Raw genomic sequence first — 45,756 nt, 5'->3', positions numbered from 1 at the left:
GGTAAGGGCCCCACACCCCACCCCTCAGTGAGCGTGCCCAGCCGAAGCCGACGCGGCGTTCTTCACGGTAAGCGGCAGCAGCTTCTTACCCGTGGGCCCGATCTGGATGGAAGTGTCCATCTGAGGGCATAAGCCAACAGGGCTACATCACTTCCCTCACTGTCCCCGCCTCGTCACAGTCATGACCTTCCAGCCTGTCGCCCTCTGATCCACTGAGTGATACGCGGCCAACGGCCAGTAGAAGCTGGCTGCCCCGGGGAAGCCTCAAGGGCTCCACGCCGAGGGCGGGTTGCAACCTCCATATATAAGGGGGTCGCCACGATCAGCCTGTGTTGCCACACTCCGGGGTCGAAGTTGCACAACACTCGGGCGTGACCATGAAGGTAGGCAGGTCCTTCAAAGTCCGACACAAGCATGTCGTAGGCAGAACGGGCCGCGAACTCCTTGTCGCGTCGACTGGTGGAGAACAAGTCGTCCGGCAAAGACGTGTCCCCTTGCGCCTCCCTGTCGACCAAGGTCGCCGCGAGATCATGCAACCAGTCGGACCCAGAGCCCATGCGCGTTGGTGGAGCTTCGTACTCCGTCAGCATGTGCTGACGCGAGCCACACAGGATGATCTGGATGCCTGAGCACTTGTCATCACCATCCCTCAACTGGCACGAGGAGTCCTCGATAGACATGAAGGTGTAGACGCCCTGATCGATGAGCCCCCAGTCGCGCACCCGGGGACCGTGCTTGAAGAATCCGTTGAACTCCATCCACTCACGGGGCATTAGCGACTCGCACGTACTGGGGACGTTTGTGAGCGCGTTGCAGTTCATTCGGACGTGAGCAAGCACTTGCTCTAATCGCTCACCAAGCCCGGCTTCGCCGCCTGGCACCTCGCCCGCAGCCAGACGCACAGCGGCTCCAACCGCCGACACCTCGGCTTCCAGCGCTCTGTCTAGGAAACTCTGTTTCCCCTCTAGAAGGAACTCGTCGAGTTTGGCTGTGGACAGGTAGAGCAGCTCACGCATCCTGACTCCCAGAAGTAGTCCCCGAGCCCGCCTGGCGCAGATGGGCCTTGCGAGCATTCCCGGAGGCGCATTGCTCAACCTCCCAGCCTGCTCACCTGGATGTGTGTATCTATGGGCCTACTCACACCAACAGCCGAATTACCGCGCTACCGTCGTCGGCATGAGGAAACGAACGAGGACGCAGACGTCAAGTGAGCGTGGCGCGTACGACGTTGAGGCGGAGTGGAGCGCGGCTGACTTAGCGCTCTTAGACAATCTGAAGAGAGCAGAGACCCTCTTACCCGACGACGCGCCACGCGCCCTGTTGTCCGTACGGCTCTCTGTCTTGACCGACGACACCACGTCGCCGGTCCGCCAAGAACTCGATCTACGCGTACTCGCCAGGGAGCGCGGCTACCGAGTGGTGGGTGTTGCCAGCGACCTCAACGTCTCGGCTACGAAGGTCCCGCCGTGGAAGCGCAAGGAGCTTGGGGACTGGCTCAACAACCGGGCACCGGAGTTCGACGTACTGCTCTTCTGGAAGCTCGACCGCTTCGTGCGACGACTCACAGACCTCAGCACCATGATCGATTGGTGTCTGAAGTACGGCAAGAACCTGGTCTCCAAGAACGACTCGATCGATCTGACCACTACCGCCGGGAAGATCATGGTCACGATCGTCGGCGGCATTGCCGAGATCGAGGCCGCCAACACGAGCACGCGCGTCGCAAGCCTCTGGGACTACACCAAGACGCAGAGCGCCTGGCTCGTGGGCAAGCCGGCGTACGGCTATGAGACAGCGGAAAACGAGGACGGCAGGGTCGTCCTGGTCATCAACAAAGACGCGTACAGGGCGCTGCACTGGTGTCGCAACGCCGCGATGCGACCGAAGCAGCCTTCCGCCCGCCGCATGGCCAAGGTTCTCGTCCGTGCCGGACTCTGTGGACCTGGTCTGACAACAGCGACCCAGCTCCGTCGACTCCGGAACCCCGCGCTCATGGGTTACCGCGTAGAAGAGGACAAGAACGGAGGTGTGCGCCGCTCGAAGATCGTGCTCGGCAGCGACGCCAAACCCATCCGCGTAGCCGACCCGATCTTCACCGAGGAAGAGTTCGAGAGTCTTCAGGTCGCCTTGGACCGGAGAGCGAAAAACCAGCCCACCCGTGCTCCGGGCGGAGCTACGCAGTTCCTCGGTGTCCTGGTCTGCGCCGACTGCGGCACGAACATGACCGTGCAGAGGAACCGCGTCAAGGATCGTTCCTACATGTACCTGCGGTGCGGCAAGTGCAAGGCCGGAGGCCACGGCACGCCGAACCCTTACGAGATCTACAGCCAGCTCGTTCAGGACGTGCTGAGGGTGCTTGGGGACGAGCCCGTCATGACACGCGAGTACCGCCAGGGCGCCGAGGCACGGAAGGAACAGCAGCGCCTCGAACAGTCCGTCAGCTACTACATGACAGGGCTTGAGCCCGGAGGCCGCTTCACGAAGACGCGATTCACCAAGGAGCAGGCAGAGAAGACCCTCGACGACCTCATCAAGCAGTTGGAGGCCGTCGACCCCGAGTCGACGAAGGACCGTTGGGTGGCCGTGCACAACGGCAAGACGTTCCGGTCTCAGTGGGAGGAGGGTGGCATGGAGGCCATGGCCGCGGACCTGATCCGGGTCGGCGTGAAGTGCACGATCAAGCGGACCAAGGTCGAGGGAGTGCGCGCACCGCACATCCACATGAAGCTCATGATCCCGAAGGACGTGCGGGACCGACTGATACTCAAGGAAGACGACTTCGCCCAAGCCTTCTGACACCACCGGGCATCGGCGTAGGAACGCCGCTGCCTCCGTCAGTAGCAGGAGGCAGCTTCCTAGCTCACTCGAACCACGCCATGGGGTCGAATGGCTCCTCCGTGCCGTCGTCGTCAACCATCACGATCTCGCTTTCGATCAAGCTCAGGGACTTGTCGTCGTCGGCCCGATCCACTGACGAGCGCAGCGGTTGCCGAGGTTCGCGTTCGGGGAGCGCAGCTATCCGCACCACTCCCCCTCGTGCCTCGCTTGCAGGCCGAGCCGCCGCGACTCTGCAAGGTCATCGGCGATTCCGGCTGCGATGAGAGCAGCGCCCGGCGTGTGTCCGGAACCGACGTACCGCCAGTGCCTTTCGGCGATGGCATCGGCCACATCCGCATGGCTCATGTGGTCAGCGCGTTCAGCGCGAAGCACTGCGTACGTGGTCGAGTAGGCGCGGGATTTGGTGAGGACGTGGCCGCGGTAGCCGAGGGTGTGTGCCCACTCCCGGAGGCGCAGGGCGGCGTACTCAGGGAGTCCGCCCAGGCGCCAGCAGGTCCGCATGAGGGTGCGGACGTGTTCACTCACGGGCGCGAATTCGATATCGGTCCAGTTCGAGAGCCTATGGTCGACGCCGGCGCCTGTCTCGCTCGCTCCCTTGGTGACGTACTTGGCCACGTAGGCGGCGACCGCGTCATCGTCGGGTCCGTCGCCATCGGCACACAGCGGCCGAACGTCAACTTGCACACCCCAACACAAGGCCAGCTCCCCCACGGCAGGGCTATAAGGAGCGACGACCAGGACCCGCCCGGCGGAGGCTCGCACCGCGTCGGCGAGCAGTTGCGCTGTGCCCCAAGGCGGAGGTTCGTCGTCGGGTCCGGCCGGGCCGTCGAGGCGGACGACGGCGTGCACGTGGACGGCCGCCCGCTGCTGATACTCGGCAACGCGGGCGAAGGACAGCCGGGCGTGCCGGGCGAAGTGCGACTGCACGAGGCCGACGGAGGAGGCGAGGCGCCGCCGTACGTCGATGACGAACCGGTCCCACAGCTTGGAAGCGTGCCCGTGCCATAGGACGTGGGCGGTGTAGTCGTAGCAGTCGGGGCAGAGCGGTTGGCCTACGAGTGAGGCGTTCGGTGCGTGGACGGCACCGCAGCCAATGGGACGGCCGTGTTCACAGGCGCCGCCCGCCCGGCGGGGGCGACATGCCTCCCCCGCGCGGTGAACGGCTCCGAAGGACGGCGCGGTCAGGGTGATGAAGAGCCGGGGTCTGCGCCGGACCGCCGGGGGGACGTTCTTGCCGCCGAGGAGGCCCGCGCGGACGAGGTGGAAGGTGTCTCCGGCGTGGAGGCGGGAGCAGGCCGGGCAGACGGTTGCGCGTCGGTTGCGGCAGCGGACGAGAAGGCGTTCGCTGGGTTCGTTGCGGGTGTCGTAGTGGTGGAGGATCTCGCCGGTTGTGCCGTCCAGGGTGGTGGTGGAGCCGGAGAGGTGGACCGGGTGGGAGCAGCCGCCGGTTGCGGTGATCTGCTCCAGCAGGCGGGGGAACTTGGGTTCTTGGGCGATGCGGATGGCGTCGCGGTCTGCTTCGGGTAGCTGGCGCAGGCGCTCCGCGCGGTCGAGGACGGCGCGCCTGTCAGCCGGGGTGAACTCCGGGGTGATGGTGGTGACCTTCCGGGGTGAGCCGCCGAAGCGGCACAGGTGATGGTGGGTGGTTCGCCGTTGGCCATGGGGATCGCTCCCTTTCGTGTGCGGTGGTGGGGTGGGGCGTGGGTTCAGCGGATGGTTCCGGTGCCCCGGCAGACGCGGCAGCGCCGCAGTCGTCCGGTCCAGGTCTTGCGGGCCCCGTCGCCCTTGCAGTAGGTGCACCTCACGCGATGCATGGGCATGTGTGTGCGTCCTTCCTGGTTTTGGTCAGAAGTGGGCGAAGCCGCTGAACACCCAGGTCATGAAGCCGTTGATCGTGAGGCTGACCGGGGTCTGGCCGAGGTACATCCCGAAGAGGGCGATGCAGATTGCCTCCCAGGCCCGCACGTCGCGGGAACGGACGAGGAGGAAGGTGATGATCCCGAAGACCACGACGAGCGAGACGGCGGTACCTGCGCTGATCACTTGTCGTCTCCTTCCAGCGCCACGAGCGCGCGACCGACGAGGGGCAGTTCCGGGGTCATGGCGGAGTGCTTCCGGGCCGTCGATACGGCTTCTTCGGTGGGTGTGAGGTGGGAGCGTGCGCGGCTCCAGCCGCCGTCCGGGCCGGTGCAGACGGCGACGCCGCGTTCCTCCGCAGTGATCGACTGGGCCACGGCCACGGCGTCCTTGTTGAGGTCACCCAAGGCCATCTCGGCCGTGCCGGGGTCGTTGACGCGGTGGCAGATCCGTCCGCTGAGTTGGGCGCGCAGGGCAGTGACGCCGGGTCCGAGGTCGGAGCCGACGCGTTGTCCGGCGACGACCAGGTGCAGACCGAGCGCGGCACCGAGCTGTGCGAGCCGCAACAGGAGCGTGGAGCACTGCTCCGCTTCTGCCTTGCTCTCGCGGGTACCGTCCGACAGGTACAGTTCCGCGATCTCGTCGACGAGCACGACGACCGGCACCGGCCGCAGCTTGTCGGGCAGCTCCCAGATCGAGCGGACGCCGGCGGACCGGCACGCGCTCATTCGGTCCTGCATGTCGACGACGAGCGCGGAGAGTACGGCGACTGCCTCTCTGCGGCAGGTGGCCAGTGCGCTCAGTCGCCCGGCGAACAGGCCCAGTTCCATCCCGCCCTTGCAGTCGATGCCCACCAGGGCGACAGGCTGTTGGGCGAGTTGGGTGATCAGCCGTGCCAGCAGGGTCGACTTGCCCGAACGCGTGGCTCCGACGATCAGCCAGTGCGGCACGAGCCGCAGATTCATGACCCAGGCGCCGCCGCTTTCCAGGACGCCGATCAGCGCTGCGAGGAGTTCGGCCGGAGCCGTGGCTAAGCCGGGTCGCTCCAGCGGATCGGTGGCCGTCGCGGTCAGCAGCACGAGCCCGCGTTCCGGGGAGGTGACACGGACGGCGTGGACCTTCCACGCGTGCACCAGCGCGTCAGCCGCCTTCATGTACGTCGCCGGAGTCTGCCCCGCGTGCAGCCGCACCAGCACGGTAAGCCCGAGGCAGGTAGCGCGAGGGAACGAGATCCGCGGAGCCACCGGCCGCAGCGGATCACCCTTGACGACCAGGTCCCCGAGCAGCCCGCGCGGCGGACGATGGGACACCACCAGGTCGTTGAGCATGGCGACCCGCCGCCAGGTGAACATCACCCGGCAAGCGGTGACCGGGTAGCCGACGAGGTACCAGTGCCAGGCCGGACGATGACGGCGCAGCAGGTCGCCGGCGACGAGCACCCAGGCCAATGCGGCAAGCGCGAGCGCGAGCAGGATCGCTCCCATCACGCCTCACCGCCCTTGGCGTGCGCCGGGCCGCCATGCACCGGGGTGATTGCGTCGGCCCGGAAGCTGATTCCGTGCCGGTCGCCCATCGACCAGGCGAACGCGGTCAGCCCGGTGACCTTGACGATCTGCCCTTCTTCGATGCCCTTCGGGGCACCGCTGACGGCGATCTCGATGACGGAGATCCTCCGCCCGTCCTGCCGCACGGTGACGGCGACGGTGTAGACCGGGTTGCCTTCCCGGTCCCTCTTCACCTCCTGTGTCTCGGAGTTGGTGATCTTGGCTTCGGGCGCGATGGCGCATCGCAGTACGCCGAGCCGCGTCGCGTCCACGGGAATGGACTGCATTGCTGTTGGCCTCCTTGGCCGATCGGAGCGTCAGCAGGTGCTGACGTCACTTGTCCTTACGAGTTATGACTATGGAGTCCTGTACGGCGCCCGTGCAACTACTTATGCTGACGAGTGATGTCGCGCGTGCGACGTGCCTACGACCTCAACCCGGAGATGCCGAGATGTCAGAGATCCAGCGCCCCGGAGCCCTCTACCAACAGGTCGCCGCAGCGATCCGAGAAGCGATCCTGTCCGGCGAGTACGAGCCCGGCGCCCCGCTCCCCTCGGAAGCGCAGCTCATGGCCCGCTACCAGGTCTCGCGCCCGACCGTCCGCAACGCCGTCGCCGCCCTGCGCGCCGAAGGGCTCATCGACGTCCGCCACGGCAAGGGCAGCTTCGTGCGCTCCGACAGCGGACCTGTCGCCGGGATCTCCCGCTACGTGGGCAAGACGCCGGCCGGGCACTTCGTGCTGTACGGCGTAGCCGCCTGGCAGCAGACCGAGGAGCCGAGCACCTACCGCACCCACGCCACCGAAGCCACGGCCCACGAGCTGGAGCTCAAGGTGGAAGATCCACTGTTCGGCTGTGACCGGCTGCTCGTCGACCCGGCCACCGGAGCGCGCGCGATGCACCGCACGCTGATCCCCTTCGCCACGGCCGAAGCCGTACCCGGTCTCGCCGAAGCACCGGACGCCGAACCGGCGACGGTGTACGCGATGCTGACGAAGGCCGGGCACACGCTGTGGTGGTCCGAGGCGGTACAGGCCCGCATGCCGCTGCCCGACGAGCGCACTGCCCTGCGCCTGCCCGACGCGACCCCGGTCCTGCACGTCTCCCGCGTCACCTGCGGCACCGACGACGATGCCCTGATCCTCGAAGAACTCCGCATCGGAGCAGGCCGCGCCGAACTCACCTACCGGATCACCGCCGACAAGGAACCCAGCCGACGCCGTACGGCATGATCGCAGGCGGCAATCGGTCGAAACAGCCTTCACTTCCTCAAGGGCGCGCCTGCGGCGCGCCGGGTCGCCCGGCCGCCCCGGCCGGGCGTGCGGCGTAGACGCCGGTCCCGTCCGGACGCCCGACGCCCCCGCCCGCAGCACGACCAGGAAGTCGAGGCGCCGACCAGCCGTCGCAGGCAGGGGCCCACGGGGCTGGGGGGCGACGGCCTCCGAGACTTTAGGCAGCCGCCATGGGGCGAGCCTCGAAGAACAGGGGGCCGATCGGGCTCTTGCGGGCAGCTCCAAGGACTGCCCGATCCGCTGGCGAGCGTAAGGCCCCCTGTTCACTCGCCCCATGGCAGCTCCCGCCCAAAGTCTCTGCGGCCGGCGACGTGCCCACGCGCACCGCTCACCAGCAGAAAAACCCCTCACGCTGAACCACCGCCGCGCTCAGCGGAGGTCTCTAGGAGCGCGGCGAGCCGATGCACCGCACCGACCCAGCCCGCCAGCCGAACGACCCCGCGCCCGTCCTCCCGGGTCGAGGCAACGGCCCGTACGTCGGACAGCTCGAAGCCCGCGCCCAACAGCGCCCGGTTGAGCCGGTCGGCCGTCTCGCGCGCCTCACGCCACCCGGCGATGTAGTCGACACCGGAAACCCACAGCCCGGTGTCCGATCCCGCGACATCGAGATCGTCATTCAGCCAGTCCTCACCGGAGCCAGTCACCTTGCCCACCTCTGCCCTGATCTAGGTAACGGATCGTCAACTCTCTTTGGACCAAGGCCAGAACGCAGCGCGACGGCCCCGGTACCATCAGGCACCGGGAACCGCCGCGTTCCCAGCCGGGCCACCCTTCGCTTTCCAGGGCTGATGGGGTGGCCCGGTCTCGGTATTGGGTTGTGAGGCGTGGCCCCTCGAACAAGGGACCAAGATCCCCCGGGGAGCGGAGGAGCCACGCCTCTGGCCGGAGAGGTCAGCCTCCGACCATGACCGAGCCGCTGTTCGCGCGTACACCCAGGGATCGCGAACAACGACCCGGCGTCTTTCAGGCCGAGTACTCAGCCCACAGCCGGTCGAGATCCAGACGGCACCACACCGTCTTGCCGCCGTTGGTCCCCGGCGACCACCACACCGCATCGGCCAGCCGCTGAATGATCAACAGCCCGCGCCCCCGGTCCGGCAAAAGCGCCTCGGAGAAGTCGCCCGCAAGCTCAGGCGAGACGAACTCCCCCGGCGCAAGCTCAGGAGGAGTCGAGTCCTCATCCGACACCCCGATGACGAGCACCTCGGGCCAGGTCATCAAAGCCACGTCGATGCGCCGTCCGGCACCGGGGCGCGCAAGGCAGTCGTCCGGCACCGCGTGATGCACGACGTTGCCGATCAGCTCCGACACGACGAGCTGCGCGGCATCGCCAGCGTGCCCCAGCTCCCAGGTGCGGAGGTACGAGCCGACCATGTCCCGAGCAGCCTTGGCACAGTCCGGCGATTCAGCGAAGAGCGTCAGCGCCCGGAAGTGTCCATTGGCCGGGTCATGCACCGAACGGTGCGGAGCGCCCGTCGCCGAGACGTTCGCCGTGTGTTTGCTGTACTGCACTTCCACCGCGTTCCCTCCCGCGCGCTGTAGGGCTCTGTGTAGCCCGTCGACCTGTGCGGACCAGTGAACGGCGCGAGGGGTTCAGCCGGGAGTGTTCACCGGTGGGTTCACGTGAACACCGGCAAAGGCGAAGGGGGTTCACCAATGAACCCCCTTGGGCGAAACTGCTGTGACAGGATGAACACTCGCCGTCATTCTCGGGTTGGCAGGGGAGCATGAGCCGAGAGCCGAACGCGCAGTTAGCCGCCGTCATGGACGAGGCGCAGGTCTCCAACAAGGGCCTCGCGAAACGGATGAAAGACACCGCCGCCCAGCGCGGCGTGAACCTCGGAACCACTCACGTATCCGTTCAGCGATGGCGAGACGGCGCAGGCATCCAGCCCCAGACAGCGGCAATCATGGCGGACGCCCTGAGCGCCAAACTGGGCCGTCGAATCACACCCGGCGATCTCGGCTTCTTCGACCACACACACCAGACGGCATCCCAACCCGTCGGCTACCCAGGCACTGTCCCCGACGTCCTGTCCATGCTGGAGAGCCTTGCCGACCAGAGCGCCGACGCACCAGCGCCCGACCGCTTGGCCATCGCAGATGGCGATCTCAGCGCCGCAGTGCTGTCATGGATGATCGCGCGCCCTGACGGCATCCAGGCTGACAGACCCAGCAATCAACGCGTAGGCATGCGCGACGTCCGTGCGATCAAGGACGCCGCCGGGATGTTCATGCAACTCGACTTCAAGTACGGCGGAGGCCACGGCCACAAGGCACTGCGCCACTACTTCCGCCACGAAGTCCTGCCACTGCTGGACGCGAGCTACAGCGAGAAGGTGGGCACAGCGCTATTCGGCGCCGCCGCCGAGGTCTCCCAGTTGCTCGCATGGACGGCGTACGACACCGGCAACCACCAGCTAGCCCACCGCTACCTGACATCCACGCTGCGCCTGTCGCAGGTTGTCGACGACCGCATGTTCGGCGCCCGCATCCTCGGCAACCTCAGCCACCAGGCCAACTACCTCGGCAACCACGCCCAGGCCATCCAGCTCGCCCGCGCCGCCGTCGAGGGCGCCAAGGGCCGCGCCACACCGCGCGCCATGGCGCTCAACTCGGCAATGGAAGCCCGCGCCCTGGCCAACGCCGGCGACCGCATCGCCGCAGGCCGCGCCATGAACGAGGCAGAACGCCACTTCCAGCACGCCGACACGGCCGAAGACCCCGCATGGCTCGCCTACTTCGACCCCGCCGAGCTCATGGGCGAGTTCTGCCACTGCTTCCGCGACCTCAGGATGCGCCGCGAAGCTGTCGAGCAGGCCCAACGCGCCGTGGACACCACCGACCCGAAGTACGCCCGCACCCTGGGCTTTTGCCGCATGGTGCTCGCCCAAAGCCAGCTTCTCAACGGCGAGTTGGAAGCCGCCGTCACAACAGCCAGCCTGGCCGTGGACGGCGGCGACACACTCCAGTCGACACGCTTCCAGCGCTACGTGACCGACTTCCAGGCCGAGGTCAGCATCCACGCGACGAACCCGACCGTGGCAGCCTTCAACGACCAGGTACGCGATGCCCTCGCCCGCCTGGACGACGACGAGTAGCAGCTACCAGGGCCGCCAGTCCCGAGGCGCATGATCGTTACGTAGACCAGCGATGCGCCGGCGGTACTCCGCCGCAGTCTCCGTATCCTCCTGCACGTTCTGCATGAGCCACGTCGTCATACCGAACTCCTGGATACCCCGCAGCGTCTCGTACCCAGGCCAGTCATACAGGTCACGCCCGTACGCGGCCACGAAATCGGCGTACTGCTCGGTGGTCTGCCACCCAAGACTGTGATGCTCCACAGCCGTGACCATCAGGTCCCACTCAGGGTGGTCGTAGCAGAAGGCCTCAAAGTCGATCAGGATCACTTGCCCGCGATCGTCAACCATGAGGTTCTGCACGTGGGCATCCCCATGCACGGGCCCCTTCGGCGTCTCGAACCGCAGCTCCGCGTACTTGTCTTGCAGCTCCCGCCACCGCTTCCGCAGGAAGACCTTGTCATCCTGCGGGATCACGGCCCGCTCCATACGCAGTTCCTGCTTGTCGAAGGGCTCGAACGACGGCAGTTCGAGCCCCTCCGGCAGTGTCAGGGAGTGCAGATCCCGCAGGACACCACCCAACTCCCCATAGGTGGCCTTGCGGTCGCCCTCAACGATCAGATGCCAGAACGTCACTGGGTGCCCATCGACCAAGAGCGGCTGCTCAAGATCCTCAACGATCCGAGCTGCGGGAAACCCTTCCTCCGCCAGCCATCGCGAAACGTCGACCTCCGTACGCGCCTTCGGCAGCCACTCTTCCCCGCGGGCCACGCGCACGATCACCGGCGCCGAGGCCAGCCGGAACAACGCGTTCTCCCCGAGCCGGATCAACTCCGCGCCTCTGTCATCAAGCCCAGCAGTCCGACACGCGGAGCGCATCACCCGCGCAGCCCCCACCGACGTGAACCCCTCTTCCGATCGAGCAGCGTCAACCGCCATGCCCGTACCAGCTCCCCTAGTCGCGCGCGATCAACCAGCGCACGCTCGCAGGTGACCAACCCGACGTGCACCGGACACGACCATGACCGTACCCAGCAACAGGCAATCAAGGCGAGGGGCGGCTTCAAGGGCGCAGTACTCGCCTTCAGCCGCGCACCGCCTCTTCACTCGCCCCAATCAGTTGAGGCAAGCCAGACACTCTCCTGCCTCGGCAGCGGCAGTCCTGGTGCGGTTGTGGTGCGGCCCGCGCCACCGGACCCAGTCTCGGTAGCCTTATTTCTTCCCTGATGTGTGATCTCGCGCACTCCCACTGCCCTCATCGGGATTCGATATGGTGTCACTGCGAGTTTGGGGGCGTAATGCTGCAGCACGCACGTAATGCATGGAACGAAACACCTCAGTTGACCAAGACTCTCTGTGAGATCATGCCCGCAGTCGGGTGTTGTCTTGTTGCCTTAGGTGTAACTGGTGACCAGCGTGAATGGTGGGATGGACGAGCCTTCCTAACCAATCTGTTGACAAGCTTTACTGGCCTCATGTTTGCAGTCCCCTTCGCCCTCTTAGTGCTGAGCAGACTAGGAGAGGCACACTCAGAGCTTGCCGATCAACGCGCGGCCCGACGGATAGCTCGGGATGCGATAAGTCGTCTAACGCTCGCAATCGATCGCACCCAGATTCTACGCGAAGAGCTTGACGAATTTATTGGACGATTCCCTCATTCTTCGCGCGACGAAGATTCATTCCCTCGCCTGAGGGATATGGCCGTCAGGCATAAACAAGAAATTGATGACCTCTACGAAAAGTGGATTGTGGTGCGGGATGTCGCTGCCCTTCGTCTCATTGAGAGCGGCTTGTCGCTTCAAGGTACTGTATCGATAGGTGATTTCGGTAAGCGTATTTCAGATGCACAATCAGCGAGTGATGCGCTCGCACTCGATGCGCGACGGCTAATTCCAGATTCTTACGGGATCGACCCTAGCGTAAACCTGGATCGTGAAAATTTTGCGAGAAGATGGCAGGCGGATCTAAAGTATCTAGCCTTCCATAGTCAGTTCTCTTACTGACAGGAAAATAAAGCTACTGATCCCGTGTTCATAGTGTTAGATCCTGTCATTTAGCAGCTGGACGGATACTGGCGTACGAGAGCGGTCGAGGGCCCAATGAGCTTTAGCCACCTCCACCATGGTTCCCCGCTGTTGCTTCGTGCGCACCGAGTGGATCGCTGACTGAGGCATTAGAGGTAGCAACGGGTGGCGCGGTGCGTGCGCACTCAAAGAATCTTTTGCGCGTGCTCGGCGATCGGAGTAGCCGAGGTAGCACCCGGCAGGGCACCACGACGTTCGATCGCGTTTCGAGTAAACCAACCAAAGTCCTCACTATTTGAAGCGAAGGTATTTCTCAGAGCTTGCTCTTGCTCAATATTCGGAAGTAGCTCATAAACGTCCGCTATCAGGACTTCGAGTGAATCCGCGCGAGAGCTGTATCGGATCTTATCTACGATCCTGCCCTGGTAGTCATGGAAAATGTAAGGGAACGTTTCCCTCGGAAGAACGGACGTCACTACAAGTTCCTCGTAAAACTCGCGCCATGGCGAGTCTTCTCGTCCACGTCGGTCATCGAACCAAGAGTAGAACTTTGACAGGTGACTACCAAGCAATCTGATACGCAGGTCGGCCTTACTCTTCTCATCGATAGCGACTAGGTCATCGTCCAGTGCACCGATCGACGCAAGAAAGCCCTGCCCTTGGGCAGAGAACTTGAATACACCTCCGACTGGTTGATAGTGAGGGAACCGCGAGCCTCGAACAAGAAGATATTTACCGTCTACCTTGATGCGGAAAAGATAGGCCGCAGAAATTCGGACGGTGCGCCTACCGTATCGCAGCGAATACCAGTAGAGCCGCATGTGTACTCGGCTTGCGTGAATAGCTAGTCCCGTTGGCACAGTCAACGCCAAAAAGGCGCCGATCGACAAGTCTCCCAAAGTCGTATTCTGAGACGTGAAACCCAGAGCCAGAAGAGCTATCGAGATGGAAATATAAAGCACGGCCCGCAACACAGCGACTCCACTATTCTTATACGGGTAGGGGTATGTCAGACACGTTAAGCAGATATCGGGCAGTCCAGCTCAACTCTGAATCCGACGTTTTTTCGAGACCCCGAAGAAGAGATTCTGAAATATATCCGCATTCATGCATGGCAATCAGAAGGGCCCGCTTGATCGCCTCGCTATGTTCGGACTCGTACTGCATTTTGAGTAGTGGACCATCAGCTACGTCCGAGTTTCTCCCTATGTAGCGTGCGGCAAATTCTCGGGGATAGTTGGAACGATTCCTGTCTCGAAGGACTTTCCATGCATTGTCCTTGAGGACCCTAGAACGCACATCTTTCCTCAAAGCGCAATGCAGAATATTACGCTCCAGGAAAGGGTAATGAAGTAGGGAGTAGTCTCGTACTACAGCTTCCAGCGTGCTGACTAGTTCTGTTCGATGGCCCGGAAGAGCCTCGACATAGCGGAGTATCTGATCGGAAATATGGTGCAGCTCTTTCAGATTAGCCAGAGCCCAAGAGACCGCAGTTGCATCCTGATTCTGCCTAAATCGCGTTAGAGAAAATTTCACATCTCTCTCGTACGGAGGTGTACTGGCAGTGGCGTCGCGGAAAAGCCTACTCAATAGCTCTTTTGCCTGCGGCTTGCCTAGCGAGTAAAAATACGCAATCAGGTTGCGATTATGGTCATCTAAATATTTGATTGACTTGTCACGGTTGAGGATTTCGGTCTTGTTTGCAGAGGGAGTTAGACGCCGAGCGCGCAAGGCCTGGTTTGCACCTGCCAGCGATGACCTCAGGCTTTCCCAGTCGCTACCAAATAGATAGGTATCGTCAGAGTAGCGGACATGCTTTATGCCTGATTGCCGAACATACTCATCGAAGGGCAGGAGGTAGATATTGGCCAAAACTCCAGAGGCGCTTGATCCTTGCGGTAGCCCCCAAGCCTCCGACTGATGTTGAAACCCCTCCAGAAAAGATTGAATCTGCCCAACAAGAGGAATTTCGATCCCGGCTTGAATGAGGTCCAAATTCAGGATGCTTATATCTATGTTCTCATAGAAAGCGGAAATGTCTGTTCTGGCCATCATGAGGGTTGGGTCAGACATGAGCAACTTTCGAGCTCGCCTCCTCATCGCTAGCCAGTCATTCACTGAATGGATCTGGCTTCTTTTGAGTCGGTAGCTGAATACATTAGAAGGAATCAGCCGATCGACCTCATGGGACGCCTCAAGTGCCAACGTTTCATAGGTCAAGCGATCCTTGATATCGAAGCGAGCCAATGGGCGTACCGATATAGGATTCTTGGGGTGCTCTACAATCTCAACCCTGGCAGGCGCAACGTGCGGATTCGATATGTGCTTAATCATTCGATCCCGGTAAAGATCCCACTGCTCTCTTACGTCTCTGAAGTTTATAATATCGGGAAGTTCTCGACGCACTTCAACGAAGAATAGACGACGGGCCGCGCTTTCTAGATACTCTTCTTTTGCCACTGGCCCCCGCCGCTCAGTAAGTGGGAATAACTGAGCGTAGTTTACCGGCGGGGTGAGCCGGAGCTCCAGCAGTTCTGCGAGGTCGGCGGAAGGTCGGCCGAGGGCCTCCTCGATCTGACGTCGAGCACCACCAGGGGCCCGCTGGTTGGCAACTCAGGCAACACCGGCGGGTCACTCGTGTACGATACGGGCCCGTTCAAGAGCTCGATTCACTGCTGCCCTACCTGCTCAGTAGCTAGCAGTGCGATTGAAGCTGGTGATGTTGAGCTTGATGCCCTTCACGCTCTTGAGCGTTGTGGGGTACTCGCCCTTGGCAGTCTGGCCGGTTTGCACATCGGTCTCCAGTTGCGAGCCGTTCGCCACACGAGTGCCGCTGGCGTCGACCGCCTCCCACTCCCACGAGTAGTCGGACTTCTCGCTACTGCTGTTCTTGATCGTCCAAACGAGCCAGATGTTGGTGATACCGGCTTGCGAGCGGTCGTCGAGCTGGAAGCTGATGAGGTCGGCCCGCTCCCCCGCGGGTTCCGAGGTCTGCTCCTGCTGCGTCGCCGGGGTTGTGGACGCCCTGGGCGCAGGCGTAGTGCTCTCATCGCTGTCCACCGACGCGATCACCAGTACAACAATGACGATGACGACCACCGCGGCCAGGGCGCCGGCGCACCCCCAGAGACAGCCACGGCCGCGTTGCTTCTTCTGCGGCGGGCCAGGGGGCGATGTCCACTGCCCCGAAAGCGGCGGGGCCTGGCTCGAACTTCCCCACCGCGGATGCCCCCCAGGCGGCTCACTCGCTGACATGTCGCCTCCTGCGTAGCGGATATCGCCACGCTAGGAAGCCACGAGGCACCTCGCGAACCAAGAGCAGCCACTCAGGCGACAGTCACCGAGCACGGCACGCTCCGGGGCTCTCACCCCTCAGACCCACTCCACCTCGGAATGGACAACCGACGAGCCTCCAGAGGGCGGCAGAGGCGTTCTCGGCATCTCCCGCGCCGTCGCCCGCCGCCCACTCTCCGCGCCGAGCACCCTCAGGACGGCAGCGATCTCATCCTCGCTGCCGTCCTCCAGAGCATCCACCACGCGCCGCAACGCCTCACTCACGTCAGTGCGAGTGACCGCTCGAAGCCGGCGTCGGACCCGCGTTCTTGACCGTAAGAGGCAACAGCTTCTTCCCGGTCGGTCCGATTTGTATAGCCGTGTCCATCTGAGGACACACCCCACAGTCGAAGCACGGCGTCCACCGGCAGTCCTCGACCTCCGTCTCGTCGAGCGCGTCCTGCCAGTCCTCCCAGAGCCAGTCCTTGTCGAGGCCGGAGTCCAGGTGGTCCCAGGGCAGGACCTCCTCGTAGGAGCGCTCGCGCGTCGTGTACCAGTCGACGTCGACGCCGAAGGAGGGGAGCGCCTTGTCGGCGCACCGCATCCAGCGGTCGTACGAGAAGTGCTCGCGCCAGCCGTCGAAGCGGCCGCCGTCCTCGTAGACCGCGCGGATGACCGCGCCGATACGGCGGTCGCCGCGGGAGAGGAGGCCCTCCACGATGCCGGGCTTGCCGTCGTGGTAGCGGAAGCCGATGGAGCGGCCGTACTTCTTGTCGCCGCGGATCTTGTCGCGGAGCTTCTCCAGGCGGGCGTCGGTGTCCTCGGCGGAGAGCTGGGGCGCCCACTGGAACGGCGTGTGGGGCTTGGGGACGAAGCCGCCGATGGACACCGTGCAGCGGATGTCGTTGGCGCCGGAGACCTCGCGGCCCTTCTGGATGACGTTCATCGCCATGTCGGCGATCTGCATGACGTCGTCGTCGGTCTCCGTCGGCAGACCGCACATGAAGTACAGCTTCACCTGGCGCCAGCCGTTGCCGTACGCCGTGGCCACCGTCCGGATGAGGTCCTCTTCGGAGACCATCTTGTTGATGACCTTGCGCATGCGTTCGGAGCCGCCCTCGGGGGCGAAGGTCAGACCCGAGCGGCGGCCGTTGCGGGTCAGCTCGTTCGCCAGGTCGACGTTGAACGCGTCGACGCGGGTGGAGGGGAGGGACAGACCGATCTTGTCCTCCTCGTACCGGTCCGCCAGGCCCTTCGCGATGTCGCCGATCTCCGTGTGGTCCGCCGAGGACAGGGAGAGCAGGCCGACCTCCTCGAAGCCCGTCGCCTTGAGGCCCTTCTCGACCATCTCGCCGATGCCCGTGATCGAGCGCTCCCGCACCGGGCGGGTGATCATGCCCGCCTGGCAGAAGCGGCAGCCGCGGGTGCAGCCGCGGAAGATCTCGACGGACATGCGCTCGTGGACGGTCTCGGCAAGCGGGACCAGCGGCTGCTTGGGGTAGGGCCACTCGTCGAGGTCCATGACCGTGTGCTTGGACACCCGCCACGGGACACCGGACTTGTTCGGTACGACACGGCCGATCCGGCCGTCCGGGAGGTACTCCACGTCGTAGAACGCCGGGATGTACACCGAGCCCGTCTTCGCGAGACGGAAGAGGACCTCCTCGCGGCCGCCCGGCCGGCCCTCCGCCTTCCAGTCGCGGATGATCCGCGTCATGTCGAGCACGGCCTGCTCGCCGTCGCCGATGATCGCCGCGTCGATGAAGTCCGCGATCGGCTCGGGGTTGAAGGCCGCGTGCCCGCCCGCCAGCACGATGGGGTCGTCCAGGCCGCGGTCGCGCGACTCCAGCGGGATGCCCGCCAGGTCGAGGGCCGTCAGCATGTTCGTGTAGCCGAGCTCCGTGGAGAAGCTGAGCCCGAACACGTCGAAGGCCTTCACCGGCCGGTGGCTGTCCACGGTGAACTGCGGGACGCCATGCTCCCGCATCAGCGCCTCCAGGTCCGGCCACACGCTGTACGTGCGCTCGGCGAGGACGCCCTCCTGCTCGTTGAGGACCTCGTAGAGGATCATGACGCCCTGGTTGGGCAGGCCCACCTCGTAGGCGTCCGGGTACATGAGGGCCCAGCGGACGTCAGAGGACTCCCACGGCTTGACCGTGGAGTTGAGTTCTCCGCCGACGTACTGGATCGGCTTCTGCACATGCGGGAGCAGAGCTTCGAGCTGCGGAAACACAGACTCGGCGGCCGCAGCGACTTCGGCAGGCATCTCGCGAACCTTCGTGGTGGGCTGGACTGACAGGGGTGACCATCTAGCGTAACGCGATCGTGGACCGCCCCCGTCCTTCCGCTCAGACCTCCATCGAACTCTTGATCGCCGGCCATGTCACGGGCAGGTCCAGCTCGACCAGCTCGGCCCGCCGCTCCTCGCGCCCGTACAGCACCCCGTACGTGAACCCGTTCTCCCCGGCGGCATGCGCCTGACCTGCGAGATCACGCAGGGCCTCGCGGGTCATCACGCTGTCCTGGTGATCGCCGAGCAGGCCCTGGAGGGACTTCATCGACCGGACGAGATCGACCGCGGGCTCGCCCAGCGCCTTGGCGGCCGCCTCCGCCGAGTACCTGGTCCGCTTGCACTTCTTGCGCGCCTCGTGGATCGCGAGGTCGCGGTCGGCGCCGGGCGACACCTCCAGTGCCTGTTCGACCAGCTCGGTCAGCTTCCCGAAGTCCTTGCGTACGGCCTTGGGGATGACCTTGGACGGCCTCCCGCCGGCCGCCTTCAGGAACGGCGGGCCCGCCACCAGGGCGTCCAGAGCGCCCAGCAGCTCCAGATACCGCTTCCCGTCCAGTACGGCGATGAGGCGCCGGCGTGATCCGCCGCTGCGGGCGTGCGACCAGGTGCGCAGGCGGGTGCGGACCGGGCCCGCCAGCAAGGTGCGCGGCAGTTCGTCGAGGGCGTTGGTCAGACGTTCCGTCAGGACCTCCTGGTCCCGGTCCACGCCCAGCTCACCCGCGAGCCACTTCAGCTCCTCGCCGATCGGGTCGGTGACGGCGCGGTCGAGGATCTTGCCGTACGACCTGAAGGCGCTGCGCATCCGCCGGGTGGCGACGCGCATGCGGTGCACGGAGTCGTACACGTCCCGCCGAACGGCCGGGTCGAGCTCGACGATCGCGTCCCGCTGGGCCCGGAGGTAGGCCAGCACATGGTCCCCGGCGGTCTCCGGTGCCTTCCTGGCCACCTTCCGCCGCTTCACCCCGCCGGTCTCCGCCAGCGCCCGCGCCAGCTTCGACGCCGACCCCGACGGCCGTACGCCCGCCTTCTTCAGCCGTTTCTCGACCTTGTCGAGGAAGGCCTGGTCGCCGCCGTCGGCGAGCTCCACCTCGATCTCGGTCCACTGGGTGGCGCCGCCGCTGCCTCCGGTGAGCCGCTCGGCGCGTACGGCGTCCACGCTGACCTCGGCGAGCAGTGCGCCCTCGGCGTCGACGAGATGGCGTACGTCCCGCTCCGAGCGCAGTCGGACGACGGGCAGCAGATCGGCGTCGCGGACGCGCGAGCGGACGAGGCCCGCCAGGGTGCGGGGGACGGCGTCGGAGAGCGGTGCCTGGATCTCGTCCCGTACACCGGGCGAGACGGGGAACTTCAGGTGCCAGCCGGCGTCGGCGCCGCCGGTGCGGCGGCGCAGGGTGATCGAGGCCGCGATGAGGTCGTCGTGGTCGGTGTCGTAGTAGGTGGCGTCCAGGTGGGCGACACCCTTGTCGATGACGGCTGCGACCCCGGCGACGCCGGTGAGGTCGGGCAGCCCGCTGTCGTCGGACTCGTACTTCCGCTCGATCTCGCGCTTTGTGTCCGCCATGAACTGAATCTAGACGCAGTCGGGCCGCGACGGCAGAGGGCACCGACCGTGAATCCTGGGCAAACCGCCGGGTATCAGGAGGTGACCAGCGCCCGCATCGCCTCGCCTTCCGGGAACGGCGCGTCCTTCGCCGTCCGGGAGACCAGAAGGACATGGGCGTCCTCGAACTGGTGGTACGACATCGGTTCGGGGCCCTGCCCGACGATCACCACGGTGTGTTCCAGGCGCCAGCTGACGTACCGGCTGTCGTACCTGGGCCGGCGGATGTCGTGGTCCGGCAGGCCGAGCCGGTCGGTGAAGAGCTGGACGACGGTGGCGAAGTGGGCGTCGAACTCCGGCCGCCAGGCACCCTCCTGGCTGGTCCAGCCGGGTATGGGACCCCAGATGTCCTCGTCGAGCAGGCCGCCGTCGACCGTGTAGAGGTAGGCGAAGGGCAGCTGGAGCGTGCCGTCGCCGTCGGCGGTGACGAAGTGGCCGTCCGGTGTGACATGCGTGGCGTCGGGGACGTCGGGCGTGTCCTCGTACGCCGGCCCCTGTACCGCCTGCGACCAGTCGGGCCAGCCGGCCTCGCGGATCCCTGCCTCGACGGCCTCGCCGTCGGTCAGATCCAGCTCCGCCAGGCCCAGGAGCCGGCTCACCAGCTCCTCACCGACCGGGCACACGGCCACGTACTCGTCCGACATCCCACTCCCCCTCCACGGCAGCGCTACGCCGACATCGGCCGCTGCACCCTGATCGACTGCAACAGGCCCACCGCCACCCACACCGCGAACATCGACGAACCGCCGTAGGACACGAACGGCAGCGGCAGACCGGTGACCGGCATGATCCCCAGGGTCATCCCGATGTTCTCGAAGGCCTGGAAGGCGAACCAGGCCACGATCCCGGCGGCGACGATCGTGCCGTACAGCTCCGTCGTCTCGCGGGCGATACGGCAGGCCCGCCACAGCACGACACCGAGCAGCACGATGATCAGGCCCGCGCCGACGAAGCCCAGCTCCTCCCCCGCCACCGTGAACACGAAGTCGGTCTGCTGCTCCGGCACGAACTGGCCCGTCGTCTGCGAGCCGTGGAACAGACCCGAGCCCGTCAGTCCGCCCGAACCGATCGCGATACGCGCCTGGTTGGTGTTGTAGCCGACGCCGGCCGGGTCGAGGCTGGGGTTGGCGAAGGCGGCGAAGCGGGCGATCTGGTAGTCGTCCAGGACGCCGAGCTGCCAGACCGCGAGCGCACCCATCGTGCCCGCGCCGAGCAGGCCGAAGACCCAGCGGTTGGAGGCGCCCGAGGCCAGCAGCACGCCGAGCACGATGATGACCATGACCATGACCGACCCGAGGTCGGGCATCAGCATGACGACGAGCATCGGTACGGCGGCCAGGCCCAGTGCCTGGAGGACGGTGCGATGGTCGGGGTAGGGCTTGTCGCCCGCGTCGACCCGGGCCGCCAGCAGCATCGCCATGCCGAGGATGATCGTGACCTTCACGAACTCCGAGGGCTGGAGCGAGAAGCCGCCGCCGATGACGATCCACGAGTGGGCGCCGTTGACCGTGGAGCCGAGTGGTGTGAGCACCATCAGGATCAGGAACACCGAGGCGCCGTAGAGGATCGGCACGGCTGTGCGCAGGGCGCGGTGGCCGAGCCAGACGGTGCCGATCATCAAGGCGAAGCCGATGCCGGTGTTCATGAGGTGGCGGAACAGGAAGTAGTACTGGTCGCCCTGGTTGATCTCGGTGCGGTTGCGGGTGGCCGAGAAGACCAGCAGGGAGCCGATCAGCGACAGGGCGAGGGCCGCGAACAGTATCGGCCAGTCCAGCCGGCGGGCCAGCGAGTCGCGGGCGAACAGCCGCGTCCAGCCCGCCCGCTCGGGCCCGTAGCCGGAGACGGAGAAGCTGTTGCCGGTCATGTGCACATCCTCCGGCTACCTCGCCTGTGGCGCCGCCTGCGGGTGTTGCGGTTGCCTGTCGCCCTGTTCTCCACGGTCGCCGCCAGCTGCGTCTCGTCCGGCTCGGGCGTGCCTTCCTGGCTCACCCGCTGTTCCTTGGCCGGGTCCTTGCCGACCTTCGGGGACTTGATGGTGCCGTCCGTCTGGACCTTCGGCAGGCTCTTCTGCGGGGTGGGCAGCAGGGCGTTCTTCTTGTTGATGGTGCCGTCGGCGGCGACGCCGTACAGCGCGTTGTAGATGTTGCGCACGGCGGGGCCGGAGGCTCCGGAGCCCGTACCACCCTGGGAGATGGTCATGACGACCGTGTAGTCCTTGGTGTACGTGGCGAACCAGGACGTCGTCTGCTTGCCGTAGACCTCGGCGGTACCGGTCTTGGCGTGCATCGGGATCTCGTCCTGCGGCCAGCCGCCGAACCGCCAGGCGGCGGTGCCGCGGGTGGCGACGCCCGCGAGCGCGTCGTCCATCTCGGCCAGCGTCTTCTTGCTTATGGGCAGCTTGCCGTGTGTCTTGGGCTTGATCTCGTCGACGGTCTTGCCGTCCGCGCTGACGATGGCCTTGCCGACGGACGGGGTGTAGAGGGTGCCGCCGTTGGAGATCGCCGCGTAGATGGTGGCCATCTGGATGGGGGTGACGAGGGTGTCGCCCTGTCCGATGGAGTAGTTGACGGAGTCACCGGCGCGCATCAGATTGCCTTCGAGGCAGTTCTCGTAGGCGATCTGCTCGGCGTAGGTGCCGCCCTTCTTGCCGGTCTTGCACCAGGCGTCCTTGTTGGCCTTCCAGTAGTCGATCTTCCACTGGCGGTCCGGGATGCGGCCGGTGACCTCGTTGGGCAGGTCGATGCCGGTCTCGGCGCCGAGGCCGAACTGGTGGGCCGTCTTGTAGAACCAGTTCTTGGCGTCCTTCTTCGGCTTGGTGCCGCCGTCCTTCTTCCACTCCTCGTGGGAGAGCCGGTAGAAGACGGTGTCGCAGGAGACCTCCAGGGCGCGGCCGAGGCTGATCGGGCCGTATCCCTTGGTCTCGAAGTTCTTGAAGACCTGGCCGCCGATCGAGTACGAGCTCGAGCAGTCGTAGGGGCCGTCGAAGGAGTACCCGGCGTTGATCGCGGCGGCGGTCGGGACCACCTTGAAGATGGAGCCGGGTGCCGACTGGCCCTGGATGGCCCGGTTGAGCAGCGGGTAGTTGGAGTCCTTGCCCGTCAGCTTGGTGTAGTCCTTGGCGGAGATGCCGCCGACCCAGGCGTTCGGGTCGTAGGTCGGGTTGGAGGCCATGGCGACGACGCGGCCGGTCTTGGCCTCCATGACGACGACGGCGCCGGAGTCGGCCTTGTAGTTTTCGCCGGTGTTGTCGTCGAAGACGTCGCGGGCCTTCTTCATCGCGTCGTTCAGTTCGTACTCGGCGACCCGCTGGACGCGGGCGTCGATGCTGGTGACGAGGTTGGAGCCGGGCTGGGCGTCGTCGCTGGCGGCCTGGCCGATGACGCGGCCGAGGTTGTCGACCTCGTAGCGGGTGACGCCGGCCTTGCCGCGCAGCTCCTTGTCGTACTCGCGCTCCAGTCCGCTGCGGCCCACCTGGTCGGAGCGCAGATAGGGCGAGTCGGTGTCCTGGGCCTCGGTGATCTCCTCGTCGGTGACCGGGGAGAGATAGCCGAGGACCTGGGCGGTGTTGGCCTTGCCGGGGCTCGCGTAGCGGCGCACGGCCTCGGGCTCGGCGGTGATGCCGGGGAAGTCCTCGGCGCGCTCGCGGATCTGGAGTGCCTGCTTGGCGGTGGCCTCGTCGGTGATGGGGATCGGCTGGTACGGCGAGCCGTTCCAGCAGGGCTGGGGGGTCTCGGCGTCGCACAGCCGGACCTTCTGCATGACCTCCTCGGGCTTCATACCGAGGACCCCGGCGAGCTTGGTGAGGACGGCCTTGCCGTCGTCCTTCATCTTCAGCAGGTCGGTGCGGGAGGCGGAGACCACGAGCCGTGTCTCGTTGTCGGCGATCGGTACGCCGCGCGCGTCCAGGATCGAGCCGCGGACGGCGGGTTCCACGACCTGCTGGACGTGGTTGCCGGACGCCTCCTTGGCGTACTCGTCGCCCTCGCGGATCTGGAGGTACCACAGGCGCCCGCCGAGGGTGCCGAGGAGGGACAGGACGAGGATCTGGATCACGATGAGCCGGATCTGGACCCGTGGAGTCCGACCGGTCTCGGGGATGTTGGTCACTGCGGCTGCCGCCCCCTCTCAGTGCGCCGAGTTGTGTGCGCGTACGAATGATGAACGGCTGACCTGTGAGACGACGTTCCTCACCAGGAAACCCGTTCGAGTGAACTCACCTGCGGTCACAGCCGCTTGACTCCCTTGATACGGCCGACGCGCGCGGTCCGGGTCCGGGCCTTGGTCTTCAGCGAGCCGAGTCCGCCGCGCTGGCCGCCGATCTTGAGACCCGTGCCGGAGGAGAGCCAGCCGGAGGAGATGTCGGTGGCCTTCTTGGCGGAGGTGTTGGTCTCCGCGAGGGGGTCGTTCTCCGCACGGCGGGCGAGCGCCATGATCCCGGGGACGACGAAGGGCGCGAGGAGCAGGTCGTACAGCGCGGCCGTGAACAGCAGGCTGCCGAGTCCGACATGGCGGGCGGCGGTGTCGCCGACGAGGGCGCCGACACCGGCGTAGAGCAGGGTCGTGCCGACGGCGGCGGCGACCACGACGAGCATCGGGCCGGTGGCCGACTTGAGTCTGCCGTTCTCCGGTTTGGCGAGCCCGGCGAGGTAGCCGATGACGCACAGCACCAGCGCGTAGCGCCCGGCCGCGTGGTCGGCGGGCGGCGCGAGGTCGGCCAGCAGTCCCGCGCCGAAGCCGACGAGGGCGCCGCCGACATGGCCGTAGACCATCGCGAGACCGAGGACGGTCAGCAGCAGCAGGTCCGGGACGGCGCCCGGGAGGTGGAGCCGGGACAGGACGCTGACCTGGAGGACCAGGGCGACGACGACGAGGGAGGTGGAGAGCAGGATCCGGTTGACACGCAAGGGGAATCAGCTCCTACTGCTCTTGCTCGAACTGGCCGTCGACAGGGGCGTTGGCGGACGGGGTCACCGTGACGGTGACGGTCGGCCGGGGGGTCGGCTTCGGCTTGTCGGGGAGCACCGTGTCGCGCGGGTCCTTCTTCGGGGCCTCGACGACGACGCCGACGATGTCGAGCTTGGTGAAGCTGACGTACGGCGTGACGTAGAGGGTGCGGGTGAGGTCGCCGCCGGAGGGGTCGACGCGGGAGACGACACCGACGGGGACGCCGGGCACGAAGGGCTTGTCGGCCTGGGAGCCGAAGGTGACGAGACGGTCGCCCTTCTTCACCTCGGCCTTGCCGTTGAGGAGTTCGACGCGCAGCGGGCGGTCGCCCTGCCCGGAAGCGAAGCCGAGCTCGTCGCCGGCCTCCATGCGGGTGCCGACGGTGAAGTCGGGGTCGTTGGCGAGGAGCACGGTGGCGGTGTTCGGGCCGACGGTCGTCACGCGGCCCACCAGTCCGTCGCCGTTGAGGACGGTCATGTCGCGCTTGATGCCGTCGTCGGAGCCGACGTCGATGGTGATGGTCCAGGAGAAGCCCTGGGCCGCTCCTATGGCGATGACCTCGGCGCCCTTGATGCCGTACTGGCCCTCGGCCGAGACGTTCAGCATCTTGTCGAGCTGCTTGAGGCGGCTGGCGTTGCGGTCGTCGCTGCCGAGTTTCGCCTTGAGGGCCGCGTTCTCCTTCTCCAGCGCGGCGAGCCGGTCGTGCCGCTCGCCGGAGTCCCGGATCGCGGAGACCGCGTTGCCGACCGGGTTCACGGCGGAGGACACACCGTCCTCGATGGGGCCGAAAACCGTGGCCGCGACCTGGCGGGCACCGTCGACCGGTGAGTCCTCCCCACCGCGGATGTCCACCGTGATCAGTGCGAACGCGATGGCGATCAGCAGCACCAGGAGCAGCCGGCTCTCTCGTGTGTCCCTCACGTGCGGCGGCCGTGCCTTCCTCATAGGAATGTGCAGTGTTCAGGTAGGCGGGTGTACAGAGGCTCGCGGATGCTTATGGGCGAGCTTATGCCTCTATATCAACGATCCGCCGTACGAGAGGAGATCATCTCGTACGGCGGAATCGAAGAGTTACGTCATCTGCGCGGCTGGGCGTCCAGCACCTGCTGGAGCGCCTCGAACTCCTCCACGCACTTGCCGGAGCCGAGCGCCACGCTGTCCAGCGGGTCCTCGGCGATGTGGATCGGCATGCCGGTCTCGCGCCGCAGCCGCTCGTCGAGGCCGCGCAGCAGGGCTCCGCCGCCGGTCAGAACGATTCCGCGGTCCATGATGTCGCCGGACAGCTCGGGCGGGCACTTGTCGAGGGTCGTCTTGACCGCGTCCACGATCGCGTTGACGGGTTCCTCGATCGCCTTGCGGACTTCGGCGGCCGAGATGACGACGGTCTTGGGCAGCCCGGAGACGAGGTCCCGGCCGCGGATTTCGGTGTGCTCGTCAGCGTCGAGGTCGTACGCCGAACCGATCGTGATCTTGATCTGCTCGGCCGTCCGCTCACCGAGGAGGAGCGAGTACTCCTTCTTGATGTGCTGGATGATCGAACTGTCCAGCTCGTCACCCGCCACGCGGATGGACTGGGCGGTGACGATCCCGCCGAGCGAGATGACCGCGACCTCCGTCGTGCCGCCGCCGATGTCCACCACCATGTTGCCCGTGGCCTCGTGGACCGGCAGGCCGGAACCGATGGCCGCGGCCATGGGCTCCTCGATGATGTGCACCTGGCGGGCGCCGGCCTGGGACGACGCCTCGATGACGGCACGGCGCTCGACACCGGTGATGCCCGAGGGGACACACACGACGACGCGCGGCCGAGCCAGATACCGCCGCTTGTGGATCTTCAGGATGAAGTAGCGGAGCATCCGCTCGGTGATCTCGAAGTCGGCGATGACGCCGTCCTTCAGCGGACGCACGGCAACGATGTTGCCGGGCGTGCGCCCGATCATCTTCTTCGCTTCGGCGCCGACCGCCAGGATGCCACCGGTGTTGGTGTTGATCGCGACGACGGACGGCTCGTTGAGTACGATCCCGCGACCCCTGACGTACACCAGCGTGTTGGCGGTCCCGAGGTCGACAGCCATGTCACGGCCGATGAACGACATTGAGTTCCCCATCAGGATTCGTCTGGCCTTCCTGGGAGCTTGAGGGCTTTTTCAGGACGGCGAAGTGGGTGCGGTGACGTGAAGGCTTCCATCGTAGTGGCGCCTACGCGAACACCGCGCGAGGGTCTTCGCCATTGTCAGCAGATGAAACGCCGCCGCGCTTGTGGAGACGGTCCATCGGGGGCACCCGTTCCCCCGATCGGCACGCATATGCCGAAGGACGGCCGAAAAGATACGGCCGTCCCAGGTCAGGCCGACGGGCGCGGTGACGGCCCGTCAGAAAAAGCCACGAAACCTACGCACGCCCGGGGAAGAAGATCTTGACCTCGCGCTCCGCGGACTCCTCGGAGTCGGAGGCGTGGATCAGGTTCTCGCGGACGATCACGCCGTAGTCCCCGCGGATGGAGCCGGGGGCGGCGGCGATCGGGTCGGTGGGGCCGGCCAGCGCGCGCACGCCCTCGATGACCCGCTCGCCCTCGACGATCAGCGCCACGACCGGGCCGGAGGCCATGAACTCCACCAGCGGCTCGTAGAAGGGCTTGCCCTTGTGCTCGCCGTAGTGCTGCTCCAGCGTGTCCTGGTCCAGGGTGCGCAGCTCCAGCGCGGTGATCTGCCAGCCGGCCTTGCGCTCGATACGGCTGATGATCTCGCCTGTCAGGCCACGACGGACGGCGTCGGGCTTGAGCAGGACGAGGGTGCGCTGGCTCACGTGAGGCTCCTTGTGATCAGAAGTGTGCGGGGTGATGAGGTTACCCGGCGTGTCCGCCGGCCGGTCACGCAGCGTCAGGTGTAGTGGAGTCCGCCTGCGCGGCGAACCTCGCCTTCGCCTCGTCGACCTTCCGCCCGTAGTGCACCGAGGCCCACCACAGCGCCGCGAAGACCGCCCCCAGGAAGAACATCGTCGGCACCACGAACCCGGAGGCGACGAGGGCGATCTGCAGGGCCCAGCCGAACGCGATGCCACCGGGCCGGGTGATCACACCGCACAGCGCCAGACACAGGAACATGGCGATACCGCTGACCGTCCACACCGTGCCCGCGGACAGGTCGTCGTCCTTCATCGCGACCAGACCGGCGAAGCCGATGATGAAGAACTCGCCGATCAGCGTCGAGGAACAGAGAGTACGCATTCTTGGGATTCAGCCCTTCCCCAGCAGCAGCCGGGCCTCGCCTACGGTGATGACGGAACCGGTGACGAGCACACCGCCGCCCGCGAACTCGCCCTCCTCCTCGGACAGCGTGATCGCGGCCTCCAGCGCGTCGGGCAGCCGCGGCTCGACCTGTACGCGCTCCTCGCCGAACACCTCGACGGCGATCGCGGCCAACTCGTCGGCGTCCATGGCGCGGTGACTGGAGTTCTGGGTGATCACGATCTCCGCGAAGATCGGCTCGAAGGCCTCCAGGAGACCTCGTACGTTCTTGTCGCCACTGGCCCCGACCACACCGATCAGCCGGCTGAAGTCGAAGGCCTCACCGATCGCGTCGGCGGTGGCCCGGGCGCCCGCGGGGTTGTGCGCGGCGTCCAGCACGACGGTGGGAGAGCGCCGTACGACCTCCAGCCGCCCCGGCGACGACACGGCCGCGAACGCCTTGCGGACGGTGTCGATGTCCAGCGGCTCGGGCCGCTGCGAGCCGACACCGAAGAAGCCCTCGACGGCGGCGAGCGCCACGGCGGCGTTGTGCGCCTGGTAGGCGCCGTGCAGCGGGAGGTAGACCTCCTCGTACTCCCCGCCCAGTCCGCGCAGGGTGAGCAGCTGCCCGCCGACCGCGACCTGCCGCGCCACGACCCCGAACTCCAGCCCCTCGCGGGCCACGGTGGCGTCGACCTCGACGGCCTTCTTCAGCAGCACCTGCGCGGCGTCCACCGGCTGCTGCGCCAGGATGACCGTCGCGTCCTGCTTGACGATGCCGGACTTCTCCTTGGCGATCTCGCCGGGAGTCTCGCCGAGCCGGTCGGTGTGGTCCAGGTCGATGGGGGTCACGACGGCGACGTCACCGTCGATGACGTTGGTGGCGTCCCAGGTGCCGCCCATCCCGACCTCGACGACGGCCACGTCCACGGGGGCGTCGGCGAAGGCGGCGTACGCCATGCCGGTCAGCACCTCGAAGAACGACAGCCGGAACTGCTGCTGGGCGTCGACCATCTCGACGTACGGCTTGATGTCGTCGTACGTCTCGATGAAGCGCTCGGCGGAGATCGGCGCCCCGTCGAGGCTGATGCGCTCGGTGACCGACTGCACGTGGGGGCTGGTGTACCTGCCGGTGCGCAGCTCGAAGGCGCCGAGGAGGGCCTCGATCATGCGGGCGGTGGAGGTCTTGCCGTTCGTGCCCGTGATGTGGATCGAGGGGTACGACCGCTGCGGCTCGCCGAGCACGTCCATCAGCGCGGCGATCCGGCTGACGGAGGGCTCCAGCTTGGTCTCGCCCCAGCGGCCGGCGAGCTCCGCCTCGACCTCGCGCAGGGCCTTGTCGACCGCGGGGTCCTCCGGGCGGGCGGGTACCTGCGCCTCCGGCGGGGTGCCCTGGGTGCGGAGGGTTCGGCTGCCGGCCTCGATGACCGCGAGGTCGGGGTCGCGGTCGGTCTCGGCGTCGATGATCTCGTCGAAGGGGTCGGTGTCGCTCACGGGGTCAGTCTACGGAGGGGGCGGTAGAGAGTCCCTATGGAGTGGGGTGGCTGGTCATTCACGGCGGCTGCGGGCCGTATGTGGCTGGTCGCGCCCACGCGGCGGAGCCGCATATCGATACAGCCCCGCGCCCCTGGGTGCGTGAAGGCCCCCGGAACCGAACAGTTCCGGGGGCCTTCAGCACCGTAAAACCCCTACGCCTGCGGCAGGCGGTCCAGCTGGGACTGGATGCGGGCGATGTCCTCGTCCGCCTTGGCCAGGCGGCCGCGGATCTTGTCGACCACGTTGTCCGGGGCCTTCGCCAGGAACGCCTCGTTGCCGAGCTTGGCCTCGGCCTGCTGGCGCTCCTTCTGTGCCGCCGCCAGGTCCTTCGCGAGGCGCTTGCGCTCCGCCGCGACGTCGATGGTGCCGGAGAGGTCGAGGGCCACCTCGGCGCCGGAGACCGGGAGGGTCGCCGTGGCCGTGAAGGCGTCACCCTCCGGCTGGAGGCGCAGCAGCTGACGGATGGCGGCCTCGTGGGGCGCCAGCGCCGTGCCGTCGAGGGTCAGGCGGGCCGGGACGCGCTGGCCGGGCTGGAGGCCCTGGTCGGCGCGGAAGCGGCGGACCTCGGTGATGACCGACTGGAGGCTCTCGATCTCCTTCTCCGCCGGCTCGTCACGGAAGCCGCTGTCCTTCGGCCAGTCCGCGATGACGACCGACTCGCCGCCCGTGAGGGTGGTCCAGAGGGCCTCGGTGACGAACGGGACGATCGGGTGCAGCAGCTTCAGCGTGACGTCGAGGACCTCGCCGAGGACCCGGCCGGAGACCTTGGCGCCCTCGCCGCCCGCCATGAACGTCGTCTTGGACAGCTCCACGTACCAGTCGAAGACCTCGTCCCACGCGAAGTGGTACAGGCCGTCGGCGAGCTTGGCGAACTGGAAGTCGTCGTAGTACGCGTCGACTTCGGCGATCGTCTTGTTGAGGCGGGAGAGGATCCACCGGTCGGTGGCGGACAGCTTCTCCGGCTCCGGCAGCGGGCCCTCGATCGTCGCGCCGTTCATCAGCGCGAAGCGGGTGGCGTTCCAGATCTTGTTGGCGAAGTTCCGGGAGGCCTGGACCCAGTCCTCGCCGATCGGCACGTCGGTACCGGGGTTGGCGCCCTTGGCGAGGGTGAAGCGGACGGCGTCGGAGCCGTACTTGTCCATCCAGTCGAGCGGGTCCACGACATTGCCGAAGGACTTCGACATCTTCTTGCCGCGCTCGTCACGGACCAGACCGGTCAGGGCGATGGTCTTGAAGGGGACCTCGCCGTCCATCGCGTAGAGGCCGAACATCATCATCCGGGCGACCCAGAAGAAGATGATGTCGTGGCCGGTCAGCAGGACGTCGGTGGAGTAGAACTTCCGCAGGTCCTCGGTCTGTTCGGGCCAGCCGAGCGTGGAGAACGGCCACAGGCCGGAGGAGAACCAGGTGTCGAGGACGTCGGTGTCCTGGTGCCAGCCCTCGCCGGCCGGCGGCTCCTCGTCGGGGCCGACGCAGACGACCTCGCCGTCGGGGCCGTACCAGACCGGGATGCGGTGGCCCCACCACAGCTGGCGCGAGATGCACCAGTCGTGCATGTTGTCGACCCAGTCGAAGTAGCGCTTCGACATGTCGGCGGGGTGGATCGCGACCCGGCCGTCGCGGACGGCGTCACCGGCGGCCTGGGCCAGCGGGCCGACCTTGACCCACCACTGCATGGACAGGCGCGGCTCGACGGTCGTCTTGCAGCGCGAGCAGTGGCCCACGGAGTGGACGTAGGGCCGCTTCTCGGCGACGATCCGGCCCTGCGAGCGCAGCGCCGCGACGATCGCGGAGCGCGCCTCGAAGCGGTCCAGGCCCTGGAAGGGACCGTGGACCGTGATGACGGCACGCTCGTCCATGACCGTGATCGACTCCAGGCCGTGGCGCTGGCCGATCGCGAAGTCGTTGGGGTCGTGGGCGGGGGTCACCTTGACGGCGCCGGTGCCGAACTCGGGGTCGACGTGGGTGTCCGCGACGACGGGGATGGCGCGGTCGGTCAGCGGCAGCTTGATCCGCTTGCCGATGAGGTGCCGGTACCGCTCGTCGTCGGGGTGAACGGCGACGGCCGTGTCACCGAGCATGGTCTCGGCGCGGGTGGTGGCGACGACGAGCGTCTCCTCGCCCTCGCCGTACTTGATGGAGACGAGCTCGCCGTCGTCCTCCTGGTACTCGACCTCGATGTCGGAGATGGCGGTGAGACACCGGGGACACCAGTTGATGATGCGCTCGGCACGGTAGATCAGCTCGTCGTCGAAGAGCTTCTTGAAAATAGTGAGAACGGCCTTGGACAGGCCCTCGTCCATGGTGAACCGCTCGCGGTCCCAGTCGACGCCGTCGCCGAGGCGGCGCATCTGGCCGAGGATCTTGCCGCCGTACTCCTCCTTCCACTGCCAGACGCGCTCGACGAACTCCTCGCGCCCCAGATCGTGGCGGGACTTGCCCTCCTCGGCGAGCTGCTGCTCGACCTTGTTCTGGGTCGCGATACCGGCGTGGTCCATGCCGGGCAGCCACAGCGACTCGTAACCCTGCATGCGCTTACGGCGGGTCAGCGCGTCCATGAGCGTGTGCTGGAAGGCGTGGCCCAGGTGCAGGGAACCGGTGACGTTCGGCGGCGGGATGACGATGGTGTACGCCGGCTTGTCGCTCTTCGCGTCGGCGGCGAAGTAACCGCGTTCTACCCAGCGCTCGTACAGCGCCCCCTCTACCTCGGCCGGCGCGTACTGGGTCGGCAGTTCGGTGTCGGGCGCTGATGGCTGCTGCTGAGCATTCTCGGTCACGGGCTCAGTTTAGGGGTGTCGCGGGCGTGTCCCGAAACGGCTTTGTTCTGTAACGGTGGGGCCCCCGATGCAATGCGTCGCCTGTGCCTGCGCCAGGATGTTCGGAACACATAAGCATCTGGAGGGGAACCCAGTAATGAGTCACAACCAGCCGGGCCCGTACGGCGGGCAGCCCCAGCAGCCCGGTCCGTACGGTCAGCCGGGCCCGTACGGCCAGCAGCCGCCGCAGGCCCCCCAGCCCGGCTACGGCTACCCCCAGCAGCCCACTCAGCCCCAGCCGGGCTACGGCTACCCGCAGCAGGCCCCGCAGGGCGTGCCCCCGCAGACCCAGCCCTACGGTCAGCAGCCGCCCTACGGCCAGGCCCCCTACGGCATGCCGCAGCCGCCGGCGCCGGGTGGCGGCAAGAAGAAGATCGGCCTCATCATCGGCGCGGTGGCGGTAGTGGCCGCGATCGCCGTCGGGGCCGCCCTCGTCCTCGGTGGCGGTGGCAGCGACTCGGCCGCCGGAGACGACGGCCCGCACAAGCTGACCACTCCGGCCACGGTCCTCACCGAGTACAAGAAGAGCGAGGGCGACAACTCCGACGGCGCGATGACCGAGGAGGATCTGAAGGACGCCGCGAAGTGGGGCGTGAAGAACCCCAAGGACGTCAACGCGTCGTACCAGGCGGGCGAGGACGCGAACAACCCGCTGGCGGGCAAGCTGCTGTCCTTCGGTGGTGTCTACGGCGAGATCGAGGACCCCGAGAAGGCGGTCGACGGGCTCTTCGCCTACATGAAGAAGGACGCCGCCGACGAGGACGTCACCTTCAAGGACGAGCCGAAGGCCTACACCCCCGAGGGGTTCGACGGCACCGTCCTCAAGTGCCAGCAGGCCACGATGAAGAACACCGAGTCCGGGGCGGGCGCGCCGGCCGAGATGAGCATGACGTACTGCATCTGGGGCGACCACAGCACGGTCGGGTTCGTGATGCCGATGGAGTTCGCCGACCTCGCGGCCGGCAAGGAGACCGACCCGACGGAGGCGGCCGCAATCACCGCCAAGCTCCGCAAGGAAGTCCGCGTCAAGATCTGACGCACCCGAACTACGAAGGGGCCCCGGTCAATTGACCGGGGCCCCTTCGTTCGTTCTTGTGCGCGGCGGGTGTTACGCCGTCTTCGCCTCTCCCGGGCCGCGGCCGTTGCGGGCGTCGCGGGGGATCAGGGTCGGGTTGACGTTGGAGTGGACGACGTCCGCGGTGATGACGACGCGGGCCACGTCCTTGCGGGACGGGATCTCGTACATGACGCCCTGGAGGACTTCCTCCATGATGGCGCGCAGGCCCCGGGCGCCGGTCTGGCGGAGGATGGCCTGGTCGGCGATGGCTTCGAGGGCCTCGCGCTCGAAGTCCAGCTCCACACCGTCGAGTTCGAAGAGGCGCTGGTACTGCTTGACCAGGGCGTTGCGCGGCTCGATCAGGATCTGGAGGAGGGCCTCGCGGTCCAGGTTGTGGACCGAGGTGATCACCGGGAGGCGGCCGATGAACTCGGGGATCATGCCGAACTTGACCAGGTCCTCGGGCATGACGTCCTCGAACTGGTCCTTGGCCTCCAGCTCACGCTTGGAGCGGATCGTCGCACCGAAGCCGATTCCCTTGGCGCCGGCCCGGGACTCGATGAGCTTCTCCAGGCCCGCGAAGGCACCGCCCACGATGAACAGGACGTTCGTCGTGTCGATCTGGATGAACTCCTGGTGCGGGTGCTTGCGTCCACCCTGCGGCGGGACCGAGGCCGTGGTGCCTTCGAGGATCTTCAGCAAGGCCTGCTGGACGCCCTCGCCGCTCACATCGCGTGTGATCGACGGGTTTTCGCTCTTACGGGCCACCTTGTCGATCTCGTCGATGTAGATGATGCCCGTCTCGGCCTTCTTGACGTCGTAGTCCGCCGCCTGAATGAGCTTCAGGAGGATGTTCTCGACGTCCTCGCCCACGTAACCCGCCTCCGTCAGCGCCGTCGCGTCGGCGATGGCGAACGGGACGTTGAGCATGCGGGCCAGGGTCTGGGCGAGAAGGGTCTTGCCGGAGCCCGTGGGGCCCAGCAGGAGGATGTTGGACTTCGCCAACTCGATCGCGTCGTCACGGCCGTTGCCGCCGCCGTTCTCGCCGGCCTGGACGCGCTTGTAGTGGTTGTAGACCGCCACGGACAGCGCCTTCTTGGCCGCCTCCTGGCCCACCACATAGCCCTCGAGGAACTCGTAGATCTCGCGGGGCTTGGGGAGTTCCTCCCAGCGCACCTCGCTCGTCTCCGCGAGTTCTTCCTCGATGATCTCGTTGCAGAGATCGATGCACTCGTCGCAGATGTACACACCAGGCCCTGCGATGAGCTTCTTGACCTGCTTCTGGCTCTTGCCGCAGAACGAGCACTTGAGCAGATCGCCGCCGTCACCGATGCGTGCCACGGTGTGCTTCCCCTTCGCCTGGGAGACGCCTAGGTCCAGCGGCTCCTGGTGCTGCCTTATTCCGACGGTACCTTGCCGGGCCCCCCGTTCGGGCCCCCCTTGGCGCGGTTCACTTTGACGTGCAGCGTGTCAAAGCACACGAACCGGGCCAAGGGGCGGCAGACAATACAGCCTCCGACTAGCGGACGGCTGCGTTGTTCATCTTCCGAGTGGAGATGATCTGGTCGATCAGACCGTAGGAGAGCGCCTCCTCGGCCGTGAGGATCTTGTCGCGCTCGATGTCCTCGCGGATCTTCTCGATCGGCGTGGTCGAGTGCTTGGCCAGCATCTCCTCCAGCTGCGCGCGCATCCGGAGGATTTCGTTGGCGGCGATCTCCAGGTCGGAGACCTGACCGCGGCCGGTCTCGCTGTAGGGCTGGTGGATCAGCACACGGGCGTTCGGCAGCGCCATGCGCTTGCCCGGCGTACCGGCGGCCAGCAGGATCGCCGCGGCGGAGGCCGCCTGACCCATGCAGACCGTCTGGACGTCCGGCTTCACGAACTGCATCGTGTCGTAGATCGCGGTCAGCGCGGTGAAGGAGCCACCGGGGCTGTTGATGTAGACCGAGATGTCACGGTCCGGGTCCATCGACTCCAGGCACAGCAGCTGCGCCATGACGTCGTTGGCGGAGGCGTCGTCGATCTGGACGCCGAGGAAGATCACGCGCTCCTCGAAGAGCTTCGCGTACGGGTCGTACTCGCGAATGCCCTGCGAGGTGCGCTCGACGAAGCGCGGGATGACGTAGCGGGACTCCGCGGAGGGACCCGTGTACTCGGCGCGCGTGCGGTCGTACAGGCCGCTGCCGGGGTAGTCGTTCACTTTCTGTCTCCTAGAGGCTGAGGCGGTCGGCTGAGGGCTTGCAGGGGGCCTCAGGCCCCGGTGCCGCCGCCGCCCGGCATGTTGGCGGCCGTGGTGATGACCTCGTCGATGAGGCCGTACTCCTTGGCCTCGTCGGCGTCGAACCAGCGGTCGCGGTCGGAGGCGCGGGTGATCTCCTCGAACGACTGACCGGTGTGCTGGGAGGTCAGCTCAGCCATGCGCTTCTTGGTGTGCAGCAGCCGCTCGGCGTGGATCTTGATGTCCGAGGCCGAGCCGGCGAGGCCGGCGGAGGGCTGGTGGATGAGGATCTCGGCGTTCGGCAGCGCGAAGCGCTTGCCGGGGGTGCCGGCGCTGAGCAGGAACTGGCCCATGGAGGCGGCGAGGCCCATGGCGATCGTCACCACGTCGTTCTTGATGTACTGCATGGTGTCGTAGATCGCCATGCCGGCCGTGATCGAGCCGCCGGGGCTGTTGATGTAGAGGTAGATGTCCTTGTCCGGGTCCGCGGCAAGGAGCAGCAGCTGTGCGGTGATCTTGTTCGCGATGTCGTCGTCGACCGGCTGGCCGAGGAAGATGATCCGCTCGTTGAGCAGCCGGTTGTAGACCTGGTCGCCGAGGCCACCACCGAAGTTGGGCTCACCGGCGGCGGAGGGCATCAGATTCGTCACGTATCCACCTGCTCGTCTTACGACGGCGCCGGGCCGTCTTCACGTGTTCCCTGTGGGCTGGAGCTGTTCGGGGACTCCACTGCCCTCGTATTCATGGACCCTAACGCGCTGGTCCCTTCGGGGAATCCCGGATACGGGGCTGTTCGCCGGGGGCGTAGCGTCGTGGTGACTTTTCGTACATGGGCGGCTGCGGGTTGTCTGTGGCCCGTCGCGCCGCCCCAGGTGACAGGACGGGCCCCCGGGAAAGTCCCCAGGGGCCCGTCCTACGACCTGCTCGGTGCCGTGGGCTCAGCCCTCGGTCTTCTCCGTGTCGGCGTCCGTGGCGTCCGCCTCGGTGGCCTCGGCGGCGACCTCGGTGGCCGTCTCCACCTCGTCGACCTCGTCCTCGTCGTCCAGGTCGATGACCTCGCCGTTGGTGTCCTTCACCGTGGCGGCCTCGACCACGACGGCCAGGGCCTTGCCGCGGGCGACCTCGCCGACGAGGAGCGGAACCTGGCCGCCCTCGACGACCGCCTGGGCGAACTGGTCGGGGGACATGCCGGAGGAAGCGGCGCGACGCATGAGGTGCTCGGTGAGCTCCTCCTGGTTGACGTTCAGCTTCTCGCGCTTGACCAGCTCGTCGAGGACGAACTGGGTCTTGATGCCCTTGACCGCGGCGTCCTTGGTCTCGGTCTCGAACTCCTCGACCGTCTTGCCCTGGATCTCGAGGTACTTCTCGAGGTCGAGGCCCATCTGGCCGAGCTGGTGGTGCTCGAGGTTGTGCTTACGGGTGTTGACCTCGTCCTCGAGCAGCTTCTCGGGGACCGGGACCTCGACCAGGTCGAGCAGCTTCTCCAGGACGCGCTCCTGGGCCTGCGTGGCCTGGTCGTACTGCTTCATGTTCTCGAGGCGCTTGCGGCTGTCGGCCTTGAGCTCGTCGAGGGTGTCGAACTCGGAGGCGAGCTGCGCGAACTCGTCGTCCAGCTCCGGCAGTTCGCGGGCGGCGACCTGGGTGACCTTGACGGTGACCTCGGACTCCTTGCCGGCCGCGGAGCCGCCCTTGAGCTCGGAGGTGAAGGTGGCCTCGCCACCGGCCTCCAGGCCCTTCACGGCGTCGTCGATGCCCTCGAGCAGCTCGCCGGAGCCGATGGTGTAGGACACACCGCTGGCGATGCCGTCCTCCAGCACCTCTCCGTCGACCTTGGCCTCCAGGTCGATCGTGATGACGTCGCCGTCCTCGGCGGCACGCTCGACCGGGGAGGTGGAGGCGAAGCGCTCACGGAGCTGCTCCACCGACTTCTCGACGTCCTCGTCGCTGACCTCGACGGCGTCGACCTCGACCTCGATGGAGGAGAAGTCCTCGGGGAGCTCCAGGGACGGACGGATGTCGACCTCGGCGGTGAAGTTCAGCGTGTCGCCGTCCTTCAGCTCGGTGATGTCGACCTCGGGCTGGCCCAGGACGTCCAGCTCGGCCTCGTTGACCGCTTCGGTGTAGAACTTCGGAAGCGCGTCGTTGACGGCCTCCTCCAGCACAGCACCACGGCCGAACCGCTGGTCGATGACGCGGGCCGGGATCTTGCCCTTGCGGAAGCCCTTCACCGTGACCTGCTGGTTGATCTTCTTGTACGCCGCGTCGAGGCTGTCCTTGAGCTCCTCGAAGGGCACCTCGACAGTGAGCCGAACCCGAGTCGGGTTCAGGGTCTCCACGGCGCTCTTCACGGTTCGGTCTCCTTGTGGCTGACTTCTTGGATTCTGCCGGGGCCAGAACGGCTCCGGCGGATTAGCCGCCCTGAGGACTACATCAGACGAGAGACACACGGGCGCGCAGCTTGCATAGTAACCGCAGCGGCTACACGCCCCAAAAGGCGATCAGGAATGAAGATCACTGCTGATGGTCGGGGTGGCGGGATTTGAACCCACGGCCTTCCGCTCCCAAAGCGGACGCGCTACCAAGCTGCGCCACACCCCGTCTGGTGCGACACGTAGGGTACATGCCCGCAGGCAGCACAGCTGCCGCATTTACGGGGTGTGCGGCGAGGGGTCCCGACCCGCTACGATGCCTTCTGTGCCGCGGTCGTCCGACCTGCGGCGCGTCCTGTGCGGGCGTAGCTCAATGGTAGAGCCCTAGTCTTCCAAACTAGCTACGCGGGTTCGATTCCCGTCGCCCGCTCTGTACTGCGAAGGGCCCGGTTCCTCGGAACCGGGCCCTTCGTGTCGTACCGGGTCAGAGGGTTCGTACGTCCACGGTGTACACGGAGCGGATGCCGTACGGGACGTAGAGGGCGTCGCCGACGAGGACCGGTGGGGCGGCTATGACGGGGAAGTCGATGGTGCCGCCGTCGTCCCGGCCGCCGCGGGTGGCCTCGACGGCTCCGGTGCCCAGGTCGAGGACGGCCAGGCGGCCGCTGACGGACGAGATGTAGAGGTGGGTGGCCGAGGCGGTGGGAGGACCCGCCTGCTCCACTCCCGAGTCGCTCGCCCAGAGCTGCTCACCGGTCCGCGGATCGACCGCGCGTACGCCGCCGGTGGGGAGCGTGAAGTAGAGCCTGCCGCGCAGGAGGGTCGGGGTGGAGCCCTCGGGCTGGGGCTCGGACAGCCGCACGCTCGTCCGGATGTGGGACGAGGCGTTGATCAGGGTCAACGAGCGGTGCTCGCCGGTCGTGCCGAGCACGATCAGACGTCCGTCGGCTTGTCCTACGACGTCCTTGTCCCCCTTGAGCCGCACGGTCCAGCGGGCCTGTCCGGTCGCCGGGTCGAGCTGGGAGATGTCCGTGGCGGCGACCTCGTCGTCGTCCCACTTCTGGCAGACCAGGTACCCGTGCCGGGCAGCGCTGCGGAGCAGGCATATCTGCGCGTTCGGCTCGGGGAACCGCTGCTTCCAGCGGATCCTGCCGTCGTCGGCGCCGAGCAGGGCGTACTCATCGCCCTTCTTGCCGTAGGCGGTGATCACGCCCTCGGGCACGGCGACGGAGGCGCCGTGGTCGCTGCTCGGTTCCTCGGCCTCGTCGCTGTCGCCGGTGACCGTCTTCCAGATCACCTTGCCGGTCTCGGCGTCCAGGGACTGGACCGTGAAGCGGGTCGGGGTCACCTCTTCGTCGGCGACGGGCCGGTCGTCGGCGCCGTAGGCGTACACGCGGCCGTCGCGGGCGCCGATGATCGTGCCCCCGGCCGAGCTGCTGGTGCCGATGTCGTCGGCCGTCCCGTCGATGGGCAGGCTCCAGGTGTTGCGGCCGTCCGCCAGGGCGAAGCGGGTCGCCAGGACCTCGTCGCCCGCGCACACCAGGGACGCCCCCTCGGAGACGACACAGCGGTTGAAGGGGGCGTCGGTCGACACCGGCTCCTTGTCGACGCTGGGGTCCTTCGCCTGCGCGTGCCAGGTCTGCCAGCCGGCCGGCAGGTTCCCGGGGGCCGGGTCGTCGCCGGCGAGGGTGATCGTGGTCGTCGTCGCGATGGCCGCGATGACCACGGCGCCCGCCACGGCGGCCGCCCAACGGCGACGGCCGGGCCTGCCCGCGGCGACCGGGGTGTCGTCCGTGGGGCGAGGGGCGGGGAAGTCGCCGTCGCGCAGCAGCCGCAGCAACTCGTCCGCCGTGGCCCGGGACTTGGGTTCCTTTTCCAGACAGAGGCGGATGAAGGGGAGCAACTCGGCGGGGACGCCGTCGAGTTCGGGGGTGCCCTCGACCACGCGGATCGCCGTCTCGTACGGGCTCGGGCTGTCGAAGGGGCCACGGCCCGACGCGGCGAACGCGACCACCGCGCCCAGCGAGAAGATGTCGGCCGCCGGGCCCACGTCCTGGGGCGCCGAGAACTGTTCCGGGGACATGAAGGGCGGGGTGCCCATCACTCGGCCGGTCTGGGTGAGGACGTCGGAGGCGGCGAACTCGGTGGCGCGGGAGATGCCGAAGTCGATGACGCGGGGGCCGTCGTCGGCGAGCATCACATTGGCCGGTTTCAGGTCCCGGTGGACCACGCCCGCGCGGTGGATGTCGCGGATGGCCTCGGCGAGGCCCGCGGCGAGTCCACGGAGCCGGGGCAGCGGCAGCGGGCCGTTGTCGCGTACGTAGGTGCCGAGGTCCGAGCCCGGTATGTAGAGCGTGGCCATCCAGGGGCGCGCCGCGTCGGCGTCCGCGTCCACGACCGGAGCCGTGAAGGCGCCGCTGACCTGGCGGGCGGCGGCCACCTCACGGCGGAACCGGGCGCGGAACTCCTCGTCGTCCGCGTAGTGCCCGTGCACCACCTTGACCGCGAGACGGCGGCCGGAGGCGGAGCGGGCGAGGTAGACCACGCCCATTCCGCCGCTGCCCAGCCGGTCCTCGATGCGGTAACCGCCCGCCTCCGCCGGGTCCGAGTCGCGCAGCGCCATCCCCGTACGTCCCCCCGTTGCCCGCTTCCGGCCCCCGTGACCGGACGGGCCAGCCTAGCTCCACGGGTCAACGGGGTCAGAACTGGATCGAGTTGATGGTCTCGGCTATCGAGTTGAGGAAGCGCTGGATGTCGTCGGCCATGCCTGTCGAGGCGAGGAAGAAGCCGAACAGCACGGCCACCACGGCAGGTCCGGCCTTGAGGGATCCGCCACGGATCAACACCACCATGATGATCCCCATCAGCAACACCACTGACAGCGAAATGGCCACAACTGATCACACCCTCGGTCGGTCCGCTCTCCCGGCCCGGGGGTGCCAGCCCCGCACACCCCCGCCAGAACCATCGTGCCACCAACCAAGCCGCTGTATGCGGCGGGTGATGCATCGTTGACCACACCTGTGCCTGAACTGTGCGGCGCCGCCCGGCCCCACGGCCGGCCCTTCATGGCCCGCACAACAATTCGAGAGTGCACCCACACAGGTAATTCGACTGGATCGTTTCGGTCTCCACACATCCTGTTCGCAGGTAATTCCAATAGTCGCCGCACCCACAGGAAGCGGACATTCCACAGGAGTCGCCTGCTGGTCTTATGCCCTATTTAGTCGGGATGAATCACCTCAAGTTGACGCTTGCCGTGACCATAACCCTTACCCGACAGGTGTGTTGACCGTCACGTTCACAGGACGTCAACCGCGCGATTTCCTGGGCACCCGAAGCGAATAACCAGGAATGACCTCGCGGGTTTTACGAAAACCCACAGACAACGCTAGGGTGCCTCAGATGTTCCACGCTGCCTCGTCCCCCGCACGCGGCAGAGCGCCGCTCCCCCCTGCCCAGCCGTCGGCATCAGGAGTGCCGAGCCCGCGCTCGCCCCTCAAACAGCAGAACGAACAGCCGGCCAAGCCCGCCGGCAAGCAGCGCGACTCCTTCTTCGACAACGCCAAGTACCTGGCGATCGTGCTGGTGGCCGTCGGTCACGCCTGGGAACCGCTCAAGGGCGACAGCCGGATCCTGGAGGCCGCGTACACGGTCGTGTACTCGTTCCACATGCCGGCGTTCATCATCATCTCCGGCTTCTTCTCGCGCAGCTTCGACATGCGCCCGGACCGGCTGCGGCGCCTGATCACCGGTGTCGCGGTGCCGTACATCGTCTTCGAGACCGCCTACGTCCTCTTCGACCGGGTGGCCGGCGACGACCCCGGCAAGGACATCAGCCTGCTCGACCCCTGGTACCTGACCTGGTTCCTGTGCGCGTTGTTCGTCTGGCGGATGATCACCCCCGTCCTGAAGGCGGTCCGCTGGCCGCTCCCCTTCGCACTGGGCCTCGCGATGCTGGCGTCCGTCGCGCCGTCGATCGGTGACGACCTGGACCTCCAGCGGATCCTTCAGTTCCTGCCGTACTTCGTGCTGGGCCTGTGCATGAGGCCCGAGCACTTCCACCGGGTGCGCACCCGCGCGGTGCGGATCCTGTCGGTGCCCGTGTTCGCGGCCGCGCTCGCCGTCGGCTGGTGGGCGGTGCCGCGCATGAACACCGCGTGGTTCTACCACCGGGACGCCGCCCAGGAGTTGGGTGCGCCGTGGTGGGCCGGGCCGGTCATGGTGCTCGCGATGTTCGGCTGCTCGCTGCTGCTGACCGCCTGCTTCTTCGCCTGGGTGCCGCGCCGGAGGATGTGGTTCACGGCACTCGGCGCGGGCACGCTGTACGGCTATCTGCTGCACGGCTTCCTGGTGAAGGCCGGTGACTACCAGGGCTGGTTCGACCACCCCTGGCTGCACCGCCCGCTCGGCGAGATCGCCGTGAGCGTCCTCGCGGCCGCCGTCGTCACCGTGCTGTGCACGAAGCCCGTGCGGCGGGTCTTCCGGTTCGCGATGGAGCCGACGATGGCGTGGGCCTTCAAGCAGGACGCCGCCGAACTGGCAAGAGAACGCCAGAAGCAGGAGCGCCGGCAGGAGCGCGGCGATCAGCGCGAGAAGGTCCTCGCCTAGCCGTCACACCCCGGACAGTCGTCACACCCCCAGACCGAGAAGGGCGCGCATCCGCGCGTACTTCTCGGTCAGTCGTTTCCGGGTCTCCTCGCCGAGGACCGCGAGGCGCTCCGGGTCGGCGTTGTGCGCCAGGTCCGACTCCTTCACCAGCAGCGCGCCGGGAGTGGCGAGGATCCGCCCCGCGTACCCCTCGGGCGGCTCCCCCGCCCGCTTGGTGACCGCGAGCACGATGTCCTTCGTACGACGGCTCAGCGCGGCCTCCTCCAGCCAGTTCGCGGAGAGCGCGTCGTCCTCGACGGCGTCGTGCAGCCAGGCGGCCGCGATCTGCTCGGCGTCACCACCCCGCGCACGCACCCCCTCGGCCACCGCGTGGAGATGTTCGGCGTAGGGCCGGCCCGCCTTGTCGGTCTGGCCCTCGTGGGCGGCGCGGGCGAGGGCTTCGACCTCGGTCAGGGTCAGGGTGCGCGGTACGTCGGTCACGGGTCCAGTGTCTCCCCGCGCAGCGCCGCGCGGGCCGGAAGGCCGGCCGCGGTCAGGCCCAGGACGACGATCGCCCCGACGAGTGAGCCGTACACCAGCGGCGGGATGTACGGGCCCTGTCCCGTCAGTCCGTTCATCATCGGGACGAGCGTGGCGAGCGCGATGGCCGTGCCGAGGACGATGCCTGCGACGGCGACCAGGAGGGCCTCCCAGCGGATCATGCGCAGCACCTGGCGGCGGGTGGAGCCGATGAGGCGCAGGGTGCCCAGTTCGCGGCGGCGGTCGAGGACCGTCATCACCAGGGTGTTGCCGGCGGCGACGGCCGCGAAGCCGCCGAGGACGGCCGCCATGACGTTGTTCGCCCAGGCGTTGAGCTTGCGGTCCACGGACTGGGCGGTGGTGTGGTCGGCGCGGGCCAGGACCGTGCCGAGCTCCTCCAGACCGGCTCCCGTACCGCCCTTGGTCCACAGTTCGGTGTCGAAGGCGGAGGTGACATGGGTGGCGAGGCCGGCGCGGGCCATCGTCACCTGCGACAGGCCCATGCCCCGTCCGTACGTCGCCACGATCCTCGGCTCGGCCTTCGTGCCGTCGGGCAGCCGGATCGGGAGACGGTCGCCGACCTCGGCGTCCGCGTTGTCGGCCAGGGAGGCGTCCACGGCGATCTCGCCGGGTTCCAGGGAGAGTCGGCCGTCCTTGACGTCCAGATCCTGTACGGCCCTCAGATCGGCCACGGAGCCCGTGACGCCCTGTGCGGTGGCCGACTCCAGCGCGCCGCCGGAGCCCGGGACCAGCACCGAGGCCTTCAACAGACCGACGGCGGAGGTGACTTCGGGAGCGCGTTCGGCCCGTCGTACGGCGTCGGGGGCCAGACCCGGGCCGTCGGCGGTGACGATGTGGTCGGCGATGATCCCGTCGCGCTGCTGCTCGGCGGTGACATGGTCCTCGCTGGAGTGTAGGAAGAGCAGCACCGAGGAGAACGCCGTCGCGAGCACGATCGGGGTGATCGCGGAGGCCAGGCGGCGGGCGTTGGTACGGGAGTTGGCGGCGGCGAGCACGGCGGAGGCGGAGGCGCCGCGCAGCGGGAGGCCGAACAGGGCGGCGCAGGCGCGGGCGATCAGCGGGCCGAGCAGGGCCACGGCCAGCATGAACAGCATGACGATGCCGAGCGCGGCGTTGGCCGCGTCCTCGCCGGTCGTCGAGGCGGCCAGGCCCGCGCAGACACAGCCGCCGGCCGCCGCGGCGATGCCGAGCGGGGTGCGGATCCAGCCGACGCGCAGCCGCTCCACGGACGCCTCGCTGAGCGCCTGGCCCGGCTTGATGCGGGAGCTGCGGTGGGCCGCCATGTATCCGGCGAGCAGCGCGGTGACGAGTACGGCGCCGACCGCGGCGACGAGGGGGATCCAGGAGACGGCCAGGTCGACGGGGCGTGGTACCGCGCCCCGGTCGCGCAGCTGCCCGAACCACCAGGCGGCCAGGGCGACTCCGGGCACACAGCCGGCCACGCCGGCGACCGGGGCGACCAGGAGGGCCTCGGTGGCGATGGAGCGGCGGATCTGGCGCGGGCTGGTGCCGATGGCGCGCAGCAGGGCGAACTCCCGGGCGCGTTGGCCGACGGCGAGGGCGACGGTGCCGGCCGCGGTGAACATGGCGACCATCGTGGCGGTGCCGCCGAAGGAGGCGCCGAGGGCGATGAGGACCTCCTTGCCCTCGTCGAGGGTGGGGTCCTGCACGGTGCCCCGGTCGGCGCCGGTGTGGATCTTGGCCTTGCCGCCCAGGGCTCGGGCCACCTGGGCGGCAAGGGTGTCGGTGGGGACGCCGGGCTTCGGGAGCACGGCGATGGCGTCGATACGGCCCGGGTGCCCTGAGAGCCGTACGGCTTCCTCGTCCGCGAACCAGGCCTGCGCGGAGTCCGTGGTGCCGGAGACACGGTAGGTGTGGGTTCCGGCCGGGGTCGTGAGGGTGACCTCGTCGCCGATGCCGGCCCGGTTCAGGACGACTTCGCCGGGGGCCGTCGGTGCGCGGCCCGCCGTGAGGTGTTCGCCGCTGAAGGCGGTGGCGGACCAGTTGTGGGCGGTGAGCGCTTCGCCCCGGGGCCCGGCCACCGGGAAGGTGACGTCCGCCACGGCCGTGCGGGCACCGGGCACGCCGGCCGCCTTCGTGACCAGGGCGGCGTCGAGGCGGGCGCGGTCCGGGACCGGTTCGCTGTCGGCGCTGTCGCCCTTGCCGTAGTGGGCCTTCTGGTCGGCGGCGGCCACGACCGGGGCGTTCGCGTAGCGGCCGGGCGGGACCTTCGCCCGTATGCCCGTCTCCAGCAGGATGCCGCACGCCGACACGACCAGCGCGGCCATGGCGAGGGCGACGAACGTGCCGACGAACGCGGAGGGACGGAAACGGAGCGCTGCGCGGGCGAGGCCGTTGGGGGCGAACATCAGGGGTCCCTCCGGGTCAGGGGCGAGTACGCCCGGCCTCCGGCCGGGTCAGGATTCCCACCCGCACCGCCTGTGCGGCTTTCGTGATCGGGTGCGGGCGGGGCCTGTGGGAGGCGAGCGGCGACGGTGGGTGCGGGGGCGCGAGGGCGCATGGTCCCCCCAGGGTCGTGCGTGCTGAGGGGGCATCATGCGCAGCGCGGGGACGTCGTATGGGGCGTGCGGCGACGAAGTGACCCCGAACGAGTGAACACCTCGCGGATGGCCACAACGGAA

At 67.2% G+C, this 45,756-nt stretch carries 37 protein-coding genes and 2 tRNA genes; 7 read left to right on the top strand and 32 right to left on the bottom strand.

Features of this window, described 5'->3' with window-relative positions; all coding sequences use genetic code 11:
• Window positions 1–179 precede the first annotated feature (179 nt).
• Window positions 180–1,016: an SAVMC3_10250 family protein gene (locus tag HLK59_RS22850; protein ID WP_171143357.1), complete on the bottom strand. Its 837-nt coding sequence runs from the start codon at window positions 1,014–1,016 to the stop codon at window positions 180–182.
• Window positions 1,017–1,176: 160 nt separating this feature from the next.
• On the opposite strand from HLK59_RS22850, the gene HLK59_RS22845 reads away from it, so the two are divergent.
• Window positions 1,177–2,796 carry a recombinase family protein gene (locus HLK59_RS22845; protein WP_171143356.1) on the top strand — a complete coding sequence of 540 codons (1,620 nt, stop codon included), beginning with the start codon at window positions 1,177–1,179 and terminating at the stop codon, window positions 2,794–2,796.
• A gap of 219 nt (window positions 2,797–3,015) precedes the next feature.
• Here the strand turns inward: HLK59_RS22845 and HLK59_RS22840 are convergent, their stop codons facing one another.
• The 4 genes from HLK59_RS22840 to HLK59_RS22825 all read right to left on the bottom strand — a co-directional run bounded on the left by HLK59_RS22840 (window position 3,016) and on the right by HLK59_RS22825 (window position 6,526).
• On the bottom strand, window positions 3,016–4,374 hold the full coding sequence (locus HLK59_RS22840; RefSeq protein ID WP_171143361.1) for a replication initiator: 1,359 nt from the start codon (window positions 4,372–4,374) through the stop codon (window positions 3,016–3,018).
• A 309-nt stretch (window positions 4,375–4,683) separates the two neighbouring features.
• Entirely contained in the window at window positions 4,684–4,881 is a 198-nt protein-coding gene (locus tag HLK59_RS22835) for a hypothetical protein (RefSeq protein ID WP_171143355.1), read from the bottom strand.
• The gene (locus HLK59_RS22830) at window positions 4,878–6,179 is read right to left on the bottom strand and encodes an FtsK/SpoIIIE domain-containing protein (protein ID WP_171143354.1); all 1,302 of its coding nucleotides are present in this window, start codon (window positions 6,177–6,179) and stop codon (window positions 4,878–4,880) included. The genes HLK59_RS22835 and HLK59_RS22830 overlap by 4 nt, the downstream gene beginning before the upstream one ends.
• Window positions 6,179–6,526, bottom strand: a complete 348-nt coding sequence (locus tag HLK59_RS22825; RefSeq protein WP_171143353.1) for a hypothetical protein — start codon at window positions 6,524–6,526, stop codon at window positions 6,179–6,181. The genes HLK59_RS22830 and HLK59_RS22825 overlap by 1 nt, the downstream gene beginning before the upstream one ends.
• 164 nt (window positions 6,527–6,690) lie before the next feature.
• Between HLK59_RS22825 and HLK59_RS22820 the strand changes: the two genes are divergently transcribed.
• Complete coding sequence (locus HLK59_RS22820) at window positions 6,691–7,470, top strand: GntR family transcriptional regulator (protein WP_171143352.1); 780 nt, start codon at window positions 6,691–6,693, stop codon at window positions 7,468–7,470.
• 407 nt (window positions 7,471–7,877) lie between these two features.
• Here HLK59_RS22820 and HLK59_RS22815 read toward each other — a convergent pair whose 3' ends face one another.
• Window positions 7,878–8,174, bottom strand: coding sequence for a hypothetical protein (locus tag HLK59_RS22815; RefSeq protein ID WP_346779798.1), 297 nt, complete (start codon window positions 8,172–8,174; stop codon window positions 7,878–7,880).
• 319 nt (window positions 8,175–8,493) lie between these two features.
• Window positions 8,494–9,048 carry an ATP-binding protein gene (locus tag HLK59_RS22810; RefSeq protein WP_171143350.1) on the bottom strand — a complete coding sequence of 185 codons (555 nt, stop codon included), beginning with the start codon at window positions 9,046–9,048 and terminating at the stop codon, window positions 8,494–8,496.
• Window positions 9,049–9,257: 209 nt separating this feature from the next.
• Between HLK59_RS22810 and HLK59_RS22805 the strand changes: the two genes are divergently transcribed.
• Window positions 9,258–10,631: a sporulation protein gene (locus HLK59_RS22805; protein ID WP_171143349.1), complete on the top strand. Its 1,374-nt coding sequence runs from the start codon at window positions 9,258–9,260 to the stop codon at window positions 10,629–10,631.
• A 3-nt stretch (window positions 10,632–10,634) separates the two neighbouring features.
• Here HLK59_RS22805 and HLK59_RS22800 read toward each other — a convergent pair whose 3' ends face one another.
• A complete protein-coding gene (locus HLK59_RS22800; protein ID WP_171143348.1) occupies window positions 10,635–11,549 on the bottom strand; it encodes an aminoglycoside phosphotransferase family protein in 915 nt (304 codons plus the stop codon).
• A gap of 359 nt (window positions 11,550–11,908) precedes the next feature.
• Here HLK59_RS22800 and HLK59_RS22795 point away from each other — a divergent pair, with 359 nt between their 5' ends.
• Window positions 11,909–12,613 (top strand): hypothetical protein, encoded by a 705-nt coding sequence (locus tag HLK59_RS22795; RefSeq protein WP_171143347.1) that lies wholly within the window; start codon window positions 11,909–11,911, stop codon window positions 12,611–12,613.
• A gap of 206 nt (window positions 12,614–12,819) precedes the next feature.
• On the opposite strand, the gene HLK59_RS22790 is transcribed toward HLK59_RS22795, so the two are convergent.
• From HLK59_RS22790 to HLK59_RS22720, 15 genes are all read right to left on the bottom strand, one after another.
• Entirely contained in the window at window positions 12,820–13,608 is a 789-nt protein-coding gene (locus HLK59_RS22790; protein ID WP_346779797.1) for a hypothetical protein, read from the bottom strand.
• A 16-nt stretch (window positions 13,609–13,624) separates the two neighbouring features.
• The gene (locus tag HLK59_RS22785) at window positions 13,625–15,094 is read right to left on the bottom strand and encodes an RNA-directed DNA polymerase (RefSeq protein ID WP_171143346.1); all 1,470 of its coding nucleotides are present in this window, start codon (window positions 15,092–15,094) and stop codon (window positions 13,625–13,627) included.
• 228 nt (window positions 15,095–15,322) lie between these two features.
• Window positions 15,323–15,733 (bottom strand): hypothetical protein, encoded by a 411-nt coding sequence (locus HLK59_RS22780; RefSeq protein WP_171143345.1) that lies wholly within the window; start codon window positions 15,731–15,733, stop codon window positions 15,323–15,325.
• A gap of 460 nt (window positions 15,734–16,193) precedes the next feature.
• The gene (locus HLK59_RS22775) at window positions 16,194–18,173 is read right to left on the bottom strand and encodes a TIGR03960 family B12-binding radical SAM protein (RefSeq protein WP_171143344.1); all 1,980 of its coding nucleotides are present in this window, start codon (window positions 18,171–18,173) and stop codon (window positions 16,194–16,196) included.
• Window positions 18,174–18,255: 82 nt separating this feature from the next.
• Complete coding sequence (locus HLK59_RS22770; protein ID WP_171143343.1) at window positions 18,256–19,758, bottom strand: CYTH and CHAD domain-containing protein; 1,503 nt, start codon at window positions 19,756–19,758, stop codon at window positions 18,256–18,258.
• A 74-nt stretch (window positions 19,759–19,832) separates the two neighbouring features.
• Window positions 19,833–20,441 carry a hypothetical protein gene (locus HLK59_RS22765; RefSeq protein ID WP_171143342.1) on the bottom strand — a complete coding sequence of 203 codons (609 nt, stop codon included), beginning with the start codon at window positions 20,439–20,441 and terminating at the stop codon, window positions 19,833–19,835.
• Between the two features lie 23 nt (window positions 20,442–20,464).
• A complete protein-coding gene (rodA, locus tag HLK59_RS22760) occupies window positions 20,465–21,661 on the bottom strand; it encodes a rod shape-determining protein RodA (protein WP_171143341.1) in 1,197 nt (398 codons plus the stop codon).
• A complete protein-coding gene (mrdA, locus tag HLK59_RS22755) occupies window positions 21,658–23,904 on the bottom strand; it encodes a penicillin-binding protein 2 (protein WP_171143340.1) in 2,247 nt (748 codons plus the stop codon). Before mrdA ends, rodA begins: the two co-directional genes overlap by 4 nt.
• A gap of 116 nt (window positions 23,905–24,020) precedes the next feature.
• A complete protein-coding gene (gene mreD / locus HLK59_RS22750; protein WP_171143339.1) occupies window positions 24,021–24,701 on the bottom strand; it encodes a rod shape-determining protein MreD in 681 nt (226 codons plus the stop codon).
• A 13-nt stretch (window positions 24,702–24,714) separates the two neighbouring features.
• Window positions 24,715–25,662, bottom strand: a complete 948-nt coding sequence (gene mreC, locus HLK59_RS22745) for a rod shape-determining protein MreC (protein ID WP_171143338.1) — start codon at window positions 25,660–25,662, stop codon at window positions 24,715–24,717.
• A 155-nt stretch (window positions 25,663–25,817) separates the two neighbouring features.
• A complete protein-coding gene (locus tag HLK59_RS22740; protein ID WP_030601536.1) occupies window positions 25,818–26,837 on the bottom strand; it encodes a rod shape-determining protein in 1,020 nt (339 codons plus the stop codon).
• Window positions 26,838–27,132: 295 nt separating this feature from the next.
• A complete protein-coding gene (gene ndk, locus HLK59_RS22735; protein WP_057615965.1) occupies window positions 27,133–27,546 on the bottom strand; it encodes a nucleoside-diphosphate kinase in 414 nt (137 codons plus the stop codon).
• 64 nt (window positions 27,547–27,610) lie between these two features.
• Window positions 27,611–27,967, bottom strand: a complete 357-nt coding sequence (locus HLK59_RS22730) for a DUF4233 domain-containing protein (RefSeq protein WP_171143337.1) — start codon at window positions 27,965–27,967, stop codon at window positions 27,611–27,613.
• A 9-nt stretch (window positions 27,968–27,976) separates the two neighbouring features.
• Window positions 27,977–29,461: a folylpolyglutamate synthase/dihydrofolate synthase family protein gene (locus HLK59_RS22725; protein ID WP_171143336.1), complete on the bottom strand. Its 1,485-nt coding sequence runs from the start codon at window positions 29,459–29,461 to the stop codon at window positions 27,977–27,979.
• A 194-nt stretch (window positions 29,462–29,655) separates the two neighbouring features.
• Window positions 29,656–32,280, bottom strand: coding sequence for a valine--tRNA ligase (locus HLK59_RS22720; RefSeq protein ID WP_171143335.1), 2,625 nt, complete (start codon window positions 32,278–32,280; stop codon window positions 29,656–29,658).
• Between the two features lie 136 nt (window positions 32,281–32,416).
• Between HLK59_RS22720 and HLK59_RS22715 the strand changes: the two genes are divergently transcribed.
• Window positions 32,417–33,355 carry a hypothetical protein gene (locus HLK59_RS22715; protein ID WP_171143334.1) on the top strand — a complete coding sequence of 313 codons (939 nt, stop codon included), beginning with the start codon at window positions 32,417–32,419 and terminating at the stop codon, window positions 33,353–33,355.
• Between the two features lie 72 nt (window positions 33,356–33,427).
• Here the strand turns inward: HLK59_RS22715 and clpX are convergent, their stop codons facing one another.
• From clpX to HLK59_RS22690, 5 genes are all read right to left on the bottom strand, one after another.
• Window positions 33,428–34,717, bottom strand: a complete 1,290-nt coding sequence (clpX, locus tag HLK59_RS22710) for an ATP-dependent Clp protease ATP-binding subunit ClpX (protein WP_171143333.1) — start codon at window positions 34,715–34,717, stop codon at window positions 33,428–33,430.
• A gap of 178 nt (window positions 34,718–34,895) precedes the next feature.
• Window positions 34,896–35,576: an ATP-dependent Clp protease proteolytic subunit gene (locus tag HLK59_RS22705; RefSeq protein ID WP_346779796.1), complete on the bottom strand. Its 681-nt coding sequence runs from the start codon at window positions 35,574–35,576 to the stop codon at window positions 34,896–34,898.
• A 50-nt stretch (window positions 35,577–35,626) separates the two neighbouring features.
• The gene (locus tag HLK59_RS22700; protein ID WP_171143358.1) at window positions 35,627–36,232 is read right to left on the bottom strand and encodes an ATP-dependent Clp protease proteolytic subunit; all 606 of its coding nucleotides are present in this window, start codon (window positions 36,230–36,232) and stop codon (window positions 35,627–35,629) included.
• A 300-nt stretch (window positions 36,233–36,532) separates the two neighbouring features.
• Window positions 36,533–37,942 carry a trigger factor gene (gene tig, locus HLK59_RS22695; protein WP_171143332.1) on the bottom strand — a complete coding sequence of 470 codons (1,410 nt, stop codon included), beginning with the start codon at window positions 37,940–37,942 and terminating at the stop codon, window positions 36,533–36,535.
• 173 nt (window positions 37,943–38,115) lie between these two features.
• Window positions 38,116–38,192: transfer RNA gene (locus HLK59_RS22690), tRNA-Pro, on the bottom strand.
• A gap of 130 nt (window positions 38,193–38,322) precedes the next feature.
• Here HLK59_RS22690 and HLK59_RS22685 point away from each other — a divergent pair.
• Window positions 38,323–38,393 (top strand) — tRNA-Gly (locus HLK59_RS22685).
• Window positions 38,394–38,447: 54 nt separating this feature from the next.
• Here HLK59_RS22685 and HLK59_RS22680 read toward each other — a convergent pair.
• Window positions 38,448–40,586, bottom strand: a complete 2,139-nt coding sequence (locus HLK59_RS22680; RefSeq protein ID WP_171143331.1) for a serine/threonine-protein kinase — start codon at window positions 40,584–40,586, stop codon at window positions 38,448–38,450.
• A 76-nt stretch (window positions 40,587–40,662) separates the two neighbouring features.
• Window positions 40,663–40,857: a hypothetical protein gene (locus tag HLK59_RS22675; RefSeq protein WP_171143330.1), complete on the bottom strand. Its 195-nt coding sequence runs from the start codon at window positions 40,855–40,857 to the stop codon at window positions 40,663–40,665.
• A gap of 583 nt (window positions 40,858–41,440) precedes the next feature.
• Here HLK59_RS22675 and HLK59_RS22670 point away from each other — a divergent pair.
• The gene (locus tag HLK59_RS22670) at window positions 41,441–42,574 is read left to right on the top strand and encodes an acyltransferase family protein (RefSeq protein ID WP_346779795.1); all 1,134 of its coding nucleotides are present in this window, start codon (window positions 41,441–41,443) and stop codon (window positions 42,572–42,574) included.
• A gap of 21 nt (window positions 42,575–42,595) precedes the next feature.
• Here HLK59_RS22670 and HLK59_RS22665 read toward each other — a convergent pair whose 3' ends face one another.
• Together HLK59_RS22665 and HLK59_RS22660 are read right to left on the bottom strand one after the other, a co-directional pair.
• Window positions 42,596–43,054, bottom strand: coding sequence for an HD domain-containing protein (locus HLK59_RS22665; protein ID WP_171143328.1), 459 nt, complete (start codon window positions 43,052–43,054; stop codon window positions 42,596–42,598).
• A complete protein-coding gene (locus HLK59_RS22660) occupies window positions 43,051–45,483 on the bottom strand; it encodes an FtsX-like permease family protein (protein WP_171143327.1) in 2,433 nt (810 codons plus the stop codon). Before HLK59_RS22660 ends, HLK59_RS22665 begins: the two co-directional genes overlap by 4 nt.
• Between the last annotated feature and the right edge of the window lie 273 nt (window positions 45,484–45,756).

It is taken from the genome of Streptomyces sp. S3(2020), from assembly GCF_013044505.1.
In the GTDB taxonomy this organism is placed as follows: domain Bacteria; phylum Actinomycetota; class Actinomycetes; order Streptomycetales; family Streptomycetaceae; genus Streptomyces.
This window is presented reverse-complemented; position numbering and strand designations above follow the sequence as displayed.

What these genes read in the sequence shown, in the direction of transcription:
- HLK59_RS22775 (WP_171143344.1), bottom strand. Translation starts at nt 18,173, where the DNA reads ATGCCTGCCGAAGTCGCTGCGGCCGCCGAGTCTGTGTTTCCGCAGCTC.
- HLK59_RS22845 (WP_171143356.1), top strand. Translation starts at nt 1,177, where the DNA reads ATGAGGAAACGAACGAGGACGCAGACGTCAAGTGAGCGTGGCGCGTAC.
- HLK59_RS22850 (WP_171143357.1), bottom strand. Translation starts at nt 1,016, where the DNA reads ATGCGTGAGCTGCTCTACCTGTCCACAGCCAAACTCGACGAGTTCCTT.
- HLK59_RS22740 (WP_030601536.1), bottom strand. Translation starts at nt 26,837, where the DNA reads ATGTCGTTCATCGGCCGTGACATGGCTGTCGACCTCGGGACCGCCAAC.
- HLK59_RS22730 (WP_171143337.1), bottom strand. Translation starts at nt 27,967, where the DNA reads ATGCGTACTCTCTGTTCCTCGACGCTGATCGGCGAGTTCTTCATCATC.
- HLK59_RS22820 (WP_171143352.1), top strand. Translation starts at nt 6,691, where the DNA reads ATGTCAGAGATCCAGCGCCCCGGAGCCCTCTACCAACAGGTCGCCGCA.
- HLK59_RS22770 (WP_171143343.1), bottom strand. Translation starts at nt 19,758, where the DNA reads ATGGCGGACACAAAGCGCGAGATCGAGCGGAAGTACGAGTCCGACGAC.
- HLK59_RS22795 (WP_171143347.1), top strand. Translation starts at nt 11,909, where the DNA reads ATGCTGCAGCACGCACGTAATGCATGGAACGAAACACCTCAGTTGACC.
- HLK59_RS22700 (WP_171143358.1), bottom strand. Translation starts at nt 36,232, where the DNA reads ATGCCCTCCGCCGCCGGTGAGCCCAACTTCGGTGGTGGCCTCGGCGAC.
- HLK59_RS22830 (WP_171143354.1), bottom strand. Translation starts at nt 6,179, where the DNA reads ATGGGAGCGATCCTGCTCGCGCTCGCGCTTGCCGCATTGGCCTGGGTG.
- HLK59_RS22805 (WP_171143349.1), top strand. Translation starts at nt 9,258, where the DNA reads ATGAGCCGAGAGCCGAACGCGCAGTTAGCCGCCGTCATGGACGAGGCG.
- HLK59_RS22800 (WP_171143348.1), bottom strand. Translation starts at nt 11,549, where the DNA reads ATGGCGGTTGACGCTGCTCGATCGGAAGAGGGGTTCACGTCGGTGGGG.
- rodA (WP_171143341.1), bottom strand. Translation starts at nt 21,661, where the DNA reads ATGACCGGCAACAGCTTCTCCGTCTCCGGCTACGGGCCCGAGCGGGCG.
- HLK59_RS22680 (WP_171143331.1), bottom strand. Translation starts at nt 40,586, where the DNA reads ATGGCGCTGCGCGACTCGGACCCGGCGGAGGCGGGCGGTTACCGCATC.
- HLK59_RS22765 (WP_171143342.1), bottom strand. Translation starts at nt 20,441, where the DNA reads ATGTCGGACGAGTACGTGGCCGTGTGCCCGGTCGGTGAGGAGCTGGTG.
- HLK59_RS22660 (WP_171143327.1), bottom strand. Translation starts at nt 45,483, where the DNA reads ATGTTCGCCCCCAACGGCCTCGCCCGCGCAGCGCTCCGTTTCCGTCCC.
- HLK59_RS22715 (WP_171143334.1), top strand. Translation starts at nt 32,417, where the DNA reads ATGAGTCACAACCAGCCGGGCCCGTACGGCGGGCAGCCCCAGCAGCCC.
- HLK59_RS22825 (WP_171143353.1), bottom strand. Translation starts at nt 6,526, where the DNA reads ATGCAGTCCATTCCCGTGGACGCGACGCGGCTCGGCGTACTGCGATGC.